This is a genomic window from Algoriphagus iocasae, assembly GCF_014206875.1.
Taxonomy (GTDB): Bacteria; Bacteroidota; Bacteroidia; order Cytophagales; family Cyclobacteriaceae; genus Algoriphagus; species Algoriphagus iocasae.
Window position 1 is genome coordinate 1,095,757 of the sequence record NZ_JACIJO010000002.1, and the last position, 57,671, is coordinate 1,153,427.

Here is a 57,671-nt window from a genome sequence, read left to right on the forward strand (position 1 = left end):
AATAGAGGAGAAATTTGGTCGAAGTGAATCTCATCGGCATTTAAAATCAGCACGGCTGGTTCCTGTTGTTCTTTGACAAAATGATGAGACGACATAGCTTTATTTCCAGAGTTTTTTATAAAAGTTCAAAGCGTTTTCGTAAGCAAGATTTGCCAAATGCTGATCACTGAGATCGGTTTCTAAATGCTCTAACAATCCCGGGTATTTACTGGAGTTTTCTGCAAGAGGGAAGTAAAATGGAATTCTGGATGGGTCGCCAAAGTTCTTGGTATAGAAAAAGTCTGCTCCAAAACACATGGCCTTTTCCCCTTTGATATGAAAACCGTGAAGCAAGTGTTCAAATAGTCTTTCCGGCACATCATTATCCAAAAATGCCCGAAGAAAATTAACACCGATAATCCCTCCGCGATAAATGATCTCCTTCGCAAATTCATCTGTCAGGTTTCTTCGGTGATTCCAGATTTCCCTGAAATTCGAATGGCTTGCAATCACTGGCACATCCAATTTTTCAGTGTCAATGTGATTCAAGATTCCCTCGGCTAATAAATCAGAAGTATGGGATAAATCGATCGGAATCTTCTTTCCTGCCATGTAGTCCAAAAGATGTTTTCCATCATCTTTCAGCCCAATTCCATCTGTATAATTCCCACCTCCAAATCGATTTTCTGTATGATGTGTCAAGCTGATGTAAGCCAGTTTTTTACATTTGTCTAAGATGCTGTCAAATTGGGATTTGATCTCATCCAAAGTAGCCGTTTCATTTCCAAAACCAGCTGCATTCTCCACAGAAGCGATGATGCCTACATTTTTCTGATTTTTCCAATTGGCTAAAAAATCGGGACCTGCATATGCTAAATCCATCAGATTTTCTTCCAGTAAATTCTGGAAAATATCAGCCTGTTTGCTGGCCAATTTCATCGATTCGGGATTGACATCCGTGTAGATGGCCATTACTTGCATTCGGACTCCACCGGCTTTTAACCAAGGGATAGCACATGCAATATCATCTTTTGAATAAGGATTGGCTGCGGGAACTTTGGCAAGATAAGAAAGCATGTCGCAGTGAAGGTCGACAACGGGTAGACGCATGATTTTGGGCTTTGAGGCAAAGTAAACCAAAAATGCGTATGTTTTTTAATACTTTTAGGCCTGATTAGAGTTACTTAATTTGAAAGGCAAATTTCATTTTTAACCGAAATACTAAGCTTATGGCAGTCGCAAAACCCTTCAACTTTAAAAAGTGGATTGACGAAAATAGACATTTACTGAAACCACCTGTAGGAAATAAGCAGGTTTACATTGATAATGAGGATTTTATCATCATGGTAGTGGGAGGTCCTAATTCAAGAAAAGATTACCATTTCAATGAAGGGGAGGAGTTTTTCTATCAAATAGAAGGAGATATTGTCCTGAAAATCATTGAAGATGGAAAGCCAGTAGATATTCCTATCAAGGAAGGAGAAATCTTTCTTTTGCCTCCTAAAGTGCCACATTCTCCAAGACGTCCTGCTAATACAATTGGACTGGTGATCGAGAGATATAGAAAAGCTGGCGAAAGAGATGGGTTTATCTGGCACTGCGAAAACTGCGGTGAGAAACTTTACGAAGAATATGCGGATGTGACGGATATCGTCAATCAGCTGCCACCGATTATGGAGCGTTTTTGGTCCAACCCAGAAAATACTACATGCAAAAACTGCGGAACAGTAATGGTGAAGTAAAAGTTAAACCTCAAAACCGCCGAAAATTCAATTAATCAGAATTAATAAGTTCTGAAAAGTAAAAGAAATATGACCCAAATAGAATATCAGTTTACAGAGGATTTTGCTAAGAAAATGGATGCTGAAGATCCATTGAAAGATTTTCGGGAAGAGTTTTTCTTTCCCCAAGTCAATGGACAGGAAGCAATTTATTTCTGTGGCAATTCCCTTGGACTTCAGCCAAAATCAGTTAAATCTTATCTCGGAAAAGAGCTAGAAAATTGGGCGAATCTTGGAGTAGATGGACATTTTCATGGAGAGGATGCTTGGTATCATGTTCGTCAAAAGTCCAAGCCGGCCTTAGCTGAAATTGTAGGTGGACATACTCACGAAGTGGTGGCAATGAATAATTTGTCTTCCAATCTTCATTTTTTAATGGTCTCATTTTATCAGCCGACTAAAGAGCGATATAAGATAATTGTAGAGGCGGGAGCTTTTCCTTCAGACATCTACATGCTTGAGACTCAAGTTCGTTTTCATGGACTAGACCCAGAGGATGCAATCGTAGAATTAAAACCGAGGGAAGGAGAATATTACTTAAGAACTGAAGATATTCTTACCGAGATCAAAACCCAAGGAGATGCTTTGGCAATGGTCAATATGGCTGGGATTCAGTATTACAGCGGTCAATTATTTGATATCCAAGCCATCACCGAAGCAGCACATAGTGTCGGAGCTTATGCTGGTTTTGATTTGGCGCATGCTGTGGGAAATGCTGTTTTGAAGCTAAATGAATGGGATGTGGATTTTGCCACTTGGTGTAGTTATAAGTATTTGAATTCAGGCCCAGGGAATATTTCGGGAATTTTTGTACATGAACGATTTGCTGATAGACCTGATTTGCCTCGGTTCGGAGGATGGTGGGGTCATGATGAAAGCCAGCGATTTTTGATGGAGAAAGGCTTTGTGCCTATGCATGGAGCCGACGGATGGCAAGTTTCCAATACCAATGTTTTGGCTTTGGCAGCACATCAGGCTTCATTGGATATTTTTCAGAAAGCCGGAATGGAAACTCTTCGAGCAAAAAGTGAAATGTTAACTGGGTATTTGGAGTATTTAATACAGCAAATCAGCGGAAAATCAGGGATTTTGGAAATTATTACTCCAAAAAACCCTGCGGAGAGAGGTTGTCAATTATCTTTGCACATTCATCGCGGAGGCAAGTCTGTCTTTGATGAGTGGTATAGTCAAGGAGTCGTGGGTGACTGGAGAAATCCAAATGTGATTCGTTTAGCACCTACTCCGCTGTATAATAGTTTCTTAGATGTTTTTAAGTTTGGTCTGATTTTGGAACAAAGCTTGAAAAAATTCGCTTAAGAAGCTGGGATAAAACCTATCCGAATGAAGAAAAATGAAATCACTATTCTCGGAGCCGGCCTGATTGGTTCCTTGATGGCAATATATCTCAAACGTCAAGGGTTAGATGTCACAGTATATGACAAAAGACCTGACAAGCGTAAAACTCCCTATTTTGAAGGTGGCAGATCTATCAATATGGCCTTAAGCCATAGAGGATGGAAAAGTCTGGAACAGGTGGGGTTAAAGGATAAAGTTCTTCCTTTAGCAATCCCCATGTTCGGGAGAAAAATCCACGATGAGCATGGAGGAACTTCCTTCATTCCTTACGGAAAAAAAGAGCAAGCAATTTATTCTATCTCCAGAGGGAAGTTTAACCAGCTACTTGCTGAAGAAGCAGAAAACCTAGGAGCCAAATTCAATTTTGAACATAAATGTGAAGAAGTGAATTTTCCATCCCAGGAAATCACATTCTCCACTCCAGAAGGACCTTTCAAGCTGCAAGCACCAGTGATTGTTGGGGCAGATGGGGCTTATTCTGCTTTGAGATTGAGCATGCAAAAGCAGGTTCGATTTAATTATAAGCAAGAATATTTGACTCATGGATATAAAGAGTTGACCATTCCTGCGACTGCAGCCGGTGAATTTGCCATGGATCCTAATGCACTTCATATCTGGCCTAGAGGCAAGTTTATGTTGATCGCATTGCCAAACCCTGATAAATCTTTTACCTGTACCTTGTTTTTGCCTTTTGAAGGAACGAAGGTTTGCTTTGAGAAAATCACAGATGAGCGTGATCTAAAGAGTGTCTTCAGCAATTATTTTGATGATGCCTATCAGCTTATGCCAGATTTGGTAGATGAGTTTTTCAGAAACCCTACCTCAGCATTGGTAAATGTAGATTGTTATCCTTGGGTACAAGGCGAAAGTCTTTTGATTGGTGATGCCTCTCATGCCATGGTGCCTTTTTACGGTCAAGGTATGAACTGCGGTTTTGAAGATTGCTATATCCTAAATGGCTTAATTGATAAATTGGGTACGAATTCTTGGGATTTGGTATTTGAAAAATTCCAAAAAACCAGAAAGCGCGATACTGATGCGATTTGCCAACTGGCAATGGAAAACTTTATAGAAATGAGGGATTCTGTAGCCGATCCAAAGTTCTTGTTGAGAAAGAAAATTGAAGCGAAGCTTCACGAGTTATATCCAAATGATTGGATTCCACTTTATACAATGGTGACATTTTCGGATATCAGTTATTCTGAGGCTTATGCCCAAGGTAAACTGCAGGAAGCGATTATGGACCGAGTGATGGCAGATCCATTGATTACTGAAAATTGGAACAAGCTCGATTACGAAGAAATAATCTTTCAAATGGAAACAGCAAAAGCGGTCTAATCAGATCGCTTTTTTTTAATCCTGCAATTCCTGTTGGAGATTCAAAATCTCATCCAGGTATTCTCTGCTATTGGAGAGTCTAGGGATTTTGTGTTGACCTCCGAGTTTTCCTTTTATGCCAAGCCATTTTTCAAAAATTCCATGCTTGGCAGTATGGATGATAGGAGCTTTTAAAGCCATGTCTTTGTATCTCTTGGCATCGTAATCAGAGTTGATCTCTCTTAAATGTTGATCCAAAAGTTCGTTGAATTTTGACTGGTCAATTGGTGATTTGTGGAATTCGATCAACCATTCATGAGCCCCTTTTGCACCTGATGTGTCGAAATATACTGGAGCCGCTGTAAAGTTTACAATTGTGGCGTCACAATGTTCTGCAGCATATTGAATGGCTTTTTCGGCATTTTCTACGATCACTTCCTCACCAAAAGCATTGATAAAATGCTTGGTTCTCCCGGTGATTTTAAAACGATATGGTTTGATGGAAGTGAATTTAACGGTATCTCCGATCTTATATCTCCACAATCCACCATTGGTGCTGATGACCATTGCGTAGTTCTTGCCAAGTTCCACACCTGCCAATGGCACTACCTTCGGATTTTCTTTTTCCCAATCTTCCATCGGGATAAATTCATAGAAAATTCCGTAATCCAGAAGCAGCAATAGTTCTTCTGAGTTGGGTTGATCCTGAATTCCGAAAAATCCTTCAGATGCGTTATAGGTTTCTACATAACGCATTTTACTAGAAGGGATTAATTCTTTGAATAGGCTTTTGTATGGGCCAAAAGCTACGGCGCCATGGAAGAAGACTTCCAGATTGGGCCAAACTTCCAAAATGTTATTTGCTTTCTTGATCTCAAGAATACGCTGTATCAATACCACAGTCCATGTCGGAACTCCTGCAATGCAGGTGACATCTTCATTCATGGTTTCTCTGGCCATTTTTTCAATCTTAGCCTCCCATTCACTCATCAGAGCTGTTTCTAAAGAGGGAGTTCTTACAAAATAGGCCCAAATGGGCAAATTCTGCATGATCACAGCAGAAATGTCTCCAGCTCTGGCTGTGCCTTGGGGATTGAGTGGGTTTTTTTCCAGAGTTCCTCCTATCGTGAGGCTTTTTCCTGCAAATAATCTGGAGTCAGGATAATTTGAAATATAAAGCGAAACCATGTCCTTGCCACCACTGTAATGACAGTCTTCAAGGCTTTCAGTACTAACAGGGATGTATTTACTTCTTGAGGATGTGGTTCCTGAGGATTTTGCAAACCATTCTATATCTGTATTCCAAAGGATATTTTGGTTTCCCCTCATCGTTTTGTCGATATAGGGTTTGATGCCTTCGTAATCTAAAATTGGGACATTTTTGGCGAAATCATCATAATGTTTAATGCTTGAAAAATTAAACTCCTTTCCGAATTCTGTGTTTTTTCCTGCTTCAATTAATTCAAAAAACGTTGTGTCCTGAACTTGAATCGGATTTTTTTTAAAGTTTTCTATTTGACCTATCCGATTTTTAAAAATCCAGGTCATAAAGGAATTTAATACCTCCATTAATTAAAAATTTTGCGTTTTAGCTCAAACTGACTTCCCAAATATACTTTTCTTACTTGCTCATCAGCAGCGAGCTCTTCAGCTGTTCCGGCTTTCAAAAGCTTTCCTTCAAACATCAAATAGGCACGGTCAGTAATCGAAAGTGTCTCGTTAACGTTGTGGTCAGTGATCAAAATTCCGATATTTTTGGTTTTCAACTTTGCAACAATCGTCTGAATTTCCTCTACAGCTATAGGATCGACTCCTGCAAATGGCTCATCTAACAAGACGAATTTGGGATCCACTGCCAAAGCTCTGGCAATTTCAGTTCTTCTTCTTTCACCGCCAGAAAGCACCATTCCAAGGTTTTTTCTGACATGAGTCAAACTGAATTCCTCCAAAAGACTTTCTACTTTTTCTTTTCGCTCCTGCTTAGGCATTTTGGTCATTTCCAAAACGGCCATGATATTTTCTTCTACCGAAAGTTTTCTAAAAACCGAAGCCTCCTGTGCCAAATAACCAATTCCAAGCTGAGCTCTTTTGTACATAGGAAGGCTGGTGATATTTTGCTGTTCCAAAAAAATTGTCCCTTCATTTGGCTGCACCAAGCCTACGATCATGTAAAAAGAAGTAGTTTTTCCGGCTCCATTTGGTCCTAGTAATCCTACTATTTCTCCTTGTTCCACCTGCACGGAAATGTGATTTACCACACGGCGGCCTTTATAGATTTTGACGAGGTTGTCGGCTTTTAGCATCATATCAGTCAAATTTGATGTCTTTCACGTAGAGTTGCAAACTGGATTTGTCTCTGAAGAAATTTTCTCGCATTTCAGCAACTATATCAAAACGCATTTTTCCTTGTAACATTTTCACAATGGTATGATCCGGATCTTTTGCCCGATCTGCCAATCCAAATCCGAGACATACAGGCTTAGTGACCTGACCATCTTGGACAATGTTAAATCGTAAATGTTTGTCTTTCAGAATAATTACGTTTTCAGCATAGGCTTGAGAAATTCTCAATATTGGCTCTGTATTCCCAGGGCCAAATGGCGCCATTTGCTTCAAGATATTATAAAACTTGTAATTTATTTGATCTAACAGCAATTCATCATCGATTTCTATCACTGGCTTCCTGTGAACTTCTTCGATTCTGCTTTTTACGACTGATTCGAACATTTGCTGAAAATCAGGAACATTTTCTACCGGTAATGTTAATCCCGCAGCATATTTATGTCCTCCAAATTGATCCAAAAGCCCTGCGCATTCGGCAATGGCTTCGTAAATATCAAAGTCTACCACCGATCTCGCACTACCAGTAGCTTTTCCATTTGATTCGGTCAAAATAATCGTAGGTCGATAGTATTTTTCAATACATCTACTGGCTACTATGCCTATGACTCCTTTATGCCAATCTTCTTTAAAAAGTACTGTTGAGTTCCACTCTACGGAAGCTTCCCGCTCTGCGATCATCTCAAATGCCTCTTTGGTGATATTCTCATCAAAGTTTCTTCGCGTGGTATTTACCTCATCTACAAGTTTGGCTCGTTCTATCGCTAAATTTAAATCTGTCGAAATCAACAATTCTACAGATGCTTTGGCATGTTCTAATCTTCCTGAAGCGTTGATTCTCGGGCCGATTTTAAAGACGATATCAGATATCCCGATTTCCTTTTCGATTTTGGCACTAAGCATCAGCGCTTTCAATCCTGGTCTTGGAGTGTTATTGATTCGATCGAGTCCGTAGTAGGCCAAAATTCGGTTTTCGCCTGTAATAGGAACGATATCCGCAGCAATACTTACCACCAATAGATCCAAATAAGGATAAAGAATAGACTCGTCAATTTCTCTTCTTTTTGCAAGCGCCTGAATCAGTTTGAAGCCGACACCTGCTCCACTAAGTTCTTTATAGGGATATTGGCAATCGTTTCTTTTGGCATCCAAAACGGCGACTGCTTTTGGTAGATCTTCTCCTGGCGTATGGTGATCACAGATGATGAAATCCACGCCAAGCTCTTTTGCCAGGTTTACTTTTTCAATGGCTTTGATGCCGCAATCCAATGCGATGACCAGCTTGTAGTCATTTTCAGCAGCAAAACGTACTCCTTTATCGGAAATACCATATCCTTCTTTGTAGCGATCTGGAATGTAGAAGTCAATCTTGTCATAAAAAGTCTGAAGAAAGCTATAGACCAGCGCAACGGCCGTTGTACCGTCTACATCATAATCGCCATAGACTAATATTTTTTCATTTTGATCAACAGCTATTTCTATGCGATCAATGGCTTCCTTCATGTCTTTCATCAAGAAAGGATCATGAAGTTGACTCAAACTTGGGCGGAAATAGTTTTTGGCTGTTTCATAACTTTCCACCCCGCGATTAATGAGCATATTGGCAAGAATCGGATTGACATTAATGTCTCTTCCGAGTTGCTCGATAAGCTCTGTTGATGCTCTGGGTTTCTGCTTCCAAACGTATTCCATGGGTTGCTATTCGGGTTTGTAAAAGGTAAAAGTGTATCTACCTTAATCTCCTAAACTGATAAAAAAGTTCTCTAAAAAAGAAATTGAAGCTAAGCTTTTTCTTTTTTATACTGAAACCAAAAATAACCTGGAAAGATCAGTGCTTTTAATTTCCAGTCATTTTTCTCTTTAAAACTCAAGGTGGAATCCTGATGCACAGTTCGATACATTTTTCCGGCTAAGAGACAATGTCCAATCAAAGCAGCAAAAATGATTGCATATACGATGAGTTCGTTCATTTTAATCCTTTTGCAAAATCAGTGCAGCCCAATTATCCTTGCTATTTGACTTGAGCAGTTTTAAACCTAATGGCTGTGCTACTTCCATCAAATCATCAATATCTTCTGTGTAAAATCCACTCAATAGTAGGTATCCTTCAGAAGGCATCAATGAAGCATAAATTTCCATCTCGTCTAACAATACATTTTTATTGATGTTAGCCAAGATGATGTCATAAATACCTTGCGCATTAACTTCCCTGATAGTACCGATGTCCATTCTGGTGGTAAGGCCATTCAGGTCAAAGTTCTCATTCCCGTTTTCTACGCACCATTCGTCAATATCAAAAGCCTCGACCTCTCTGGCTTCTAATAAATGGGCCATGATAGCAAGAATGCCTGTACCTGAGCCTACATCCAAAACTCTTTTCCCTTGATGGTCGATTTCTCCCTGATGCTTGAGCATCTGAAATGTCGTGGCATGATGTCCAGTACCGAAAGACATTTTTGGGTTGATGACAATTTCATACTTGAAACCTTCTACAGGTTCATGGAAGGAAGCTCTGACAAACACCAAGTCCTCAACAGCGATGGGATCATAATTTTTCTCCCATTCCTCATTCCAGTTGACTTTGGGCATGATGCTCTCATGCATGGAGATTTGAGCGGGAAGCGAATATTTCTCAACGATTTCATTGAAAGCTTCCCGATCAAATTCATTTTGTGGAGCATAGGCATCCAATCCTTCTTCCGTTTCCATAAAAGAATCGAAGCCTATTTCCGCTAGTTCGGCAATAAGGATTTCCCGGAATTCCTCCAGGCAGGTAATTTTAAACTCCAGGTAATCCATTTTTGTATTAAAATGATTTAATGATATCCATGAAGTCTCTTGATTTCAGAGAAGCTCCACCAATAAGACCACCATCTACGTCAGCTTTTGAGAAAATTTCCTGAGCATTTTTAGGGTTACAGCTTCCACCATAAAGAATAGAAGTATTATCAGCGATTTCTTTTCCGAATTTGCTGGCAATATGACGTCTTAAAGCAGCGTGCATTTCTTGTGCTTGGTCAGCAGTTGCGGTTTTCCCTGTACCGATCGCCCAGATTGGTTCGTAAGCGATGATCACTTTGCTGAAATCTTCAGGGCTCAAGTCAAAAAGACTTTGTGTCAACTGAAATTTCACATTTGGCTCATGGGTACCTGCAGTTCTGATGTCCAAAGACTCTCCGCAGCAGAAAATCGGCTTTAAACCATTTGCCAATGCTGTTTTCACTTTGGTAGCCAAAAGCTCATTGTCTTCATTGAAATACTCTCTTCTTTCGCTGTGACCGATAATTACATATTCAACACCAAAAGAAGCCAAGATTTTCGCAGAAACCTCGCCAGTAAAAGCGCCAGATTCTTTATCAGAGCAGTTTTGGGCACCTATGCTGACGCCAGCTACGTCGCCTATTAATTTTTTGACCGGGAAAAGATGTGGAAAAGGAGGATTCAAGATTGCTATTACATCATTGACATTTTCATCTTTATACATGTTGACGATTTCAGAAGTTAGGATCTGACCTTCTTCAAATGTCATGTTCATTTTCCAGTTGCCGGCAACAATTTTCTTACGCATCGTAGTGAGGTGTTTTAAGTGATTAGGTTTGAAAGAATTGATTTCAAGGGTAATTTGGCTTAAAATTAAAGAAAATGTCCGTCTGGCGAAAAAATAACTCAGATCAGTCCACAAAAAAGTCCTGGACTTTAGAAGAAGCGAAAGAAAAGCTGTCGACTTATTGCGCTTATCAGGAACGCTGCATCTGGGAAACGAGGCGGAAATTATATGAAAAAGGGATTAAAGAGCCACATTCCGATGAATTGATTGATTATTTGCTTGAGGAAAGGTTTATTGATGAGGAACGATTTTCCAGATCATTTGCCCGAGGCAAATTCAGGTTAAAAAAATGGGGGAAAGGAAGAATCAGGCAGGAATTGAGAATGCGTCAACTGAGTGATGAAAATATTCGAAAGGGGCTTTCTGAAATTGATCCGGAAGAATATTATGAAACGCTATTGAGCCAGACAGAAAAGCACTGGGAACGAATCAAAGAAGCAGATTTATTCAAAAAGAAATTTAAAGTGGTGCATTACCTAATGACCAAAGGCTTTGAGCAGGATTTGGTAAAAGAAGCAATTGAGAGTTTGAATAGGTCGACAGACGACTGACCACAGTCCACAGACACTAAATTTATCATTCAATCACTTAGAGCAGCCGTTGACCGTAGACAGTGGTCTGTTGACTCTAAATCATTTCGCACATAATTTTAGAAGAAAGCAAGCAAAGTGGAATTCCTCCTCCAGGATGAACAGAACCACCACAGAAATATAGATTTTTAATTTTTGAGGAGTAATTCGCATGCCTGAGGAATGCAGAAAATTTATTGTTTGAGGAATTCCCATAGAGTGCTCCTTGAGCCGAAGAAGTTTTGATTTCAATTTTTCTCGGGTCCAGAATTTCTTCTACCTCAATCAATGGCTCAATGTCTGTTTTTAAAATTCGATTTAATTTATGAAGAATGTTTTTCCTTGCTTCAGCAATTAGCTTGTCCCAATCCTGACCTTGATTATTAGGCACATTGATCATAGTAAACCAATTCATGCAATCCTTTGGTGCGTCATCAGGTTTATAAACGGAGGTAATATTGACATACACAGTCGGATCATGATAAATGCTTCCTTTTTTAAAAATATGGTCAAATTCTTCTAAGTAATTATCTGAGAAGAAAATGTTGTGAAGGTCGAGTTCTTGGAAAGTCCGATTGATTCCCCAATAAAAGATAAGTGCAGAGCTTGATTTTGGTTGGTTAAGAAGCAGTTTAGGCTGTTTTTGCTTTCGCAAAATCGTTTTGTAGGCATTGACCATATCCATGTTATTGATGATCAAGTCTGCATATTTTGTCTCATTACTGGTTTTGATGCCAGTGGCAATTTTGTTTTCAACGATGATTTCTTCCACTTTTTGGTTGAAGAAATAAGTTACTCCTAAATCTTTTGATAATTGAAATAGACTTAAAGTGATATCATGCATGCCTTTTTTGGGGAAGAAAGCGCCGATATTAAATTCCAAATGAGGAATAATATTAAGTGTGGCAGGGGTTTCATAGGGATTGGAGCCATTGTAAGTTGCATACCTATTAAAGAGTTGCACCAACTTTGGATTGTTAAACAACTTTTCATTTGCCTCATTCATTGTGGAGAAAATCCCGAGCTTCCCCATTTTTAGATAGGATTTTAATGCTTCCGGATTAGTCCAAGTTTCCCATTTGTGCAAAGAGCGATGCATAAATAAAGGGGAGAGATGTTCATAGATAAACGAGGATTTTTGAAGGGCAATTTTTATCGAACCAGCGGGCTCGCCCAGTACCTCCTGAACTTCTTTGGCAAATCGATCAATATCAGCATAGGCATTCAGCTTTTTTCCATCTTCCCAGAAGTAGTGACAAGCGACTGGTAACTTGATGTATTCAAAAAAATCATTTGGGTTTTTACCGGCTATTCGAAAAAGCTCCTCTACTTGATCAGGAAGAGTAAATAATGAAGGCCCGGCATCAAACCTGTATCCGGCAATTTCAATTTCAGAAAGCTTTCCTCCAGGATAAGAATTCGCTTCAAAAACATCCACCTCATAGCCTTTAGTCGCCAGGCGTATGGAGGCTGAAATTCCTGCAATTCCCGATCCTATAATAATTGCTTTTTTACTCATTTGATTTCTAAACTAATACTAATAGGAGAATTTTATAAGTGTCAATTGATTTTGTTTTGGACAAAAAAAACTCCTGAAAATAAATCCAGGAGTTTTTTTGTGATTTCAATTTCTTATAACTTCTCAAATACCCTTCTAAAGCTTGTTGCCTCAGCAATTCTTCCATGAAGTTCAGAGATAGGAACTCGCTCTTGCTCAGTGGTATCTCTATGACGGATCGTCACAGTATTGTCTTCCAATGTCTGGTGATCTACAGCGATGCAGAAAGGTGTACCGATCAAATCCTGACGGGCATAACGCTTACCAATGGATGCGGCATCTTCATAAATGATGTTGAAATCATATTTCAACAGCTCAACAATCTCTTTTCCTTTTTCTGGTAGGCCATCCTTTTTCGTGATCGGAAGAACAGCGGCTTTTACTGGTGCGATAGCCGGATGAAGTTTCAGATAAGTTCTGCTCTTTTCCTCAGTTTTTTCTTCAGTATAAGCATTGCAAAGAGTCAAAAGGAACAATCGATCTGCACCGATTGAAGTCTCGATCACATAAGGAATGTAGTTTTGGTTGACTTCCGGATCGAAATACTGCTGCTTCTTCTTAGAGAATTCCTGATGGGATTTCAAATCAAAGTCAGTTCTAGAATGAATGCCTTCTACTTCTTTGAAACCAAAAGGGAATTCGTATTCGATATCCATGGCGGCATTGGCATAGTGAGCCAATTTTTCATGGTCATGCTTTCTTAACTTCTCAGCTGGTGTTCCCAAAGCCAAATGCCAGTTCATACGGGTTTCTGCCCATACTTTATACCATTCCAGCTCAGTGCCAGGACGTACAAAGAATTGCATCTCCATTTGCTCAAATTCACGCATTCTGAAGATAAACTGACGTGCAACGATCTCATTTCGGAATGCTTTACCGATCTGAGCTATTCCAAAAGGAACTTTCATTCTGGCAGTTTTCTGTACATTAAGGAAGTTGACAAAAATCCCTTGGGCAGTTTCTGGTCTTAGGTAAATCGTGGATGCATCTTCTGCCACAGAACCCACTTGAGTAGAAAACATCAAGTTGAATTGACGAACGTCTGTCCAGTTAGAAGTTCCAGAGATTGGGCATTTGATTCCTTCGTTGATAATCAAATCTCGTACGCCAGCAAGATCTTCTGCTTCTAACATTCTTGCCAAAGCACCAGTCAGAGAATTTGCTTTTTCGATGTCACCCGCTCTTTCAAAAGTAGCCGCATGCTCTTCAACCAACACATCCGCACGGTATCTTTTCTTGGAGTCTTTGTTGTCGATCATTGGATCATTGAAGGAATCCACGTGACCTGAAGCCTTCCAGGTAGTTGGGTGCATAAAAATTGCAGCATCAATCCCAACAATATTTTCCTGTACGCGAGTCATGGTTTCCCACCATAGACGTTTTAGGTTGTTTTTCAATTCAACCCCATATGCTCCATAATCATAGACAGCCTGCAAGCCATCATAGATTTCGGAACTTGGGTAAACAAAGCCATACTCTTTGGCATGGGAAATAATATCTTTCAATTGGGCGTTTTCCGCCGGAGTTGCTGTTTTTGCCATGGCCGCAAAATTAAAGAAACAAATTGATATCTGGGGAGCAAAAAAAGTCTTTAATGGCTAAAAACGAGGGAATATCTTTTTCAAAAAAGTAAAAGGCCAAATTTCATTGAAGAAAAATGGCCTTTATATTGAGTATTACTAATTCCTATTTAAATGTATATTTCACTCCGACTCCTCCTCTGAGATAGCTATGAGAGTGGTCAGCAAATACTGGCGCTGCTTCTACCAAGAATCCCAGATTCCTAGTGTTGCTAAAAGGTTTAATCAAAACCCCTACTGGAATAGCTAAATAAATATCATTATGATCGTCGTGGTGCTTGTGGTTATGATGATGACCTAACAAGCCTAATCCTGCGCCAACGTAGGCATTCACTTCAGTTTTTCTGACAAAATTATATCCGCCCATCAATTCTAATCCTATATCGTGGCCAATGCCAAGTCTTGCTTCTCCGAAAAACTCTCTGTCAGGATCAGTTCCAACAGTGATAAATGTATCAGAACTCTGGAAGTTGATGCCAACTGCTACCTGAGCCTGAGAAATTGAGACAAAAGCAAAAACTGCGAATGCTAGTAATAATACCTTTTTCATTGTGATTTAAATTTGATCCTTTTTGGATGCATGGAATCTCGTATGCCAAATAGATATCACAACAGTTGCGATTCTATTGATACTCGATTTCAAGGTGGTTTAATTTATTTTTAAACCATTATTCCAAGAAAGAGCCAAACTTAAAATATTACCATTTTCCTTCTGTTCTGGAGATGGTTCGTTTTTCTTCAGAGCTCAAAAAAGAGGCTTCTATCATTTTTAAAACACTGATTGTCTGAGGTATAGTGATATTTAGTGGAGTGTTCTTCAAAATAGCATCTGCGACATTGCTGTATAAAATCTTATAATCTCCCGGTACAGATGGATATGGTTTGATTTCCTCGTTGAGGAAAATTTTTCCCCAACTCTCCTCAGCTTCCACACCCCATTTCTCCCCTTCTGGTAAAATTCCATTTTTAAAAGCCTGCTCTTGTACATCCATTCCATATTTCAGATAAGAGCCATTTTGACCTAAAAGAAGAAATTTAGGAGTTGGGGCATTTACTAAAGTTCCAGCTGTTACCCTTGCTTTAAAACCCTCATAGTGCATGACGATGTCAAAATGATCATCGACCATCGCTCTTTTTCTTTGTTTTTGAATGTCCGCTTGGATGGAATCAGGAGCTCCAAAGGTTATAAAAACTTGGTCGATTAAATGTGACCCTAAGTCATACGTAATCCCATTTCCTGGGCCAGCATCCTCTCTCCAATTTCCGGAGAGATTAGGTCGGAATCTGTCAAAATGAGACTCGAGGTATACCAACTCACCAAGGATGTTTTCTGAAACCAGTTTTTGAATGGTTAAAATATCCCCGTCAAATCTTCTATTATGAAATACAGAACAAACTTTCCCTGTCTTTTCTGCCAAGACTTTCAATTGCTCAGCTTCATGGGAATATATGGTTACTGGTTTGTCAATAACCACATGTTTACCTGCCTCCAAGCATTGCATGGCCATAGGAAAATGGAAGGTATTTGGAGTGGTGATGACTACCAGATCCACATCTCCATGTTCCAAAAGCTCATCTAAGCTCTTGAATATTTTTACCGAAGGATATTTTTCCTGGCTTTTTGAAGTTCTCCTTTCCACCACTGCCACCAAATCCAAATCAGGACAAACCGTAATCAATGGTGCATGCATCTTTTCTGCTACGGAGCCAAAGCCCACGATCGCTGTTTTGATAGGAGAGTTCATAAGTTAAAGGTGCATATCCTGGACTTTATTGACTAATTCTATCCTGGAAGTGACTTGAAGTTTAGAATGGATGTTTTTTCGGTGAGTTTCTATGGTCTGCACGCTGAGATTTAATTCATCGGCGATTTCCTTGTTTTGCTTCCCTTCTTTGATCAGTTTGATGATCTGTACTTCCCTTCTGGAAAGTTTGAATTTCTCTCGGAAAGCATCAAAGAATGAGCTTTGATTTGCCTGCTGAATAACTCGCATAAAGTTTGGCAAATGGCGACCTTCAAAAACTTCGTGGATGGTATATACAAGCTCATCAGGATCTGCGTCCTTTAATACAAATGCATCAGCCCCATCGTGCAGGCATTTTTTATAGATTTTTTCGTCATCGTACATGGAGAGCACGACAACTTTGATATGAGGATGATTCTTTTTTACAAATTCTAAGACCCCGAATCCATCTAAAATAGGCATGTTCAGGTCTGTTAGGACCACGTCTGGAAGATCTGTGGAAATTTCATCTATAAGCTCTTTGCCATTCGCATAAAGCCCCATGACTAATAAATCTTCGTGTTCTTCCAAAAGTCCTTCCAAGCCTTTAGCGAATAGTTTATGGTCATCAGCTAAAGAAATTCTGATCATTTGGGCTAAGGGTAGGTGTTAAGACTTAAATTTTTAATAATACCCCAAATTACAGCCTGTATTTTAATTAGGCAACAATAAATGTATAAGTGTTCCATTTCCGGGGCTTGAGGTGATTGATATGTCCCCACCGATGGTTTCCATTCTCTTTTTCAAATTAAACATTCCACTGCCGGAGGATTCGAGACTTGGATCAAATCCTTTTCCATTGTCTTTCAGTTCTATTTTCTTCAAATTTTCGTCTTTCCAGATTCTAACAGAAATCATATCCGGAGAAGCATGTTTGATGGCATTGTTTAAAATTTCTTGAATGACTCTTATTAGAACGAGTTTTTGGTCTTTAGGTAATTCGCCAAGTTCAAACTCCGATTCTAAAGTTGTATTACAATATCCAGTGGATTCGATTTTTTTGAGCTGTTGTGAAATAAATTCTTCTATAGATATAGATTCCACCCAGTCTAAGTTTAAGTTTTTGGAAAGTGCCCTGACCTCCGAAATCACTTGATTGATGGTTTCTTTTCCTTCTGTCTGCTTTTCGGGTTTTGCTGATCCAAGGTAAAGTTTAGCCAAAGAAAGCAATTGTCCTATGTTATCATGGAGCTCCCGACCTACATAAGTAAGTGTTTCTTGCTGAATTTCATTTTCGATGTTCAACAAGGTTTTTTCATGCTCAGATTTGATCTGTTCTAATTTTTGTTTGTTTTGGGCTTGTCTCTGCCTATGGATAAAGACCATGGCGATTACGAATGTGGACATCAGTCCCCCCAAAAAGAGCGTACTAAAAATAATAACGTAAATCTGGTCTTCAGTTGGATTCATAGAAGGGTTGTTTATCAAAGAAATTTGAACGAAGAGGAGATGTTTTATTCAAAATTAAGAATGCCATTCTATTCTTAATATTTGAAAGTAGTTTTTCCAGGACAATATTCACTTTATAGAGATATAGCAAAGTGGCAGAAATCAAGTAGATAAAAGTAAAAATGAACATCAAACTTTTCATTTGCCAAAAGGAAAGGAGTTTCAATGAGTCCTTATTCAAAAAAGCCTCGTTGGTTTGTTCACTAAATAAAATCACGAGCTAATTCTGTTTCGGAGGTTTAGCTTTTTTTCAAACTCGAAGAATGGTTCTCTTTCAAAAAAGTGAGGAAATTTCGGTGAAGCAATAGTCAAGACCAAAATTCCTAAGTTTATTACTCCCATAACCCAATCTATTTTTAAAAGAGAAGTCAATAATTGAGGGTAATTGTTATAGAGGTACATCAGTGACACGGATGAAATGTAAGTCAATGAATAGGTAAATAAAATAAAGGTCATTTGCCAAAAAGATAATAATCGGAGTGGATTGGTCGCTAAGTATTGTTCATTCGTCATCAGACCAATAAAGTAGAAGCCACTGCCTAATAAAATTAAATTGGCTCCAAAAGTAAAAATAAGTGGCTGATTTAAATATATAGGTTCAATTCCAGAGAATTGCAAAACTTGGATTGCAATAAAAAAAGTTATAATCATCCAATTGATATATTTTTTTTTGGAGGGCACCAGCCAGGATTTAATTAAAAAAAGGTAAAGGATTGTTGAAATATGTTTATTGAAAATATTAAAAACCCAGATGTTAAATCTTGGATTTTCAGTATTTCCAAAGAAAGCATTTGCCGCTTTTTTAAAATCGAAGTTGTAATTAGTATATGCTCCCAGATTTTCATAAAAAACTGTAAATGACAAAATCAAAAAAGGGAGCCAATAAAAACTAATGGATCTCTTTTCTTTAGGAAGTTTCAAGTAATAGATGACTCCTAGTACAAGTAAAATATCGATTGATATTAAGTACCAGTCTACAAATGCTTGAAAAAATCTGCTGTCCATGGTTAAGAATCAGTAGGTTGAGGGTTACAAAATGGCGGACATATTCTTCCATTGTTAGAATAATCAAATTCATCCCAAGGATGAGACTGAAAATATACTATAATTTTTCCCTTTAAGTCAATTAAAATCAGGAAGTAGATTTGATAGAGGGGTCTAAATGCCAAGTTAGTATTAGTAGAATGTTTGGTATTCTTTTTTGATTAAAAGGCTATCTAAAAGAGTTTTTAAAATGGTTCTTTATCAAATATATTTGGAAGGAGGGGAGAAGCAATACTAATAGTTAAAACTGCTAATGTTAATATCCCTAGGTAAATACCAATAGATTGCAAAACACTACCTAATACTGGATTGACTTCATATAGATAAATTAAGGCCACAGAACTTATGTAGCTTAATGTAAACATGAAGATAATTGCTGTCATTTGCCAGAATGAAGTTAATCTTAATGGATTTCTATTTAGGTATGAGGGATGGGTGATCAAGTCAGTAAAATACAAAGCGCATCCAAATAAGATCATATTTGCACCGATTGCAAAAATGATAGGCTGGTTCAGATAGATTGGTTCAATTCCTGAAAATTGAAGTACCAATGCCGTCACGATAAATATAAAAATCATCCAATTGATAATTTTTCTTTTGAAGGGTCTTATATAAGATTTGATTAGCATTAAATAAAGAATTGTACCTACTTGTCTTTCAGCTATATTAAAAAGCCAGAGATTGAACTTAGGATACTCGGTATTTCCAAAGTATGCGTTTACTGACTTTTTGAATTCATAATTGTAATTAGTGTAACTGCCCAGATTTTGATAAAAAACGGAGAAGCACAAAATCACAAATGGAAGCAAAAAGTGAATATTTCTTTTTTTTTCCTTAGGTAATTTAATGAAGATAAATATTCCAATCAGGAGAAGCAGGTCAATTGGAATGGAGTATTGCGGATAGGCAGTAAAAAAGGCTTCTATAAATCTATCGCTCATTTCTCAGGTGGAATTCCATTCCTTTATTTTAAGGGGCAAAACATATGATTAAATGTTAAAACAAGATCTTAAAAACTACTATGAAGTTTGAACTTCCTTTTGGTTTGGGAAAATGGTTCTTTGTCAAAAACTCTAGGGAGAAAAGGAGAAATAATAACTAATAGGAGAGTTAATCTGAGTAAAATCCCAAGGATTCTATCAATATGTGCTAAACTCAATGCTGTTTGAGGATTAAACTCATAAATATAGATGCGTGCTACAGAATTTATATAGGTCAGTGCATAGGTAAAAAGTAAAACGGTCATGATCCAAAATGAATTTAATCGGATTGGTTTTGAATTTAAATATTGTTCATTGCTGATCAATCCTATAAAATAAAGTCCACTCCCAATTAAAATCATACTAGCGGCCATGACTGCAATAATGGGCTGATTTAAATATAAGGGTTCAATACCTGTAACTTGTAAACTGAAGGCTACCATAATAAAAAAAAAGATCATCCATGTTAAATATACCTTCTTTGTTGGCTCAATTAATTTTTTTATCAAAAACAAATTAAGTAAAGTTGAGATTTGTTTGTTGGTAATATTGTATATCCAAATGTTATATTTTGGGTTCTCAGTATTGCCTAGAAAGGCATTGACAGCTTTTTTAAATTCGAAATTGTAATTAGCATAAGCTCCCAAGGCTTCATAAAAAACGGAAAAACCTAAAATCAACAAAGGAAGCCAATAGACACTATTGGCTTTTTTTTCCTTTGGTAATTTTAGAAAGTAATAGAGCCCTATGATCAATAAGCAATCTATGGTGATTGTATAATAATTACCGTAGGCCTCCCAGAATTTACTATCCATTATCAGGTATTGGTAGGTTCTGGATCACAGAATGGAGGACAAATCCTGCCATTGTTTTGATAGTCTTCTTCAGGATTGGTCAGTGTCAAATTGCTTTTATCTAGATTTGCTGCTCTCATAACGATGGTCAATGCACCTGTTAATTGTTCTACTTCTTTTGGATGGTATTTTGAAGCGACCTCTTCTGTATATTCAGTGATGTAAAACTGAATACCTCCCTTTTTAGGGTCTTTGTCAGCCTTTGCTAGTAAGCCTTCTAAAGTTTCTCTATCAAAAAAAATCCAATTCGTTTGGTCTGTTTTGTCCTTATTTTTTTTGCCTTTGGCAGGCTTGCCTTTTTTGACCTCTTTGTCATACTTTACTCTCATTGACTCGAAGTCCTCTTTTGAAATTTTCATAGAAAAATGTTTTTCGTTAAGTATAAAATCTATTTTGAACAAAAGATAAGATTTTTTTTACCTTTAGGGCAATAAAAAAGGAGCGAGAATTCTCCCGCTCCTTTTTCAATTTTTTTAGAATGATCTTAAGCTAGTTTCTTTGATTCTTTAGCTTCTTCCTGATCGATTTCTTTCTTCATCAAATCCACTACAATTGGAGTAGCGATATATACAGATGAATAAGTACCTACTAGAATACCGATGAACAAAGCAAAGGAGAAGCCTCTCAATACTTCACCACCAAACACCAATAGCACAATAATTACGATCAATGTCGTGAATGAAGTGATCAATGTTCTGCCCAAAGTTTGGTTAATGGCATCGTTAAATACTTTCACCAATCTATGTGTACCTCTGCTGTCAATGTTCTCTCTGATTCTGTCAAATACAATTACAGTATCGTTAATAGAGTAACCAATTACAGTCAATACCGCAGCGATAAATACCTGATCGATTTCGAATGTAGCTCCGAGAGCACTTGCAATCGCAAAAGCAGCAATCACAAATAATGTATCGTGAACCAAGGCAATGATGGATGCCAAGGAGAACTGCCACTTACGGAATCTGATCAAAATATAAAGGAAGATCGCAATCAATGCAGCAATCATCGCTTCCACTGAAGATGCTTTGATATCATCTGCAACAGTTGCTCCTACTTTAGAAGAACCAGTGATTGCAAATTCATTTGATGCAAGCTCTTCAGCGTTTTCAGTAAACTGGAATCCAGTTACTGTAGCAATTCCTTCTTTTACTTTCGCTTCAACTTCAGCATTGGAAGCATCATCATCTTCATTGATCAAGTAAGAAGTGGTCACTTTCAATACGTTGGTTGCACCGTAAGTTTTCACTTCTACTGATCCATCAAACTCACCGTCAAGTCCAGTCTTCAATTCAGAAGCAGCAACTGGCTCGGCAAAAGCAACGATATAAGATCTACCTCCAGTGAAATCAACACCGAATTTCAATCCGTTGATAGCACCGATAGCTAAACCAACAACGATGATACCTGAAGAAATCAAGTAAGCAACTTTTCTCTTTCCTAGGAAGTCGATATTCAAAGAACTCAATGCATTCTTAGCGAATGGAGTGGCAAAGCTAATAGAGCTCTTATCACCTTTTTTGCTCATCCAGGATACAATTACTCTGGTGATAAACACAGCAGAGAAGAATGAACAAGCGATACCGATCATCAATACGATCGCGAAACCTTTTACAGGTCCTTGTCCCAATGCATAAAGAATAGCACCAGTCAAGAAAGTAGTAACGTTGGAGTCAAGAATCGCAGAGAATGCTTTGTTATAACCAGCATTGATTGCGGCAATTAAACCTACACCGTTTCGAAGTTCTTCTTTGATACGCTCAAAAATCAACACATTCGCATCGATCGACATACCGATTGTCAATACAATACCTGCAATACCTGGCAAAGTCAATGAAGACTGTAGCTGAGCTAAAATACCAAGGATAAAGAAGATATTAAATACCAATGCAGAGATAGCGATCAAACCACCTTTAGCATAGTAAGCCACCATAAACAATACCACGATTGCCAAACCTGCTACCATTGAAATCAAACCTTGATTCAATGCTTCTTTACCCAAAGTTGGGCCGATGATGCTTTCTTCTACGATTTGAGTTGGAGCTGGAAGAGAACCAGATTTAAGGATGTTAGCCAAATCCTGTGCTTCTAATAGCGTGAAGTTTCCAGAGATTTCTGATGAACCAGTTGGGATTTCTCCATTTACAGCCGGAGCTGTATAGACATAGTCATCTAATACTACAGCGATTCTTCTACCGATATTTTCAGCAGTCATTTTTCTCCATTTTCTAGCACCATCCGCATTCATTTGCATAGATACTGCTGGTCTTGAAGTTTGATCCAATACCTGACGAGCGTCAGTTACCACATCACCTTCCAAAGGAGCTTGATCAGATCCTCTTGGGATTTTGATAGCATAAAGTTCCAAACCTTCTGTTCCATCTGCCAAAACTTGAGGTTTTACTCCCCAAAGCAATTTGATGTCTTTTGGAAGCAATGCTTTGTAATCCTCGTTTTTAAGGATTCTATTGATGGTCATGGTATCTTTTACATCATACACCAATCCATAATTCGCTTTCAACAAGCTGAAAAGTGGAGATGTACCAGCGTTTGGATTCATTGGGTCGATTTGATCCAATTGCTCTTCCAAAGCTTTTCTCAAAGAATCTTCAGAAGACAAATTCTCATTAGAAAGTGTGTCAGCTGGAGTTGCAGATTCTGTCGCACTTTGGTTTGCCATGTAAGCAGAGTTGATCGCTTCTAGAGATCCGCCGATTTCATTGATTTCTGCTACCTCCCAGAATTGAAGTTTTGCAACTCCTTGAAGCAAGTTTCTAACTCTCTCTTGGTTGTCTACACCTGGAAGTTCGATCTGGATACGTCCAGAACCCTGAATTCTTTGAATGTTTGGCTGAGAAGTACCGAATCTGTCAATACGTGTTCTAAGGATGTTGAAAGAACGCTCGATAGCATTTTCAATCTCAGTATCGATTATGTCAAGGATTTCTGCATCAGAAGTTTCCAATGAAATTCTTCCTCTATTTGCAGCTGTTGCAAAGATGGAGCTCAATTTTTTTCCTTGGCTGTTTGTTTGCCAAGCTGAATAAAAAAGATCAACAAACTTCTCATCAGAAGTCTTTGCCAATTCTTTTGCATCATCTACTGACTTATTAAAAGCAGCATCTTTAGGATTACCAGCGATACCTTTTACAATTTCTACAGGAGAAACTGCCAAGGTTACGTGCATACCTCCCTGAAGGTCCAAGCCAAGACCAAGTTCAGTTTCTTTCACTTCCTGATAAGTGTAATCTGCACCTAGGAAGTTATATACAGGCTCTCTCCAAACAGAATCGAGATAAGCTCTTCTTAAGGCAAAATCTACATTGCCGGACGCGTCAGTTGCATAAGCTTCTGCTTTTTGCTGTACGCTATTTGATACAAATGTGAATGACAGATAGTACAGGCAAAGCGCTGTAATAATCACTGTCAAAAACACAATGACACCTTTATTTTGCATAAGGATTAGATATTAATTATTGAATTGTTAATACAGAATTTGGGCTTTCCTAATTTTTAGGAAGCTGGAATGAAAGCGGGAAGAAAAAGGATTTAGGGTCCTTTGGTGGAAATTATCCGCTCAAAGAGAATCTCAACCAACTGGTTGGGATGGAAGAAAGTGCTTGTTTCTACATGAAAACTGTTATTGCTTTCTTGCTCAATCTGGTAGATCAAATACATCACTGTATGCGATACATGCACCACAAAAGGTACCACCGCATTGACAGCAACATTTAAAAAAGTTTGATTTGGATCTTGATGTTCTTGGTGATCCTGTTGCTCTTGAGCCACATTTTCGACCGTATCAGGAATGTACTCTACGCTGGAAATGAACATACAAAATAGCAGAGCCAGCACCATAGTGATGCGCTGTTGGATTAATTTGCTATTTCGATTAGTGTTATTCATGCGGCGCAAATATAGATAATATTTGAAATTCAAGCGAATTAGAGGAACTTTTTTGGAATTGTTACTTCCCAGACCTTGCTCTTAGGTAAGTTCTGATGACTTCCAGCGCTTTATCGAAACTGTGATTGTTTGGCACAATCAAATCTGCATCGTTTTTGAAAGGTTTGATGTACTTTTCATAAGTAGGCATCACATGCATTTCATATCGGTATAAGACATCATCTAGGTCATAACCTCTTTCTACTTTGTCTCGAATGATTCTTCTTTTCAATTTGATGTGATCTTTGGCATCGATAAAAATCTTTAAATCCAGTAAATCTGCCAGTTCTGGATAATACAAAACAAAAATCCCCTCAACGACGACCACTGGTGCAGCATTAAAGGTTAAGATTTTTGGGGTTTTTGCGGCATTATTAAAAGTGTACTCTTCTCTTTGCACTGATTCGCCGGCTTGGATTTTCCTGATATCTGCTGCGTATTCTTCAAAATCGATACTATGTGGCGTGTCGAAATTATGGATTCCTTGTGCATCAATAGGCTGGAGATGTCGAGGCTTGTAATAATTGTCCTGCGAAATCAAACATACTTCTCCAGGTTCAAAAGTATTGAGTAACCTCTCTAAGAAAAGTGTCTTTCCTGAAGCAGAACCTCCGGTGATCCCTACGATGAATGGTTTTTTCATTCGGCAAAGTTATAGTTTTTCCAAGGTTTACTCAGAATTTTATTTGGTTCAAAAACTGAATTAATGCCCGGACAGCTTTTCCTCGATGACTTATTTTATTTTTCTCATCCATCGTCAGCTCTGCAAATGTTTTGGAATATCCATCTGGAGTGAAAACCGGATCATAACCAAATCCTGCATTTCCAATTCGCTCTGTCCCGATTTTACCTTCTGCAATACCTTCAAACTTGTATTTTTCATCCCCGATCAGCAATGCAATGACCGTTTTGAAACGAGCGGTTCGATTTGATGAGGTTCCAAGGTTTTTTAAAAGTTTATCAATATTTCTCTCGTCGCTTCTAGGTTCTCCAGCATACCGACCGGAATAAACACCTGGTTCTCCCTCTAAAGCATCCACTTCTAGACCTGTATCATCGGCGAAGCAGTCTACTCCATAATGATCTTTTACATATTGGGCCTTTTGAAAAGCATTATGCTCCAGTGTGTCTCCAGTTTCTGGAAGTTCCTCATGGCATCCGATTTCCTGAAGGGAAACAATTTCAACTCCCTTTCCCAAAGCAGCCTTTACTTCCTCTATTTTCTTTTTATTATTCGTTGCGAAACAGATTTTCATAGATCAAAAATAAGAGTTGGATGGAAAGGAAACTACCAAAAGCAGGAGATAAGCTTCCCTTCAAGTTAAATTTTTGAAAAGCTTCTCGATTGAAGGGTATAAAAAAAATGAAAGCTTTAATTTCGAGGACATCTTTTAATAGAGTATGAAAAAAATTACTGTTTACTGTGGATCTCGAAAAGGAGAAAGTCCTGCGTATGAAGCGGGTGTTAGATCCTTGGCGATAGAGATGATAAAGAGGGATCATTCCTTGGTGTATGGAGCTGGACGAGTTGGTCTGATGGGAGTAATTGCTGACGAAATGTTAGCTGCAGGAAAGGAAGTGATTGGAATTATTCCCCAAAAATTGGTTGATCGTGAAGTCGCACACAAAGGTTGCACAGACTTGGTGATTGTGGAAACGATGCGGGATAGAAAATGGCTGATGGCAGAAAAGGGTGATGGTTTTATTGCAATGCCAGGAGGAATTGGGACACTAGAGGAGCTTTTTGAAATCATGACATTGAATCAACTCCATTACATCCAAAAACCATTGGCACTTTTTAATGTGAATGGCTACTACGATAAGCTTGTGGATTTTCTAAACCATGCGAAAGAAGAGGGATTTCTGTATTCGGTATTGGATGAATCATTGATTGTTTCGGATGATCCTGTTGAGATTCTTGATAAAATGGCCGCCTTTCGTCCAAAAGCCACTCCAGACTGGTAAAAATGATCCTAATCTGCTTTATCATGGCAGTATGAAATCAAACAATTAGGATTATTTAAAATCATCCTAAAAATTAAATTTCTTATTTTTGCGCAGCAACGAAGCAAAAATGATCCAAAAGCTATTTCCATTAGATAAAAATTACATACTTCGTCAAGCTCAGTCTGAGCTCGAGGAGGAATTGATCGATCGGATGGTTTTTGAATTGAAGCGTTCCTATACACTTTTATATAATCCATTGCGATTGATGGATCAGACATTTATTCAGATCCTGGATACTTTTACTTTTCCCAGAGAAAGAGCCAAATTGATTTACAGACAGCTTTGCGGGATCTACCGCTATAAGCATGGGGACAATCAATTGGAAATGCTTTTTGATGGCAGAACCCATTTGGACAAGTTTAAAGAGGATTGGTCTGCAGCTTTGGTTTCGTATGTGCAGGAACTCGGCATCTATGAGCAATATGTGAAGACCATGCTTCGAATGACTTTGTTATTTGATACAGAATCAAGAGCAGAGTGGGCAGAAAATCACTGCAAGGCCTTCATCAATCAATATTTTGAGTTGAAAGTGGTGAAAAGACATGGTGAGCTGAAACTCAAAGTAGGATAAACCGAAAAATTCAAAATCTCTATATAAAACAAAAGCTCGTTGAAATCATCAACGAGCTTTTGTTTTTTGGTAATCAGTAAACTGCCTACTGAGACTGATTACTGATTACTGTTATTTCCCCCATTCGGTATGGAAAATTCCTTCACGATCTGTTCTCTCATAAGTATGAGATCCAAAATGATCCCTTTGTGCTTGGATCAAATTAAGAGGGAGTTTTGTGGAAGTGTAGGCATCGAAGTAACTCAAGGCGCTGGAAAGTCCCGGAACTGGGATTCCTGACTTTGCAGCGAAAGCTACCACTTCTCTTACCGCAGGAAGAGTTCCCTGAACTTTAGAAACAAAAGAAGGAGAAAGCAATAAATTAGGAAGATCATTATCAGCTTCAAAAGCATCCGAGATATCTGCCAAAAGCCCTGCACGAATGATACATCCTGCTCTCCAAATCTTGGCGATGGTCGCCATATTTAAATCATATCCATAATCTTTGGAAGCATAGCTCAGCTGATGCAATCCTTGAGCATAAGCAATAATAAAAGAGAAATAAAGTGCTTGTTCCGCTTGGGCGATCAATTCTTCTTTTGCAATATGAGGTACTTCCGGTCTTGAGTATAATTCATCTGCTTGCACCCTTTCATCTTTCAAAGCTGAGATTTCACGCATACTCACGGCCATGTCGATTGTCGGAACAGGAATTCCCAAGTCCATCGCATTCTGAGAAGTCCACTTTCCAGTGCCTTTTTGCTTTGCCTTGTCTAGAATCATATCTACCAAATCGGCTGATGTCAAATCATCTTTTTGCGTGAAAATCTCCGCAGTAATTTCTACCAAAAAGGATTGTAATCGTCCGTTATTCCAAGAAGCATATACCTGATTAAGTTCTTCATTGCTCAGATCGCAAGACTTTTTCAACAAATCATAAATCTCAGAAGTCAGTTGCATCATGGCATATTCGATTCCATTATGAACCATCTTCACATAATTACCTGCTGACTTTGGACCCAAATACGCTACGCAAGGCTCTCCTTTATATTTAGCAGAAACCGCTTCAAAAATTGGTTTTACATGTTCGTAAGCTTCTTTGTCCCCGCCAGGCATGATGCTTGGGCCTTTTCTGGCGCCTTCAGCTCCACCTGAAACTCCTGAACCGAAAAAGTGAATTCCCTTTTCTTTCAAATATGCTTCACGTCGATCCGTATCAGTAAAAAATGAATTTCCTCCATCTATGATGATATCGTCTTTGTCAAGATAAGGTAGAAGACTATCAATTGCCTGATCCACAATTTTTCCGGCAGGAACCAATAACATGATTTTCCTTGGAGTGCTAAGTGCCTGAACAAAAGTGTTGATGTCAGTAGAGGCACTTACTTTAGAAAGATCGCCACCTTCTGTTTTTAAGGCTTCTACTTTTTCAGAATCTAAATCGTAACCAAATGCTTTGAAATTATTATCAGCGACATTCAAAATAAAATTTCTGCCCATTACCCCAAGACCTACCAGGCCAAAATCGTAGTCTTTATAATCCATCTTTTTCTGTTTTTCTTAAAATTACCTAGGCAATCATTTTTGGTTCCTATGCTTATTAAAACAAATAAGCCTTAATTTTGCGACTGCAAAGCAAAATTAAATTAAAGTGGCAATTGTTCACTTTTTTATGCAAATCAATTAACCCTAATTCTGAAATTTGACTCAAACGGTTTCAAACTTCTCAATGAAAATCCGGAGTATTTTAAAAACATTCAGGAAGTAGCCCGGAAAATGAACCTGTTTCTTCAAAAAAACATTTTGTGATTCCCAGCTTCGATAAATTTGTTGAAGAGCTGAAAATATCGACTTACGCATGAAAAAAACTTTAAATCAGATGCTCATTATTTTTGGAGCATCTGGGGATTTAACTGCTCGTAAACTAGTTCCTGCACTTTATAATCTTTACAAAGGAAAACACCTTCCTGAAAATTTTGTGGTGCTCGGCGCTAGTAGAAGTGATATGTCAGATGAGGCTTTCCGCCGTAAGGTGGTTCAGGAAAGTGAGTTTTTAGAAAAAAAGATCAGCAAGGAAGAAGCTTCTTATATTAAAACCTTTGCTGATAAACTTTTTTATCAAGATCTAGGCGAAAACTATGACAGCGATTACTCGGCTTTAGCGAAAAGGATTGCTGAACTAAATAAGGATCATGGCTGTGAGGAAAATTACATTTTCTACCTCTCCACTCCTCCGAGTTTGTATGAAGTCATTGCCAAGAACCTTTGTGAAGCTGGTTTGACGACGGAAGAAAATGGTTGGAAGAGAATTATCGTGGAGAAGCCTTTTGGCTACAGTCTGGAAACGGCTAAGGAACTGAATGAAGGACTTCATAAATATTTCAATGAGCCGCAGGTTTACAGAATAGATCATTATCTAGGAAAGGAAACGGTTCAGAATTTATTGGTGACACGTTTTTCCAATTCGATTTTTGAACCTACTTGGAACAGAAGATACATTCATCATGTAGAAATCACCAATGCGGAAACCGTCGGTGTAGAGAAGCGTGGAGGATATTACGATAAGTCTGGTGCACTTCGGGATATGTTCCAAAGTCATTTGCTTCAGGTTCTTTCATTGATTGTAATGGAACCACCGATCAATTCCAGCGCTGAGGAAATCCGTGATGAAAAAGTCAAAGCTTTGAAATCATTGCGCTTGATGACTGACCCGGAGGTTTTGGCAACGCATACTATGAAAGGCCAGTATGTTGCTTCCACGATCAATGGAAAAAAAGTCAAAGGCTATCGTGAAGAAGAAGGTGTAGATCCTGATTCTAAAACGGAAACCTTTGCGGCCATCAAATTCTTTGTGGATAACTGGAGATGGAAAGATGTGCCTTTCTACGTGAGAACTGCGAAATACATGCCGACAAAAGTTACTGAGGTGGTGATCCATTTCAAATCTCCGGCACATGAAGTCTTCAAAAGTCATGATGCATACCAAAAAGACAATAAACTTATCATTCGAATTCAACCAGATGAAGGGATTTTGATCAAGTTTGGTGTGAAAGTGCCAGGTCTTGGTTTTAATGTGGAGCAGGCAAATCTTGACTTTTACTATTCTGACTTAGATTCCGCCCAAGTGATGGACGCATACGAAAGGTTGCTTTTAGATGCAATGCAAGGCGATGCAACACTTTATGCGAGAGCAGATGAAGTGGAAGCAGCTTGGAAATTTGTTGATCCAATTTTGAAATATTGGGAGAATGAAGATGTTCCAACCTACGGTTATGCTGCCGGAACTTGGGGGCCTAGAAACTCCGATGAAATGTTTGAAGGACATTTTGGTTGGAGAAATCCAGGCAAACGTCTGACTGACGAAACTGGTTTCTGTATTCTTTAATACTTTCTTTCCTAATTCCATTTCCTTTAACTTCTAACCAATAAAAAATGAACGTCATCGTATCCAGCTCTAAGGAAAGTCTTGCAGAAGAATTTGCCTATCAATTAAAAGAAATGTCTGACACGGGTGAAAAAATCCATGTGGCACTTTCCGGAGGCAGTACTCCCAAAGCAATTTTTGATTACATCGCTGAGGAGTTGGGAGAAGATATTCTATGGGATAACATTAATTTCTATTGGGGTGATGAACGATGCGTTCCGCCTACTGATTCAGAAAGTAATTACAAGATGACTGTGGATCATTTGCTTTCTAAAATCGATATGCCTGAAGAAAATATCTTTAGAGTAATCGGTGAAAATGATCCTGAGGAAGAAGCAATCCGATACAGCCAAGTGTTGGAGGAAGAACTTCCTATTGTCAATGGAATTCCTCAGTTTGATTTGGTAATGTTAGGCCTAGGTGATGATGGTCATACTGTTTCTATATTTCCTTATAATATCAAATTATGGGATGCAAAAGAAAACTGCGTCGTAGCAGTACACCCTGATTCAGGTCAGAAAAGAGTGACAATCACTGGTAAAGTTGTAAACAACGCCAAGTCAGTTGCCTTTTTGGTGACGGGTGCAAACAAAGCAGAGAAAGTACACGAGATCGTCATGCTGGAAGGAGATTATGAGAAGTATCCAGCTTCTTTGGTCAAGCCTGAAAGTGAAGATTTAACTTGGTTTTTGGATCAGGATGCGGCAAAGCTTTTGGGTTGAAAAAATCGATCGAGATATATTAAATAGAAACGGAGTTGAGATTGTCTCAACTCCGTTTTGTTTTTATACTTTTTCGAAAGTCGATTTATTACAAATCGAATAGACTTCCAGTTCCTTGACTCGGTTTGATATTAAGATGCTTGTAAGCTAGCTCCGTTGCCATTCTTCCTCTTGCAGTTCTCTTTAGATAACCTTCCTGAATCAAAAACGGCTCATACACTTCTTCAATAGTTTCTGCTTCTTCACCACAAGCTGTGGCGATGGTGCTGAGCCCAACTGGTCCTCCTTTAAACTTTTCAATAATTGTCATCAGGATTCTGTTGTCCATTTCATCCAGTCCATTCATGTCCACGTCTAGTGCATCCAAGGCTATTTTTGAAATTTCTAAAGTGATGGTTCCGTTCCCTTTAACCTCAGCAAAATCTCTTGTTCTTCTCAGTAACATGTTGGCGATTCTAGGTGTTCCGCGACTTCGACGGGCAATTTCATAAGCAGCAACTTCATCGATTGGCGTTTGTAGGATACCTGCAGATCTACTAACTATATCTGTTAATAATTTTGCGTCGTAGTATTCCAGCCTGGAATTGATGCCAAATCGAGCCCGAAGTGGAGAAGTCAATAAACCGGATCGTGTCGTAGCGCCGATCAAAGTAAAAGGACTTAGAGAAATCTGTACAGATCTGGCGTTAGGTCCCGAATCCAGCATGATGTCGATTCGGAAATCCTCCATTGCAGAATAAAGGTATTCTTCCACGATGGGATTCAGTCTGTGGATTTCGTCAATGAAAAGTACATCTCCCTCTTCCAGATTTGTTAAAAGCCCTGCTAAATCGGAGGGTTTGTCCAAGACCGGTCCGGAAGTGATTTTTATTCCAGTTTGTAACTCATTGGCAATAATATGACTCAAAGTAGTTTTGCCAAGTCCAGGAGGGCCATGTAATAAAACATGATCTAAAGGTTCATTTCTGCGCTTTGCCGCCAAAACAAAAACTCTCAGGTTTTCCACAATTTTGAACTGCCCGGTAAAGTCCTCAAAGCTCAGCGGTCGCAAAGCTTTTTCAAATTCCTTATCCTTTGAGCTCAAATGCTCTTCATCTCCTGTCAGATAATCTTCTCTCATAGTTTAGTGGTGCTCCTACAAAGATAGAAAAATACCCGTGCCAGCGAGGGGCTTTTACCAGCCATTTCAAACCTTTAAACTGAAAAATAACTCTTAACTTCGCAGCGAAATATAGAACACTATGCGTCCCAATACTCGAAAAAATATCATCTATTCCCTTGTTTTACTGGCAATGGTCATTCTGGTATATGCTTGGAGAAACCAGAATCCAAAAACAAGCGAGCAAAAAGAGGAAATCGAAGTGAATGGAAAGTTGACTTTGTCAGGTAAGACCATGGGAACTACTTATAACATCACCTATCTCGATGAGGAAGGTCGTGACTTCCAGCCTTCCATTGATTCCTTGTTGGTGGTTTTCAACCAAAGCCTTTCTACTTACATTCCTGATTCGGAATTAAGCCAATTCAATAACAGTGACACCTTGGATTTTGAACTTCCTTATTTGCTCCCGATACTGGAAGCAAGTAAAGATATTAATCAAAAAACAGATGGTGCTTTTGATCCTACGGTAGGCCCATTAGTGAATATCTGGGGTTTTGGACCGACAGGTCCAGAGTTAAAGGACAGTGTCGATATTCAGAACTTGCTGAAATTGGTAGGTTTTGAAAAAGTTGATTTCGACTCCAAGCAAGTAAGAAAAAAGGTGTCAGGAATTTATCTGGATTTTAGTTCTATTGCCAAAGGTTATGGAGTGGACGTAGTCGCGGAGTTTTTAGCTTCCAAAGGAATCAATGATTATCTCGTAGAAATCGGAGGAGAATTGGTAGCCAAAGGTGTAAACGAAAGCGGGGAACTTTGGAAAGTGGGAGTAAATCGACCTGAGGAATCTTCTTCCGCTTCAGACCTGATCAGCATCATTGCGCTGCAGGATAAAGGAATGGCAACTTCCGGCAACTATAGAAATTTTTACGTGCGTGATTCAGTCAAAATTTCCCATACGATCAATCCAAAAACAGGCTATCCAATTGCTCAAAATCTTCTCAGTGCAACTGTCGTGGCGGATGACTGCATGACAGCTGATGCTTATGCTACCGCATTGATGGTGATGGGAACAGAAAAAGCAATTGCGCTGGATTCGGCTTTGGATGAAATTGAAGTGTTTTTGATTTTTAGTGGACCAAACGGAGAGTTTGAAACCTATGCCAGCGAATCACTTAAACCCTATCTTTCATTTGTCCAGAAATAGCAAAGCTTGATTGCTCTTTTCTAAATGATTTTCGAGAAGACTGATTTTAAATGCAACATTATTGAATTTTATTACCTTTGCGCTGGTTATGTTTCCAGCTTTCTAAAAAAGGAAAGTAAATTTCTTGCATGGGTTTAAATTTTATTCTTCTTTTTCTGACTGCTTTAGGTGCTGGTTCTTTGGTTTTTATCGCACCTAAATTCCGTGATAAGTACTTCAAGCTGGTATTAGTTTTTGCGGGTTCCTACCTTTTTTCAATTACGATTCTGCACATACTCCCCGAGTTATTCCACAGTGGATATGAAGGTGGAAGAATGGGATTATACATTCTGATTGGCTTTTTGCTTCAACAGTTATTGGAATTTTTATCAAGTGGAATTGAGCATGGGCATATACACCATCACCATGGCGAAACAAAGTCTGGAGTGTTTACAGTCATGCTGGGACTCTTTATTCATGCGTTTTTAGAAGGCACATTACTTTCTCATGGAAGTCTGATCGAGGGAAGCACGGAAGCTTTTGGTCATGTGCATAACAGTAAAACTGTTTTGGCAGGGGTGATTTTACATAAAGGTCCTGCGGCATTCGCTTTGGCGGCTGTGTTAAGCAGCTCGATGAGCAAAAAATGGACTTTGATTCTATTGATGATTTTTGCTCTTGCCTCACCTTTAGGGATGTTTAGCAGCGCTTATTTGTTCCAAAGTGGCTTATTGGAAAAAGAGGGTGTAGGGATTCTTTTTGGCTTGGTTGCAGGTGGGTTTTTGCATATTTCAACCACCATTTTCTTTGAAAGTAGTCCACATCACAAGTTCAATTGGAATAAATTGATCGTAAGTTTTTTGGCCGCAGGCTTAGCAATTCTTTCGGAATACTTATTCTAGTAATCAAAGTTTTTCTTCATTAAGAGCTTATAGGAATTTCGGTAAAATGATCTTCTTCCGAAAGAATATCAGGTAAAGACTGAGTCTTTCTTTAAATTTTTGTCATTTAATGGAAAAGGGGTTGCATTTCGTTGAAATCTACCCTTACTTTTAATTTTGATTCCTAAATAAACCCCTGACCCCATGGCCAATGATCCCGGCAAAATGAAAGCCTACTGGAGGAAAAACCTCAAAACCCTATTTTTCTTATTGCTTATCTGGTTTTTAGTCTCCTTTGGATTTGGGATTCTCTGGGTAGAGGAGTTGAATCAAATCCATCTTGGTGGATTTAAGTTAGGTTTTTGGTTTGCCCAGCAAGGTTCTATTTACGCATTTGTCGTGTTGATTTTCATTTATGTCTATCGGATGAATAAGCTGGACAAAGAGTTTGATGTCAACGAAGAATAACTAGGAATCCCCAAAATCACCTGAACGAATGGATATTTTAACTTGGACTTATATACTCGTTGGTCTCTCTTTTACCCTTTATATCGGGATTGCAATCTGGTCTAGAGCGGGCTCAACAAAGGAATTTTATGTTGCAGGGGGAGGGGTTTCACCTTTGGCAAACGGAATGGCGACAGCAGCAGACTGGATGTCGGCAGCTTCCTTTATTTCTATGGCAGGAATTATCTCATTTGCCGGATATGATGGGTCCGTTTATTTGATGGGATGGACAGGAGGCTATGTTTTGCTCGCCTTACTTTTGGCACCTTACCTGCGGAAATTTGGAAAGTTCACTGTTCCTGATTTTGTCGGAGATAGATATTATTCAAACACAGCCAAAGTGGTTGCCGTGATTTGTGCTTTATTCATCTCATTCACTTATGTCGCTGGACAAATGCGAGGAGTAGGAATTGTTTTCTCTAGATATTTGGAAGTGCCGATCGAATGGGGAGTGGTGATCGGAATGTGTATCGTCTTCTTTTATGCGGTTCTAGGAGGCATGAAAGGGATTACTTATACCCAAGTTGCTCAATACTGCGTGTTGATTTTTGCCTACATGGTACCTGCGATATTTGTTTCTATGCAGCTTACTGGCAATCCAATTCCTCAGCTTGGTTTAGGAGGAGAAGTAGCAGATGGAACAGCGTTATTGGATAAATTAGATGGAGTTTTGGCCGAACTCGGTTTTGCAGAATATACAGCAGGTCGCAAAGGCATGATGGATGTGTTTATGATCACATTGGCTTTGATGGTAGGCACGGCAGGATTGCCACATGTGATTGTCCGTTTCTTTACCGTTCCAAAAGTGAAAGATGCCCGATTATCCGCTGGATATGCATTGGTTTTTATCGCTATTCTTTACACTACAGCCCCTGCTATTGCTGCATTTGGGATCTATAATGCGATAAACAGTACTTCTGAAAAGGAAATTTCTTCATTGCCAGTTTGGGTGTCCAACTGGCAGAAAACAAATTTGATTGCAGTTGACGATAAAAACGGGGATGGCAAAATCCAATACGTTGCAGATCCTGCTACCAACGAACTGACGATTGACCGTGATATTATGGTTTTGGCAAGCCCGGAAATAGCCGAGCTTCCCAACTGGGTTGTTGGCTTAGTGGCTGCCGGTGCAATGGCAGCAGCATTATCCACTGCAGCAGGTTTATTACTGGTAATTTCGACTTCTGTTTCCAGAGATTTATTTAAGACTTTCAGACCTGATATATCTGAGAAAAAGGAATTGAGAATCGCCAGAATTGCTGCTGCGGGAGCGGTGCTTTTGGCCGGTTATTTTGGGGTCAATCCTCCTGGCTTTGTAGCTCAAGTCGTTGCTTTCGCTTTTGGTTTGGCTGCAGCATCATTTTTCCCAGTAATTATCATGGGGATTTTCTCTTCCAGAATCAATAAAGAAGGAGCCATTGCAGGAATGATTTCGGGATTGATCTTTACACTGGCATATATTATTTATTTCAAATTTATTTCGCCTGAAATGAATACTGCAGACCATTGGTGGTTTGGTGTGAGTCCTGAAGGAATAGGAACAATCGGGATGTTTTTAAATTTTCTCGTTTGCATTGTCGTGTCGAGATTTACTCCCGCACCCCCACAATCTGTACAGGATATGATACAAGAGATCAGAATTCCTCGAGGAGCTGGCAAGGCTGTGGATCATTAATTGTAACTTAGAGTCAAGAAAAAAATAGATTATCGATAACCCAATAATATCATGAGTGATAGAATACATACCCTCAGCGGGTACCTACATGAATATCAAAAAAGCGTAGCACAACCGGAAGAGTTTTGGGCGAGAATAGCAGATTCTTTCCATTGGAGAAAACGATGGGATAAGGTTTTGAAATGGAATTTCGATGGGCCAGATGTGAAATGGTTTTTGAATGGAAAGCTGAATATCACTGAAAATATTTTTGAAAGGTATCTTTTCACCATTGGTGATAGACCGGCAATTATTTGGGAAGCAAATGACCCTAATGAAGCAGGACGAACACTGACATATCGGGAGTTATATCATGAAGTCTGTCGCTTTGCAAATGCCCTGAAAAGTAAAGGGATCGGTAAAGGAGATAAGGTGATTATTTACATGCCGATGGTGCCTGAGGCAGCTATTGCCATGCTGGCTTGTGCTAGAATAGGAGCTGTTCATTCGGTGGTCTTTGCTGGTTTTTCCAGCAATGCCCTTGCAGATAGAGTAAATGATTGCGAAGCAAAAGCGATTTTGACTTCGGATGGAAACTTTAGAGGAGCTAAGAAAATAGATGTGAAATCTGTCGTGGATCAAGCCTTGGAGAAAAGTTCTGTGGAGACTGTAATCGTTTACCAAAGAACCAATCAGGAAGTGACCATGGTGGAGGGGAGAGATTATTGGTGGCATGATGTTGTGGCAAATGAGTCAAGCGAAAGCCCAGCAGAGGAGATGGATAGCGAGGACATGTTATTCATTCTTTATACATCTGGCTCTACGGGTAAGCCGAAAGGAGTTGTTCATACTACGGGAGGATACATGGTTTATTCCAAGTATTCATTTGAAAATGTATTTCAATATTCTCCTGGGGATGTATATTGGTGTACTGCCGATATCGGATGGATTACTGGTCACTCCTACATTGTTTATGGGCCATTATTAGCTGGAGCTACCACTTTGATGTTTGAAGGAGTTCCTACTTTTCCTGATTGCGGAAGATTCTGGGCTGTAGTGGAAAAGTATAAAGTGAATCAGTTTTATACTGCACCAACAGCTATCAGAGCTTTACAGGCATATGGAACAACAGAAATCGAAAAATATGATTTGAGTTCTTTGAAAGTACTGGGATCTGTTGGTGAGCCGATCAATGAAGAAGCCTGGCATTGGTATCATACGCATATTGGAAAAAACAAATGTCCAATCGTGGATACCTGGTGGCAAACAGAGACTGGTGGAATCATGGTGTCCCCAATAGCGGGAATTACACCTACTAAACCGGCCTATGCTACTCTACCTTTACCTGGCGTACAGCTTTGCATCGTAGATCCTGAAGGGAATGAACTAACGGGGAATTCAGTAGAAGGAAATCTTTGTATCAAATTCCCATGGCCATCTATGATCAGAACTACCTATGGAGATCATGACAGATGCAAGCAAACGTATTTTTCTACTTATAAAGGAATGTATTTTACTGGCGATGGTGTCAAAAGAGATCATGATGGTTATTACAGAATTTTAGGTAGAGTCGATGATGTGATCAATGTTTCCGGACATAGAATGGGAACAGCCGAAGTAGAAAATGCGATCAATGAACATCCAAAAGTGATTGAATCAGCGGTAGTCGGTTATCCTCATGATGTGAAAGGTCAGGGAATTTATGCCTATGTAATTTGTGATTTGACAAATCGTACAGAGGATAACCTGATCAACGAAATCAAAGAGATGGTGTCAAAAATAATTGGCCCAATTGCCAAGCCAGATAAAATTCAGATCGTACCTGGTCTGCCGAAAACAAGATCTGGAAAGATTATGAGAAGGATTTTGAGAAAGGTTGCCGAAAATAGCTTGGATAATATGGGTGATACCAGCACTTTGCTTGATCCGGATGTAGTGAATAAAATTATAGAAGGAAGACAATAAAGAAAAGCTGTCTTAAAAGTCTAAAATTTGTCAGCCTGAGCGGAGTCGAAGGCCTTTTGAAACGAAATAACCAACATTTCGACTTCGCTCAATGTGACAAAAACCAAATTTAAGACAGCTTCATTTTTTAATCTTTTGGTGCTGCGTCATTTTCCTCCTCATCCATTTTTATCTGTGAAACGATGGAGTCGGGAGAATCCATCTCTTGTTTATAGAAATTGTGCACACCGACCATAAAAGCAACAATCATTGCCCAAGTCAGCTTTCGCAGGTATCTATACGATTTAAAAAATGGATTCATGGCTATTAATTTCTTGTTTCTTTTGGTCAAAGGCTATTCCATAAAATTTTCTTGACACTTTGTCAGCCTTTTTAAAATAGAGTTCTCTAATTAGTATATTTCAGACATGGCCAATGTGATTGTCAATAGAGTAGCAGAATTCCTGAAAAGCTTTCCTCCGTTTTCCTTTCTTTCTAAAGAGGATCTCGAGTTGATTGCCTCGAATGTAGAAATCAAATACGTGGAGCAGGGAGAGCAATTATTTTTGAAAGGAGATCCTGCAGAGCCTCATTTTTTTGTGGTGAAGGAAGGGGCAATAGCATTGACAGAAAACAGAGGGGGGAAGGAGGAAATAGCAGAATACTGCGATCAAGGAGATGTTTTTGGGGTATTGGCACTTTTGGGAAAACGCCCCTATGTTTTAAATGCCCAAGCTTCAGAAGATAGCTTGATTTATATGATCCCAGTTGCCGTTTTCGAGTCTATTCTGGAACACAATAGCAGAGTTGCTCTGTACTTTGCGGCAGGTTTTGCCAGCGGGCAAGTGGTCGTACGCCTAGATCTTTCACAAGGTCAGATTGCCAGAAAAGCCCTTGGAAATCATTCTCAAGATCATTCCTTGCTGATATTTTCTGATCCTTCTGTCATAAAAATCTCTGAAAATGTCCTGACAGGAAGTGAAAATCTGAGTATTCAGGAAGCAGCCAAACTGATGAGCTTTCAGGAAGTCAGCAGCATTGTCATTGTAAATGAAAAAGGTTTTCCAAAAGGAATTCTGACGGATAAAGACCTGAGAACTCGGGTAGTTGCAGAAGGAATTTCTTTGGACACGCCTGTTTCCAACCTGATGAGCGATCAGCTTATTGTAAAAAAGAGTGATGCCGGTTTTTCGGATTTATACCTCTGTATGATCAGAAATAGGTTACATCATTTAATCTTGACAGAAGACGGCAATTCGAATAGCCCTGTCAAAGGAATTATTTCTGATCATGATATTTTGCTATCCATGGGAAATAGTCCTGCGGTGTTGATTCATGCTTTATTGAATACGCAGGATTTATCCGAAATGAGAGCGATCAGGGATCGTGCTGAGCAAATGCTTCGGTATTACCTGGAAAATGAAGTAGCCATGGATTTTGTTGCTTCTGTCATGACCGAAATCAATAATGTGATTATTTCTCAGGCAAAAAATATTGCGCTGAAGAAGTATACCCATGAATATCCGGACTTGCAGCACATAAAATTCTGTTTTCTAAGTCTCGGTAGTGAGGGCAGGGAAGAACAGTTGCTTCGAACAGATCAGGATAATGCTATCATTTATGAGGATGTTCAAGAGGATTTAAAGGAAAAAGCAAAAGAATATTTCTTGAAAATAGGATCTGAAATAGTGGAGATCCTGATCAAATGCGGGATTTCGCCTTGTCCTGGAGATATCATGGCAAGTAATCCAAAATGGGTTCAGCCTTTATCGGTATGGGAGGAATATTTTTCTGATTGGATATTGAAGCCAACGGAACAGGCTCTGCTGAATGCCAGTATTTTCTTTGATTTCAGACCCGTGGCCGGTCATTTCAGTCTTTCCGAGCAGTTGACAGAGCATATTTATCAAGAGGTCAGTAAAAAGCATTTCTTTCTAAATTTCCTGGCAAAGAATGCTTATTTGAACCCAGCTCCATTGGGGTTTTTCAAAGGATTTATTGTTGAAAAATCTGGTGAGCATCGAGACCAGTTTGATATCAAAGCCAGGGCGATGATGCCTTTGGCGGACCTTGCAAGACTGTTGACACTGAGTCATGGTTTGGTGAAAATCAACAATACTTTCAAAAGATTTGAAAAACTCGCAGAGCTAGAACCTAATCATACTGAGCTTTTTATTCAGGCTGGCAAAGCCTATGAAATATTAATGAGAATGCGTGCTTTGGAAGGATTGCAACACGGAACGAACGGTAGGTATATCAATCCAGAAAGTTTAGGAAAACTTCAAAAACAGCTTTTGAGAAATACTTTTTCTCCCATTTCTGAACTTCAGGAAATTGTGAAAATCAGGTTTCAATTGGATTATTTCGCAAAATGAACTGGGGATTTTTCAAAAGATCTAGAACTCGTCCCAAGGATTTTGTCCAAGAATTTTTGGATTCAGCCAAGACCCAAATTCCAGATATCCGTCGGATTGATCAATTGTCTTTTACCATCTTGGATACTGAGACTACAGGTTTGGATCCGCAAAAAGATCATATTCTTTCTTGCGGAGCGGTTAAAATTGAATCCCAAATTATCCATATTTCTTCAGCCAAAGAATGGTATTTGGAGTCTACCAAAAAAGGAAAAGAGGCTGTTTTGGTGCATGAGCTGATTGGAAGTAATTCGAAAATAGAACTGGAGAATTTTGCCACTGAACTCTTACAATATGTAGGCAAAAGCATTCTAGTTGGCCATCATTTGGGCTTTGATCTCGCTATGCTGCAAAAGGCTTTGAGCCCATTTGGGTTTTCGGAATTCCCAAACCCTAGTATTGATACCATGAATCTGGCCATTCGTTTAGATTATGGATTGTTGGTAGACCGGAGCAGAATCAATTTAAAAGAGTATTCTTTGGATGCACTTTGCGCGAGGTATATGATCAAAACTGAAGACAGACATACTGCAGGAGGGGATGCTTTTTTAACTGCCGAGTTACTTTTGAAACTGCTGAAGAAAGCTGAAAAAAAAGGAATTGAAAACTGGGGATTACTTCAGAAATAGAATTGAAAAAAGTTGAATTATAGTAAGAATGATTTTGCTTTTTCAAATCTGAAAATATAATGTAAGTATTTTAAAATCAGTGAAATATACTTATATTTAATAGGTTTTTTTGTCTCATTTTTCAATTCAATTCTATGTCAAAACTTCAAATAGACCCTCAATTACTTGTGCAAAATGAGCTGCTAGAAAAGCTCAGAAATCTGCAAGCAATCCCTGTACATCCGATTACCACCAAATACTGGTCCTTAGGAGGATCAGGTGGTTGGTTGGGAACATCGACTACTGGGATTTTGAAATGTCCGGACGGCGTGGGTTCGTTCCAGCATTATGTCAATGGTTCCATCTATTATCATCCATCCACCGGAGCCCATGAGGTTCATGGTTTGATAAAATCCAGATGGAAAAGCTTAGGATGGGAAAGAAGCTTTTTGGGCTATCCAAAAACGGATGAAACTGCTACTCCAGATGGAATTGGGAGATTTAATCATTTCCAAGGGGGAAGTATTTATTGGTCTCCTTCCACAGGAGCTTGGGAAGTACATGGTGCTATTCGAAGTAAATATTCCAGTTTAGGTTGGGAAAGAAGCTTTTTGAAGTACCCTCTTACCAACGAAAATACCTGTCCTGATGGGGTAGGTAGATATAATCATTTCCAGGGAGGAAGTATTTACTGGAGTCCAAGTACAGGAGCGCATGAAGTTCATGGAGCAATACGGTCACATTGGGCATCTTTAGGCTGGGAAAGAAGTGCTTTAGGATACCCAACTTCCGATGAATTGGTAGTTTTTGGAGGTGCGGCCAGAATCTCACATTTCCAGCATGGAAGTATTTATTGGTCTTCCACTGCAGGAGTTCGAGTTCTTAAAGAGCGAGTTCGTGTGCATGTGAAAATTCTTACGATGCCTACCCGATTTACGATTAACGAACAGTTTGCGGCTATGCAGGAAGTGTATGCTGTGGCAGGAATTCGAGTAGATTGCGCAACTACAGAAACGCTCAATTTGCCAACTTTGGCAGATGTGGATGTAGGAGGATGTACGATGGGTTCGGTTACACCAGAGCAAGTGACGCTTTTTGGAAACAGGAATTTTGTTGGGTCCAATGATGTGGTGGTTTACTTTGTAAACAGTACAGTGCCAGGTTATAATGGTTGTGCCGCTTTTCCTTCTGGAAGGCCAGGCTGCGTGGTCGTTAGAACTGCAAGTCGCTGGACTTTAGGTCATGAATTCGGCCATGTTTTAGGACTGAGCCATGTTAATAATAACGATCGACTAATGACTGGAAATGGTACATTTAATATTACCAACCCTCCACCAAATTTGACTTCGGGAGAATCCAGCACCATGCGATCAAGTGGACTCAGTACAAATCTCTAACCCAAAATTTTTAGAACTTATGGCACAAACTAGAAAAAAGGCCGCATCAACTGGCTTTGACCCACAGGAACTTCTGGACTTCCTTAGACAGGATGAGTTAGACTATCCTGCTGGTGCAGCGAAATTCGGAAAAGAAGCACTTCCATTATTGAAAGAACTGATAGCAGGTTCAGATGAAAACCTTTCTATGAAAGCAGCCTATTTGGTAGGTTATATCGACGATGAAAGTGTAGGTGATATCTTAAAAGAAGCAGCTGAAAAAGGATCTTCAACGATTCGAATAGCAGCAGCTTTTGGAGCCCAAAAAAGATCTCCTGAAGTAGCAGAGGCAATTCTGTCGAAAGCGCTGGATGATACCAATCCTTCGGTAGTGAAATTTGCGATGAGATCAGTTTCGGCTATGAAAATGCAAAATAAATTCAAATCCAAAATCGATCATATTTCCAAAAACTTCCTGGATGAGAATATTAAAAACTCAGCAAAGGAGCTCATGAAGAAAAATAAATAAGTGAACCTAAAATCAGGGGAAGCAAATCGCTTCCCCTTTTTTATTTCCAGTCAAAGTTAACCTTACCTGTTGACTTAATGTGGACTGTTAATCCATTTTTAGTTGGGAAAAAGCTTTCAGGATTTACTTCAAGATTCGATATGCTTAAATCCGCAATGCCAGTCTTCAGACCAAGTCTATCCTCGATGCTGGAGATACTTTCTTCCAAAGTACTTCCAATCGGGAAAACTGCTCGTTTTTCTATTTGATTGATGATCTTTCGTTTTTTTAATCCAACACTAGTCTGAGCTCCAAAATTTCCGCTTTCCATTTTGAAGTTGATATCGGTGAAGTATAAACTTTGGCTATCTGGGTCGAAAGCGGGCTTGCCGATGATGAAGAGTTTCCCATCCAGACTTTTTCCATTTGTCTGCTCGGCAAAGAAATCCATCGTGATTTCTAGAAATTCCCCGAAAGCCTGACTTTGGATATTACTTGGAGTTAAAACTGTTTTTTTATCAACTCTGATCGGGACGTTGTTTAGATTTTCTCCGAGAAGTTGATCGAGTTTTGCATAGCTGAGAACCCAAGGCAGTGTGATTTCAAGAAAGTTATCTGCATTGGTGTTTTCGGTAATTTTAGGGAGTGGAAAAGCTCTACTTGGTGCAGCATTGGCAGGGTGCGTATTGACCTTTCCATCCAGTCCAAGCCAAAGGTTTAGATTTTGGTTTTGATCAAAGAATTCATTCAATTCCACCGATTCAGGTTGGATAGAAAAAGCTGTTTGTTCGCCTTCCCAATTGATCGTAAAAGGCTTTCCGACTTGATTCCAAGCCAGGTCAACCACTGTTTTTAAAGAGAGTAATGATTTGGAAGAATTCAGGTTTTCTTCTCCCCATTTCTGGATTTCCTTTTCCAGAATTCCACTCAAATCTATAGTCATTCCCAGTAAATCCAGATTCATTTGCCCTCCCAAATCAACTAATTCAAAGTCTTTGAAAGAAACACTCCAGTCAGGATTGATGGTCGGGTTTACCACAATAACAGGAGATAATGTCTCATTCAGAGGAAGTTTAGATTGGATAAGACTTCCCAGTCCTTTTCTCTGAAGGCCGATTTCTCCTTGCAGTTTCAAAGGTAATGTGAGTTGGATTCGTTGGCTGTCCAAAGCGGTATAGCTTGGATTTCCATTTTTACTCAACTTAATGTTTCCTTCTACACTTCCCATGGAAAGTTGATCGTCCTGAATCAAAACAGTAGGAATGGTCTGATTCATGATTTTGTAAAGTGTCTCCTGCGGGATTAGTACCGGTACATTGACGGAAGAAAAAGCCGGAGGGGCGATGATCGGTTCTGGTTTTGAATGGGGATTGAAAGACTTACATGAAGCCAGACAAATTAAAACCAGGGTGAATAGTGAGAATGATTTTAGGTAGATCCTGTTGGTTTGTATTTTCATTTTTTAAATTCCGTAATCAATTAGGGAACTTTATCTTCCCCAAAAATATTGCCTCTTTATTAAAAGGATAAAAATGAATTGGAATAATCTGACCCAACTGCATCAAATAGAAGACATTAAGAGCCTTAGTGAGGATGTGCCTGTTTTGATTTTTAAACATAGTACCAGATGCTCTGTGAGTAGCATGTCTCTGAATCGATTGCTCCGCAACTGGAAAAATGAGGATCATGAAAAGGTTATACCCTATCATTTGGACCTGATTGAAAACAGAGAAATGTCCGATAGGATCAGCCAGGAGTTTGGAGTTCCACATCAGTCTCCTCAAGTCTTGGTCATAAAAAATGGAAAATCTGTTTATGACACCAGTCATTTTGATATTTCATACCCTGATATCATGGAGGTTGTAAAGAAATAATTAAACTTTTAAATGGCTATTTGGCCATTTATCCTTCGGATTTTCCTTTCTAATTTTTCTTTAGTTCCGCACTAAACCTTTGACATATTTCTATGGTCAAAGAATCAGATATTTGCGCAACTATGAGAAACATGTATAAATCTATTTTGCTGATTTTTTGCTTCCTGCTGGTGATAGAAGCTTTTGGCCAAAGGCCTCAAGGTCAAGGGCAAAGACCCCAAATAAAACTGACCGGGATAGTGATGGATGGATCCACCAAAACTCCAATGAACGGGGCAAACGTCCTGATTAAAACTTTGGCGGACTCTTTACTTTTAGGAGGGGTGACAGATGCTCAGGGGAAATTTGAGCTCAATAGACCGATGATTCCTCAGGTCAAAATCGAAATTAAATTTATTGGTTACGAAACAATCACAAAAACTCATAGCTTCAGAGATCCGGCAGATTTGGGAACGCTCGTTTTAAATGAAGACACACAGACTCTTGGTGAAGTGGTGATCGAAGGACAATCTCCTGTTGGTGAAATGAGAGGTGATACCACTTCTTTTAATGCCTCAGCTTTTAAGACTCAGCAAAATGCTCAAGCGGAAGACCTGATTAGAAAATTGCCTGGAGTCACGATTCAGAATGGAGAAGTTCAGGCGCAGGGCGAAACTGTTCAGAAAATTTTGGTAGATGGAAGAGAGTTTTTTGGTTCTGATCCGAACATTGCCTTGAGAAACCTTCCGGCAGATGCGATTGATCGTGTGGAGGTTTTGGATCAGAGATCTGATCAAAGTCGATTGACAGGATTCGATGACGGTTCCTATACCAAAACCATCAATATTATTTTAAGAGAAGATCGTAAAAATGGCCAGTTTGGACGAATGTATGCTGGCTATGGGACAGACGACAGGTATTCAGCAGGAGGTAGTCTCAACTTATTTAGCGGGGATAGAAGGGTGTCCATTTTGGGCCTAGCTAATAATATCAACCAACAAAATTTCTCAAGCCAGGATTTGGCAGGTGTAAATGCAAATAGCTCTGGAGGTGGAGGAAGAGGTCGTGGAGGTTTCGGCGGAGGAAATAATAATTTCTTCACTGGAAGTAATGGAGGTATCAATACCACTAATTCACTTGGCCTCAACTATTCTGATAAATGGGGCAAAAAAGTAAATTTCACAGGCAGTTATTTCTTCAATAATTCCGCAAATAAACTTCAGCAAATCACGAATCGGGAAACAGTGGTGAATGAAAGCCTCACTCAGTATTATCAGGAAAGCGTATTGAGTACTACTGATAATTTCAACCACCGGGTTTCTGGAAGATTAGAAGCTGATCTAAACGATAAGAATTCAATCATTGTCACTCCAAATATCTCTATTCAGAATAACAAGAGTTTCAGCGATCGAGATGCATTGACTACTGCTAGTACCGGAGATTCTTTGAGTGCTTTGAGATCGATTACCAACTCCGAAAACAAGTCTTACAACATTTCGAACAACTTCACTTACCGATATAAATTCGATAAAAAAGGAAGAACTTTTTCTACGGATATCAATACTTCCTGGAGTAACAGAGATCAAAATTCTGATCTGATGGCAGCCAGTATCGACTACAATAGAGACATGCTTGATACCACCATGCAGGAGACCTACACTATTTCTAAAGGATTCAATTATCGAATCAACGCAACCTTGACTGAGCCTTTGGGAGAAAAATCAATCGGTACAATCGGCTATCAAATTGGGAATAACAAATCCGATTCGGATCAGAAAACCTATGTTTTAGAAGCAGAGCAAAGCAATTACTTATTGGATACCGCTTTGAGTAATGAGTTTATCAACAAGTTTATCACTCAGCGATTAAGAACCGGTTACGCTTACAATAACAATGGATTGAATTTGAATTTCAACTTAGATTATCAAAATGCCAAGTTGGATAATGAAGCATTTTTCCCGACAGAAAGAGTGTTTAATAGAAGTTTTAATAACCTATTACCAGGGGCAAGTTTAAGTTATAGAAATCGGGAAACAGGGATTTCTTACCGAGTGAGATATCGTACCAACACAGATGAGCCGAGCGTTTCCCAGTTGCAGAATGTGGTTAATAACCAGAACCCATTAAATCTTAGTGTGGGTAATCCGAATCTGGGTCAGAGTTATAACCACAACATTTTCATGAATGTGAGCAAGATCAACATGGAGAAAAACAAGACCATGTTTATGTTCTTGAATTATTCCGGAACATCCAATTACATCGGAAGCAGTACTTTTATCACAGCTCAGGATACTTTGATCAACGGTGAGATTTTACTGAGACCTGGAGGTCAGATTTCGCAACCGACCAATTTGGATGGCAATTTCAGAACCACCTTGTTTTTCACCTATGGCACTCCTGTCAAAGGAATTAAAACCCAGTTTAATATGAATACCCGGATTAACTTTAACAGAATCCCGGGTTTGATTAATGGGGAGAGAAACCTGAATGACAACCTTTCATTGGGTCAAGGAATAACATTTACTTCTAATATCAGTGAGAATGTAGATTTCACATTGAGTACGACTGGTACTTATAACATCGTTAATTCAAGCTTACAATCAGCTCAGGATAATAACTACTACGTGCAGGAGTCAAACTTGAGATTGTACTATTCACCAAATGGCGGCAAATTGTTTATAGGAAACAATATCAATCATAGCCTTTATAGTGGTCTATCTGAAGGGTTTGATCAAAACTTCTGGCTTTGGAATATTGAAGGCGGATATAGATTTGCGAAGAATAACAAAGCTGAATTGAAAGTGGTGGTTTTTGATTTGTTGAATCAAAATAACAGCATCCAAAGAACGATTTCCGATGTTTCTGTAACAGATGTTTATACCAATGTTTTGACGCGATACGGTATGTTGACATTCACTTATATCCTGGGGAATTTTAAGCAACCGGAAAATCCACAAGGAGATCGTCCATGGATGGGAAGACCAGGTGGAGGAAGAACTTGGTAAAGTGTGATATACGAAGCTTGATTTAAGATTTACGAGATCAACTATTATTCGAACCGACTGGAGTTTTTCAGTCGGTTTTTTTTATTCACCGAATTACTAAATTTTAGTATATTAACTATATTGTCTGTCAAATGAAGTTTATTTACCAATTTTCTATCCTCACCTTTTTATTTTCTTGTGCAGCAGAATCGGAAAAAGGAAGCCATCGAGTGCTTAAGATGGAAGATTTCAGAGAGATTGCGATTGCCTCAGAAAAGCACTTCTTCGAGGAAGTTATTAATCCAACTGGTATTGGACTTGCTCATGACAAACTGCTGATCTCTGAAGCTTGGCGTGTCCCAGTAGAACACCCACGCATGCATTTGGTCAATATCTCAAATTGGACTTACGATAAGCCAAAGGGTAAACACGGACAAGGACCATTAGAAATTACAGATGCCGAATTATTGTATTCTCCTGATCCAGGTACATTTTGGATTTACAATATGGATCGTCGGAAATTGGCTCAATTTTCCATTCAAGATACCTCATTGCTAGCTATTAAGGATTGGAAATTTCCTGAACCTATGATGGATCTTTGGTTTTTAGAATTTGGTCCAAATGGGCATTATTTGGGTGTTCCCAAAGAAAGTGAATACAAAATACAGGAGTTTGATGCCAATGGAAATTTTGTCGCTAATTACGGTGAATTTGAAACCTTAGAAGGAAGGCCTGATCTGACTAAATTACAGATTTCACTTTTAATGCGAGGCTGGTTTGAAGGTGATCCAAAAAGAGGTCTCTATGTCAGGGCATGTCTCCACTCAGATTTACTGGAAATATTTAATTATAAGACGAAAGAATTTTTTACACTAACAGGCCCGAATAACTCACTTCCAGAATTTGAATATTTAGAATCGGAATACGGTGGAGCTATGGCTTTTGATAGGAATGTAACTTACAGATACAGGGATATCGCATTGACTGAAGACTATGTTTTCGCACTATACGGTGGTCATGGTCAGATGGACTACAATGAAACAGGGATAATGGCAGAGCAGATTTGGGTATTCGATCATAAAGGAAAGCCACTTTATAATTTAAAACTTGACAGATCAATCATCCAAATCGTTGTGAATGAGACTACCAACGAAATCTATGGACTTACCACAGATGAGGATCCCGGAATCGCAGTTTTCCAGATTCCAGAGGAGCTTTTGTAAGTTGGGATTTATAGCGAACTTTGCAAGCCTTCGTGTTTTTTGCGGTTTAAAACAAAAAAAACCGACTCCCTTTAAGAAGTCGGTTTTAGATTGGGTAATAATAAAATTACATTTTTGGAAGAACTACGGTATCCACTGAGTGAATGACACCGTTTTTCTGCCAAACGTCCGCGATGGTTACTTTTGACTCACCACCGTTTTCGTCTGTAATGTAAAGATCTTTTCCTTTCATCCAAGCAGTTAATTTTCCTCCTTGTACAGTTGTCAGTTCAGCTTTACCATTTCCTTTTTTAATCGCAGCTGCGATATCTTTCGATCCCATTTTGCCAGCTACCACATGGTAAGTTAAAACTGCCTGTAATTGTGCTTTGTTTTCTGGCTTCAATAGAGTCTCAACCGTTCCTTTTGGAAGTTTATCGAAAGCCATGTTATCAGGAGCAAATACTGTAAATGGGCCAGCTCCTTGAAGAGTCTCCACCAAACCTGCGGCTTTCACTGCTGCTACCAAGGTGGTGTGATCTGCAGAGTTTACTGCATTTTCCACGATATTTTTAGAAGGATACATTTCTGCACCACCTACCATTACTGTTTTTTCCATTTGTGCAAAAGCCAAGTTTGCTGATAGAAAAATAAAGGCTGCAAAAGCCACTTTAAAGAAGTTTTGAATGTTCATGATTTTGTAAGTTTTGATGATTTTTAGTTTTCGTATTTGAGGAGAATTACGTTCCTCATGGCAGAATTGGATTGAGTAGATTTTTTTATTTCTTTAAATTCATGACAACCGATAATTGAATTAGCCTGAATCCAATTGGATTTTTTTGTCCTAAAAAGCCTAAAACCCTTAGCTTTGTGGCTTGATAAAATTGCAAGGCATGTATCAGGAAAAAATTGAAGCGATAAAAGCTGCTATTGCCGCAGCTGATGCAAATACACCCGATGAATTGGAATCCTACAGATTGGAGTATATCTCCAAAAAATCTGTAGTAGGAGAGCTTTTTGCCGGTATGGGGAAAATCCCAAATGAGGAGAAACGTGCCTACGGCCAATTAGTAAATGGAGTGAAGCAATTAGCTGAGGAAAAATTTCAGCAATTGATTGAGAAAGTCAGCTCAGCAAATAAAAAATCAAAGTCTGCGGATCTTGATTTGACTTTGCCGCCAACAAACCAAGGAATTGGAGGTATTCATCCTTTGACAGCGACGAGACAACGGATCGTAGAGATCTTTGAGAGAATCGGGTTTAATCTTTCCGAAGGTCCTGAAATCGAAGATGACTGGCATAATTTTACTGCTTTGAATTTTCCTGAAAATCATCCGGCAAGAGAAATGCAGGATACCTTTTTCATTGAGAAGAATCCTGATATTGCACTTCGAACGCATACCTCTTCTGTACAGGTTCGTGTCATGGAAAATCAAAAACCTCCGATCAGAACGCTATCACCAGGAAGAGTTTATAGAAACGAAGCTATTTCTGCGAGAGCTCATTGTATTTTCCATCAAGTGGAAGGCCTCTACGTGGATGAAAATGTAGGTTTTGCTGATTTGAAAAACACCTTATACCATTTTGCAAAGGAGATGTTTGGGAAAGGAACTCAAGTTCGCTTCAGACCTTCTTATTTCCCGTTTACTGAGCCTAGTGCTGAGATCGATATCACTTGTTTGATCTGTGGTGGCAAAGGCTGTAATGTATGTAAAGGAACAGGCTGGGTAGAGATCGGTGGTTCTGGAATGGTAGATCCAAATGTGTTGGAAAACTGTGGAATCGATTCTAAAAAATATACCGGTTTCGCTTTTGGAATGGGGATCGAACGAATTGCGATGCTGAAATATCAGATCAAAGATCTTCGTCTATTTACGGAAAATGATGTGCGATTCCTGAAGCAGTTTAAACCCTTGCTTTAGGGAATTCACTTTAAATGATAACAAGAAAAGCCCGATTTAATCGGGCTTTTCTTGTTTCAATATATTATTGATTTTAAGAATTAAATCTTACTCCAATCCTTTATCTCGCATCTTTTTGAATTCATCAAATCTTCTGAAGATTGCTACGGAGAAACCTGTTAACATGATGATTGTTCCAACCCAAAGTACATTGATGTAAGGCTTTACAATCGCTTTCATCACCACATAGTCTTTCTGGTATTGGTTTACTTTGAAAACAAATTTGTTGTCCTCTGGTAGGATATTTTCTAGAGAAACTTTGATGCCCAGTTCAGAATCTACAACCGGGATCTTGCCGATCTGGTTGTTTCGGATGATGAAAGTAGGTTCTAATAGTTTTTCGACATCATAATCCAAAATTCGAAGCTTTGCTTTCACAGCAACATCACCTTCCTGAAGCACATAACCATCCAATTCCTCCAAAACTTCTGCGCCATCGAAATAAGTTACGAAGTCAGCGACATGGAACTGTTCCCCAGGAGCCACTTCATAGGTCTCAGCCTCTTTCCAGTCTGGATCTTCGTAGTCATTCATTGCTGCTACATAAGTGTACAAATCCTTGTCAAAATAGATTTTGGAGTCCGGAGAAGAAATTAATCCACCCATCCCAGCATTGAACTGAGACATTGGATTCAAAGAAAACTGAAGCACCTCGTTTTTGTAATAGTCGATTTTGAAGTAATCATTTTCCTCCAAGACTAAATTGACTGTATCGCCTTTCTGGAAGTAATCCTTGTAATCCTCCAAAGCCACAGATTTGTTGACCAAGCCTGTTGTCTCAAGAATTTTGGCAGGTACATATTCAGGAACTCCTACCACTTTCTTCTGACGGCCTCTGTAAGTTACCGTATAGTCTTTCATCTGAGTTGGCTTGTTGATCCAAAGCAAAACATGCTCTTTGTTCAACTCATCTTCCCAGCTGTTGCTATAAGTTAATCCAGACATATTGATAGAGATCACATCTGAATAACCTGAGCTAAACATAATTCCAATCAACATCATCCCTAAGCCTATATGGGCCAAAGAGCCACCTGCAAGCTTGAAAGTAGATTTTTTAAGGATTTTAGCGAGAATTACAGAGTTGGCAACGATGGTAAATGTTGATGCCAAAACAACAATAATGTACTTCCAATCATAAACCTTTGTAAAAACAATAATCCCTGCTGAAAGTAAAACCGAAGCAATATATGGGGTAACCAAAGTATCTTTCAGGGTTTGCTTGTCCATTTTTTGCCACCAGAAAAACTGGCCAACGGCTGTTAACAATGCCAAGGCTATAGCAAACCACAATTGAAATTTCGTGTAGAATTCTACCTGGTCTGCAGGAGGAGCCATATTGGATATTCCTCCAAAGCTTTCAACTATCGCATTCCAAGCAGGAATAGATGTAGGAAGAATGACCTGGAAAGCCATCAGTCCAAGAGTAGTAGCACCAATGAAAACCCAAAATTCTCGGGAATAAACAGAGGCTTCTTTCTCAGATGTAGGAATGTTTTTCCAAGCTCTGACTGATAAAACTACAGCTACCAGGGCAAAGAAAAGTAAATAAATAAGTAGCTGTCCAGATAAGCCTAAATCGGTAAAGGAATGGACAGATGCATCTCCCAAAATCCCTGATCTGGTCAAGAAGGTGGCATATAATACCAAAATGAAACTTAAGATCACTAAAACAATGGACGTCTTCAAAGCGGTAGCACTTTTCTTAAAAGTGATCATGGTATGGATCGCAGCCACGAGAATCAGCCAAGGAACATACACGGCATTTTCTACAGGATCCCAGTTCCAATATCCACCAAAGTTCAATGTGACATAAGCCCAATAAGCACCCATGATAATTCCCATTCCAAGAATCATGGCAGAGAAAATCGCCCAAGGTAAAGCTGGACGAATCCACTCAGAATATCTTTTCATCACCAAGCCTCCCATTAAGAAAGCAAAAGGTACTAGCGTGGAAGCATATCCTAAGAAGAGTGTAGGAGGGTGAATTACCATCCAAATATTTTGAAGCAAAGGATTCAACCCTGTTCCATCTTCTGGAACAAAGTCAGGATTCATCTGAAAGATCGGTGCTTGGGTCGCGTCCCGCAAAAGAATAAAAGGAGAGCTACCAATTTTCAAATCGCCAATAACCACTCCCAAAATCATGGAAACCAGGAATGCCTGAACCAAGGCAAATACTACCATGACAGGACCTTCCCAGAACTTATTCGTATTGATCAAAATAGCTCCCAAAACCACATTCCAGAAGATCCAAAGGATAAATGCTCCTTCTTGACCTTCCCAGAAACTGGAAATCATATAATGGACTGGGAGGGCTTTGGAACTGTGTGAATAGGCATAAAAGTACTCGTACCGATGATTATAGATAATTTCAAATAGTGAAATAGCAATCAGCGTGGCAGAAACGCCATGAATGTAAAAACTGATTCTGCTGAATCTTCTCCAGCTAGGTTTTTCGAGTTCGTTTGCACGGAAATATTGGATGTAAGCATAAGCCGTAACCAATGCAGTGACAAAGGCCACGATGGTCATCATGTGGCCAAAATTTCCGATAAATGTGTTGATCATGGATTTTTTATTCTAATGCAACTCTCTCACATTCCTGCTGCCTGCACGTCTGTTTCCTGATATTTGGATGGGCATTTCATCAGGATTTTATCTGCGATGAAAATGTCATCGGCTTTATATTGGCCAATAACCACCACAGATTCTGAGCGGGTGAAATCCGCTGGAACAGGTTCGTTATAAAATACTTCTTGTTCTGTCCCATCATTATCTACCAATACAAAGGTGAAAGAGGTTTTATCATCTCTCACATTTAATCCTGTCACTTCTCCTGCAACGTCTTTTTTCAACTGGCCCACCACATGGATAGGTTTGTCGTTTCCATCTTTTTTCATTTCAAGCGCAGTGTTGAAACTTTCATAACTACTCGCATCTCCGATCGAAGTCATGATGATGACAATAGCTACAGCGATGATTCCAATACCTATTAAATGTCCTTTTTTCATCTGTTAATAATTTGTTTTTCAGTGGTCAGATGGAATCTCACATTTCACAAAGCCAGTACAATTTGTAAGGTACTTTGATATGCTCGATTTCATAATTCCTGAATATTAGGATTGAATGTTTTTTTCAAGTCTGCTGATCTTTCTGTCAGTGCTGATCAAGTAAACGGTGATTCCTGCGAAAATCAAAACAATCACTCCTACCAACACATAGATTTTGCCGTCTGCTCTCATTGCGTCTGCCATTTCCACAGAGTTGTTTGAATAGTCAGATTCTGTGACCGGGATTTTCTCTTGTGCCAAAGCTCCAAAAGAAAAAATCATCATGGCTATAATCAGTAATTTTTTCATGTTTTTATCATTTGATCTTCAAAGGCCACAAAGAATCCATTTTACTGGGTATTCTTTTAGAATTGTGACAGTTGAAACATCCTTTATTTCATCATTTATGAATTAATCATTCTATCCTCAATCGTCCTTTCCATCCTACGCATTCTTACTCGCACAGTTGCTATCCAGCCTCCTAAAAGAGTCCATCCTATGATAGCCGGATAAAAAACCATTCGAAGTTTAGAATCCAGGTCATAGGCATTGAAACCTGGATTACCTCCGTTACCTGGATGGAGACTGTCTGTCAACCTAGGTAATACAAAAATTAATGGAATAAATGCTGCGAAAGCAAAGATGTTATAGATGGCTCCGATTCTTGCTCTTTGCTGAGAATCTGTAAGCGAGTTTCTTAAAATCAAGTAGGCGAAATACATCAGAATGCCGATTGCAGCTGCATTTTGCTTGGGATCACCACTCCAATAATCTCCCCAAGTGAATTTGGCCCAAAGCATCCCTGTCACGATCCCTAATACTCCATAAAGTATCGCTGCTCCAGCAAATTCAATAGCCATGTCATCATGTTTGAGATCATTACTTCGCAAATACTTGATGCTGAAATAAACAGAAATAGTCAATAACAAAATCATCCCAAACCACATGGTCACATGGAAATATAGTGCTCGAATGGTCTCGTTTAAGATCGGAAGACGTGGTACGTCCATCAGCAATCCCGCAGTTAATGTATACAGCAGCAGGAGGATGGTTAGTATTTTCCACCAATTTTGGCGCATAGGGTATTTTTGCTAATTCAAGCGCAAAAATAAGTCATAAGTTCCTGAAAACGCTGCTTTTTCTGAGTTCTTTTGACATATATGAGTGCTAAAAGCTAAGCAATTTTCAAATCGTACAATTTTTCAATTTTCCAATTCGAAAATCAGGATCTCCACAGGAAAGGAAAAAGGATATAGGCTGCGGCTGCGACAATGGCATTAATTGCTAAAAGTGATATCAACTTGTCCGCGCTGACGCTCCAATCAAGACCGTCCATGGCATTTTTGGAAATACGAATTGCCATCAAAAGAATCGGAATAATGACAGGGAAACTCAAAATTGCCATCAGGGTGGCATTATTTCCGGCTTTGGAAGCGATGCCGCTGACCATGGTAAGACTTGCCGAAAATCCCATTGCTCCCAAAATCAAATTCAGTAGAAAAAGACCTTGGTCATGGACAGGGTTTCCCAATATCACTGAGAAAACGCCATAGCCAAGAAGCGCCAATAACAGAGTTAGGCCTGTATTGTAGATTATTTTTGATAAAATGATCGCCTCAGGTGACGCAATCATATAATAATAAAGTTGACGGCCTTGATGCTCTTGGACAAAGCTTTTTGCCACTGCATTGACTGCCGAAAAAAGGATAATGATCCAATACAAGGCATTCCAAGTAGGAGAGGAAATGTTTCCTTGCTTGGCACCGACACTTAAATAGGTGATAAAAACTGCCGAAACCACATAAAGCAAAATCCCATTCAATGCGAATTTCTGACGCCATTCCAGCGTGAGTTCTTTTTGAATTAAGACTGAGATTTCTTTTAGCATCAGACAAAGATAGATGGATTGGAAAATTATAAGGTTGAAAAATTGAAAAATTAAAGGATTCGTGGAATGCAAGGTTGTCACCCTGAGCGAAGTCGAAGGGTACTCGATTTCGAGACTCCCGTCTCTCAAGTGCTCGGACTGACCCGCATATCGTTACGTTAAATCAATCTGTCATTAGTAGCAAAGTCAAAGTGAACTCGAATTTGCTAGAGCTGACAACTATAGCTACAATTTCAACCAAAGATCTATCAAAAATTTTTAGCTTTCTCAATTTTGATTTCTGACTTGTGTTACTGCCAAAATGACACCAAAACGGCTTTGGAACAACAGTTGCAATTCCCTCTCCGAACAAAAATGTGTTTAACTAAATTAATTTATAGCCATGCAGGAAAAAGGCACGATCTCGATTCATACCGAGAACATTTTCCCGATTATCAAGAAGTTTCTCTATTCTGATAACGAGATTTTTTTAAGAGAACTAGTGTCGAACGCAGTCGATGCGACACAAAAAATCAAACGACTTGCGACATTAGGTCAGTATTCAGGGGAACTTGGTGACACGACGGTGGAAGTGAATTTTGACGAGAAAAAGAAAACGATCACTATCTCCGACCGCGGACTAGGAATGACCGCGGAAGAAATCAAAAAGTACATCAATCAGGTAGCTTTCTCCGGAGCTGAAGAGTTTGTGGAGAAATTTAAGGATGCGAAAGATGCCAATGAGATCATCGGTAAATTCGGTCTTGGATTCTACTCTGCATTTATGGTTGCAGACAAAGTAGAAATCAACACGCTTTCATACCAAGAAGGAGCTGAGCCAGCCAAGTGGACTTGTGATGGTTCTACCTCTTTCGAAATTTCCAAAGGAAAGAGAAAAGAGCGCGGAACAGACGTTATCCTTCATATCAACAAAGATTCTGAAGAGTTTCTAGACAAATGGAAGCTTCAGGGAATCTTGGACAAATACGCGAAATTCCTTCCTGTTCCGATCAAGTTTGGTACAAAAACCGAATCTGTAGAAGATGGAGTGGATGACAAAGGAGAGAAGAAATGGAAATCTGTTGAGGTTGATAATATCATCAATACAACCGCTCCGATCTGGACCAAATCACCGAGCGATCTGACAGATGAAGATTATCTGAAATTCTACAAGGATCTTTATCCAATGTCAGAGGATCCACTTTTCTGGATTCATTTGAATGTGGATTATCCTTTCAACTTGACAGGGGTGCTTTATTTCCCAAAAGTGAAAAACGAATTCGAACTTCAGAGAAATAAGATCAAGTTATTCTCTCGTCAGGTGTTTATCACGGATGAGGTGAAAGACATCGTTCCTGAGTTCTTGATGTTGCTTCATGGGGTAATTGACTCTCCGGATATTCCTCTAAACGTTTCTAGAAGTTTCTTGCAAGCTGATGGAAATGTGAAGAAAATCAATTCTTACATTACGAAGAAGGTTGCCGATAAGCTTGCTGAACTTTACAAAAAGGACAGAAAGGCATACGAAGATAAGTGGGATGATATCGGATTATTCGTGAAATACGGAATGATCTCCGAGGAGAAGTTCTATGAAAAAGGAAAAGACTTTGCCCTTTTGAAAAACACCAAAGGTGAATTCTTCACGATTGAAGAATATCAATCAAAAGTGAAGCCTGTTCAGACCGATAAAAATGAGCAAACGATCATTCTTTATGCGACAGATGTAGATAAGCA

53 protein-coding genes (2 of these 53 only partly in view) are annotated in these 57,671 nt (G+C 39.1%); 22 read left to right on the forward strand and 31 right to left on the reverse strand.

All coding sequences use genetic code 11. The features are described from left to right. Together FHS59_RS12075 and FHS59_RS12080 are read right to left on the reverse strand one after the other, a co-directional pair. Positions 1-95, reverse strand: the 5' end (the start) of a protein-coding gene (locus FHS59_RS12075) for a thiamine pyrophosphokinase (RefSeq protein WP_184495396.1). 517 nt of this gene lie to the left of the window's left edge; the window shows 95 of its 612 coding nt (coding positions 1-95); the start codon lies at positions 93-95; its stop codon lies off the left edge, out of view. A 4-nt stretch (positions 96-99) separates the two neighbouring features. Next, positions 100-1,089 carry a dipeptidase gene (locus FHS59_RS12080; protein WP_184495397.1) on the reverse strand — a complete coding sequence of 330 codons (990 nt, stop codon included), beginning with the start codon at positions 1,087-1,089 and terminating at the stop codon, positions 100-102. A gap of 119 nt (positions 1,090-1,208) precedes the next feature. Between FHS59_RS12080 and FHS59_RS12085 the strand changes: the two genes are divergently transcribed. From FHS59_RS12085 to FHS59_RS12095, 3 genes are all read left to right on the forward strand, one after another. Beyond that, the gene (locus tag FHS59_RS12085; RefSeq protein ID WP_184495398.1) at positions 1,209-1,721 is read left to right on the forward strand and encodes a 3-hydroxyanthranilate 3,4-dioxygenase; all 513 of its coding nucleotides are present in this window, start codon (positions 1,209-1,211) and stop codon (positions 1,719-1,721) included. A 69-nt stretch (positions 1,722-1,790) separates the two neighbouring features. Then, positions 1,791-3,077, forward strand: a complete 1,287-nt coding sequence (kynU, locus tag FHS59_RS12090) for a kynureninase (RefSeq protein WP_184495399.1) — start codon at positions 1,791-1,793, stop codon at positions 3,075-3,077. A gap of 24 nt (positions 3,078-3,101) precedes the next feature. Continuing rightward, entirely contained in the window at positions 3,102-4,454 is a 1,353-nt protein-coding gene (locus FHS59_RS12095) for an FAD-dependent oxidoreductase (protein ID WP_184495400.1), read from the forward strand. Positions 4,455-4,469: 15 nt separating this feature from the next. Here the strand turns inward: FHS59_RS12095 and FHS59_RS12100 are convergent, their stop codons facing one another. From FHS59_RS12100 to tpiA, 6 genes are all read right to left on the reverse strand, one after another. Beyond that, positions 4,470-6,002, reverse strand: coding sequence for a GH3 auxin-responsive promoter family protein (locus tag FHS59_RS12100; RefSeq protein ID WP_184495401.1), 1,533 nt, complete (start codon positions 6,000-6,002; stop codon positions 4,470-4,472). Further along, positions 6,002-6,739: an LPS export ABC transporter ATP-binding protein gene (lptB, locus tag FHS59_RS12105; protein WP_184495402.1), complete on the reverse strand. Its 738-nt coding sequence runs from the start codon at positions 6,737-6,739 to the stop codon at positions 6,002-6,004. Before lptB ends, FHS59_RS12100 begins: the two co-directional genes overlap by 1 nt. 1 nt (position 6,740) lies before the next feature. Next, positions 6,741-8,465 (reverse strand): single-stranded-DNA-specific exonuclease RecJ, encoded by a 1,725-nt coding sequence (recJ, locus tag FHS59_RS12110; protein ID WP_184495403.1) that lies wholly within the window; start codon positions 8,463-8,465, stop codon positions 6,741-6,743. A gap of 89 nt (positions 8,466-8,554) precedes the next feature. Continuing rightward, a complete protein-coding gene (locus FHS59_RS12115) occupies positions 8,555-8,743 on the reverse strand; it encodes a hypothetical protein (RefSeq protein ID WP_184495404.1) in 189 nt (62 codons plus the stop codon). 1 nt (position 8,744) lies between these two features. Then, complete coding sequence (gene prmA / locus FHS59_RS12120; RefSeq protein WP_184495405.1) at positions 8,745-9,572, reverse strand: 50S ribosomal protein L11 methyltransferase; 828 nt, start codon at positions 9,570-9,572, stop codon at positions 8,745-8,747. A 7-nt stretch (positions 9,573-9,579) separates the two neighbouring features. Further along, complete coding sequence (gene tpiA, locus FHS59_RS12125; RefSeq protein WP_184495406.1) at positions 9,580-10,341, reverse strand: triose-phosphate isomerase; 762 nt, start codon at positions 10,339-10,341, stop codon at positions 9,580-9,582. 74 nt (positions 10,342-10,415) lie between these two features. Between tpiA and FHS59_RS12130 the strand changes: the two genes are divergently transcribed. Then, a complete protein-coding gene (locus FHS59_RS12130) occupies positions 10,416-10,931 on the forward strand; it encodes a regulatory protein RecX (RefSeq protein WP_184495407.1) in 516 nt (171 codons plus the stop codon). Between the two features lie 76 nt (positions 10,932-11,007). Here FHS59_RS12130 and crtD read toward each other — a convergent pair whose 3' ends face one another. From crtD to FHS59_RS12195, 13 genes are all read right to left on the reverse strand, one after another. Then, positions 11,008-12,468, reverse strand: a complete 1,461-nt coding sequence (gene crtD / locus FHS59_RS12135) for a 1-hydroxycarotenoid 3,4-desaturase CrtD (protein ID WP_184495408.1) — start codon at positions 12,466-12,468, stop codon at positions 11,008-11,010. A 113-nt stretch (positions 12,469-12,581) separates the two neighbouring features. Then, positions 12,582-14,048 (reverse strand): glycine--tRNA ligase, encoded by a 1,467-nt coding sequence (locus FHS59_RS12140; protein WP_184495409.1) that lies wholly within the window; start codon positions 14,046-14,048, stop codon positions 12,582-12,584. 145 nt (positions 14,049-14,193) lie between these two features. Then, positions 14,194-14,637 (reverse strand): outer membrane insertion C- signal, encoded by a 444-nt coding sequence (locus FHS59_RS12145; RefSeq protein WP_184495410.1) that lies wholly within the window; start codon positions 14,635-14,637, stop codon positions 14,194-14,196. A 148-nt stretch (positions 14,638-14,785) separates the two neighbouring features. Continuing rightward, the gene (locus tag FHS59_RS12150) at positions 14,786-15,832 is read right to left on the reverse strand and encodes an oxidoreductase (protein ID WP_184495411.1); all 1,047 of its coding nucleotides are present in this window, start codon (positions 15,830-15,832) and stop codon (positions 14,786-14,788) included. A 3-nt stretch (positions 15,833-15,835) separates the two neighbouring features. Next, on the reverse strand, positions 15,836-16,462 hold the full coding sequence (locus tag FHS59_RS12155) for a response regulator transcription factor (RefSeq protein WP_184495412.1): 627 nt from the start codon (positions 16,460-16,462) through the stop codon (positions 15,836-15,838). A gap of 63 nt (positions 16,463-16,525) precedes the next feature. Then, the gene (locus FHS59_RS12160; protein ID WP_184495413.1) at positions 16,526-17,281 is read right to left on the reverse strand and encodes a sensor histidine kinase; all 756 of its coding nucleotides are present in this window, start codon (positions 17,279-17,281) and stop codon (positions 16,526-16,528) included. A 1,268-nt stretch (positions 17,282-18,549) separates the two neighbouring features. Further along, positions 18,550-19,305: a histidine kinase gene (locus FHS59_RS12165; protein WP_184495414.1), complete on the reverse strand. Its 756-nt coding sequence runs from the start codon at positions 19,303-19,305 to the stop codon at positions 18,550-18,552. Positions 19,306-19,373: 68 nt separating this feature from the next. Then, entirely contained in the window at positions 19,374-20,027 is a 654-nt protein-coding gene (locus FHS59_RS12170; protein WP_246388419.1) for a histidine kinase, read from the reverse strand. 134 nt (positions 20,028-20,161) lie between these two features. Then, on the reverse strand, positions 20,162-20,557 hold the full coding sequence (locus FHS59_RS12175; protein WP_184495416.1) for a molecular chaperone DnaK: 396 nt from the start codon (positions 20,555-20,557) through the stop codon (positions 20,162-20,164). Positions 20,558-20,682: 125 nt separating this feature from the next. Beyond that, positions 20,683-23,652, reverse strand: coding sequence for a protein translocase subunit SecDF (gene secDF, locus FHS59_RS12180; RefSeq protein ID WP_184495417.1), 2,970 nt, complete (start codon positions 23,650-23,652; stop codon positions 20,683-20,685). Between the two features lie 92 nt (positions 23,653-23,744). Further along, on the reverse strand, positions 23,745-24,101 hold the full coding sequence (locus FHS59_RS12185; protein WP_184495418.1) for a hypothetical protein: 357 nt from the start codon (positions 24,099-24,101) through the stop codon (positions 23,745-23,747). A gap of 61 nt (positions 24,102-24,162) precedes the next feature. Next, the gene (locus tag FHS59_RS12190; protein WP_184495419.1) at positions 24,163-24,783 is read right to left on the reverse strand and encodes a uridine kinase family protein; all 621 of its coding nucleotides are present in this window, start codon (positions 24,781-24,783) and stop codon (positions 24,163-24,165) included. 31 nt (positions 24,784-24,814) lie between these two features. Continuing rightward, on the reverse strand, positions 24,815-25,396 hold the full coding sequence (locus tag FHS59_RS12195) for a non-canonical purine NTP diphosphatase (RefSeq protein WP_184495420.1): 582 nt from the start codon (positions 25,394-25,396) through the stop codon (positions 24,815-24,817). A gap of 145 nt (positions 25,397-25,541) precedes the next feature. On the opposite strand from FHS59_RS12195, the gene FHS59_RS12200 reads away from it, so the two are divergent. Together FHS59_RS12200 and FHS59_RS12205 are read left to right on the forward strand one after the other, a co-directional pair. Continuing rightward, positions 25,542-26,105, forward strand: coding sequence for an LOG family protein (locus FHS59_RS12200; RefSeq protein WP_184495421.1), 564 nt, complete (start codon positions 25,542-25,544; stop codon positions 26,103-26,105). 109 nt (positions 26,106-26,214) lie between these two features. Further along, positions 26,215-26,718: a hypothetical protein gene (locus FHS59_RS12205; RefSeq protein ID WP_184496104.1), complete on the forward strand. Its 504-nt coding sequence runs from the start codon at positions 26,215-26,217 to the stop codon at positions 26,716-26,718. Positions 26,719-26,829: 111 nt separating this feature from the next. Here the strand turns inward: FHS59_RS12205 and gndA are convergent, their stop codons facing one another. Further along, on the reverse strand, positions 26,830-28,242 hold the full coding sequence (gndA, locus tag FHS59_RS12210; RefSeq protein ID WP_184495422.1) for an NADP-dependent phosphogluconate dehydrogenase: 1,413 nt from the start codon (positions 28,240-28,242) through the stop codon (positions 26,830-26,832). A gap of 313 nt (positions 28,243-28,555) precedes the next feature. Between gndA and zwf the strand changes: the two genes are divergently transcribed. Beyond that, complete coding sequence (zwf, locus tag FHS59_RS12215; RefSeq protein ID WP_184495423.1) at positions 28,556-30,082, forward strand: glucose-6-phosphate dehydrogenase; 1,527 nt, start codon at positions 28,556-28,558, stop codon at positions 30,080-30,082. A gap of 47 nt (positions 30,083-30,129) precedes the next feature. Continuing rightward, positions 30,130-30,843: a 6-phosphogluconolactonase gene (gene pgl / locus FHS59_RS12220; RefSeq protein WP_184495424.1), complete on the forward strand. Its 714-nt coding sequence runs from the start codon at positions 30,130-30,132 to the stop codon at positions 30,841-30,843. Positions 30,844-30,931: 88 nt separating this feature from the next. Here pgl and ruvB read toward each other — a convergent pair whose 3' ends face one another. Further along, positions 30,932-31,963: a Holliday junction branch migration DNA helicase RuvB gene (ruvB, locus tag FHS59_RS12225; RefSeq protein ID WP_184495425.1), complete on the reverse strand. Its 1,032-nt coding sequence runs from the start codon at positions 31,961-31,963 to the stop codon at positions 30,932-30,934. Between the two features lie 121 nt (positions 31,964-32,084). On the opposite strand from ruvB, the gene FHS59_RS12230 reads away from it, so the two are divergent. The 5 genes from FHS59_RS12230 to acs all read left to right on the forward strand — a co-directional run bounded on the left by FHS59_RS12230 (position 32,085) and on the right by acs (position 38,135). Continuing rightward, the gene (locus tag FHS59_RS12230; RefSeq protein WP_184495426.1) at positions 32,085-33,149 is read left to right on the forward strand and encodes an FAD:protein FMN transferase; all 1,065 of its coding nucleotides are present in this window, start codon (positions 32,085-32,087) and stop codon (positions 33,147-33,149) included. A 128-nt stretch (positions 33,150-33,277) separates the two neighbouring features. Continuing rightward, entirely contained in the window at positions 33,278-34,030 is a 753-nt protein-coding gene (locus tag FHS59_RS12235; RefSeq protein ID WP_184495427.1) for a ZIP family metal transporter, read from the forward strand. 183 nt (positions 34,031-34,213) lie between these two features. Further along, positions 34,214-34,477 (forward strand): DUF4212 domain-containing protein, encoded by a 264-nt coding sequence (locus FHS59_RS12240; RefSeq protein WP_184495428.1) that lies wholly within the window; start codon positions 34,214-34,216, stop codon positions 34,475-34,477. 28 nt (positions 34,478-34,505) lie between these two features. Then, the gene (locus FHS59_RS12245) at positions 34,506-36,191 is read left to right on the forward strand and encodes a sodium:solute symporter family protein (protein ID WP_184495429.1); all 1,686 of its coding nucleotides are present in this window, start codon (positions 34,506-34,508) and stop codon (positions 36,189-36,191) included. Positions 36,192-36,242: 51 nt separating this feature from the next. Then, positions 36,243-38,135: an acetate--CoA ligase gene (gene acs, locus FHS59_RS12250; protein ID WP_184495430.1), complete on the forward strand. Its 1,893-nt coding sequence runs from the start codon at positions 36,243-36,245 to the stop codon at positions 38,133-38,135. A 127-nt stretch (positions 38,136-38,262) separates the two neighbouring features. On the opposite strand, the gene FHS59_RS12255 is transcribed toward acs, so the two are convergent. Beyond that, positions 38,263-38,436 carry a hypothetical protein gene (locus tag FHS59_RS12255; protein ID WP_184495431.1) on the reverse strand — a complete coding sequence of 58 codons (174 nt, stop codon included), beginning with the start codon at positions 38,434-38,436 and terminating at the stop codon, positions 38,263-38,265. A gap of 106 nt (positions 38,437-38,542) precedes the next feature. On the opposite strand from FHS59_RS12255, the gene FHS59_RS12260 reads away from it, so the two are divergent. From FHS59_RS12260 to FHS59_RS12275, 4 genes are all read left to right on the forward strand, one after another. After that, positions 38,543-40,489: a DUF294 nucleotidyltransferase-like domain-containing protein gene (locus tag FHS59_RS12260; protein ID WP_184495432.1), complete on the forward strand. Its 1,947-nt coding sequence runs from the start codon at positions 38,543-38,545 to the stop codon at positions 40,487-40,489. After that, positions 40,486-41,157 carry a 3'-5' exonuclease gene (locus tag FHS59_RS12265; protein WP_184495433.1) on the forward strand — a complete coding sequence of 224 codons (672 nt, stop codon included), beginning with the start codon at positions 40,486-40,488 and terminating at the stop codon, positions 41,155-41,157. Before FHS59_RS12260 ends, FHS59_RS12265 begins: the two co-directional genes overlap by 4 nt. A gap of 134 nt (positions 41,158-41,291) precedes the next feature. Continuing rightward, positions 41,292-42,533 carry a hypothetical protein gene (locus FHS59_RS12270; RefSeq protein WP_184495434.1) on the forward strand — a complete coding sequence of 414 codons (1,242 nt, stop codon included), beginning with the start codon at positions 41,292-41,294 and terminating at the stop codon, positions 42,531-42,533. A gap of 19 nt (positions 42,534-42,552) precedes the next feature. Continuing rightward, positions 42,553-43,041, forward strand: a complete 489-nt coding sequence (locus FHS59_RS12275; protein WP_184495435.1) for a HEAT repeat domain-containing protein — start codon at positions 42,553-42,555, stop codon at positions 43,039-43,041. A gap of 40 nt (positions 43,042-43,081) precedes the next feature. Here FHS59_RS12275 and FHS59_RS12280 read toward each other — a convergent pair whose 3' ends face one another. Continuing rightward, positions 43,082-44,479: a DUF4403 family protein gene (locus FHS59_RS12280; RefSeq protein ID WP_184495436.1), complete on the reverse strand. Its 1,398-nt coding sequence runs from the start codon at positions 44,477-44,479 to the stop codon at positions 43,082-43,084. A 73-nt stretch (positions 44,480-44,552) separates the two neighbouring features. On the opposite strand from FHS59_RS12280, the gene ytxJ reads away from it, so the two are divergent. The 3 genes from ytxJ (at position 44,553) to FHS59_RS12295 (ending at position 49,080) form a co-directional block, all read left to right on the forward strand. Then, positions 44,553-44,894 (forward strand): bacillithiol system redox-active protein YtxJ, encoded by a 342-nt coding sequence (gene ytxJ / locus FHS59_RS12285; protein WP_184495437.1) that lies wholly within the window; start codon positions 44,553-44,555, stop codon positions 44,892-44,894. 92 nt (positions 44,895-44,986) lie between these two features. Continuing rightward, on the forward strand, positions 44,987-47,878 hold the full coding sequence (locus FHS59_RS12290) for an outer membrane beta-barrel protein (protein ID WP_246388421.1): 2,892 nt from the start codon (positions 44,987-44,989) through the stop codon (positions 47,876-47,878). 131 nt (positions 47,879-48,009) lie between these two features. Further along, a complete protein-coding gene (locus FHS59_RS12295; protein WP_184495438.1) occupies positions 48,010-49,080 on the forward strand; it encodes a BF3164 family lipoprotein in 1,071 nt (356 codons plus the stop codon). Positions 49,081-49,186: 106 nt separating this feature from the next. Here FHS59_RS12295 and FHS59_RS12300 read toward each other — a convergent pair whose 3' ends face one another. Continuing rightward, positions 49,187-49,753 carry a fasciclin domain-containing protein gene (locus FHS59_RS12300; protein WP_184495439.1) on the reverse strand — a complete coding sequence of 189 codons (567 nt, stop codon included), beginning with the start codon at positions 49,751-49,753 and terminating at the stop codon, positions 49,187-49,189. A 199-nt stretch (positions 49,754-49,952) separates the two neighbouring features. On the opposite strand from FHS59_RS12300, the gene pheS reads away from it, so the two are divergent. Beyond that, positions 49,953-50,981, forward strand: coding sequence for a phenylalanine--tRNA ligase subunit alpha (gene pheS / locus FHS59_RS12305; protein WP_184495440.1), 1,029 nt, complete (start codon positions 49,953-49,955; stop codon positions 50,979-50,981). An 87-nt stretch (positions 50,982-51,068) separates the two neighbouring features. On the opposite strand, the gene ccsA (FHS59_RS12310) is transcribed toward pheS, so the two are convergent. From ccsA (FHS59_RS12310) to FHS59_RS12330, 5 genes are all read right to left on the reverse strand, one after another. Then, positions 51,069-53,588 carry a cytochrome c biogenesis protein CcsA gene (gene ccsA, locus FHS59_RS12310; RefSeq protein WP_184495441.1) on the reverse strand — a complete coding sequence of 840 codons (2,520 nt, stop codon included), beginning with the start codon at positions 53,586-53,588 and terminating at the stop codon, positions 51,069-51,071. Positions 53,589-53,614: 26 nt separating this feature from the next. After that, positions 53,615-54,031 (reverse strand): cytochrome c maturation protein CcmE domain-containing protein, encoded by a 417-nt coding sequence (locus FHS59_RS12315; RefSeq protein WP_184495442.1) that lies wholly within the window; start codon positions 54,029-54,031, stop codon positions 53,615-53,617. Between the two features lie 105 nt (positions 54,032-54,136). Continuing rightward, entirely contained in the window at positions 54,137-54,379 is a 243-nt protein-coding gene (locus FHS59_RS12320; protein WP_184495443.1) for a CcmD family protein, read from the reverse strand. A gap of 95 nt (positions 54,380-54,474) precedes the next feature. Then, entirely contained in the window at positions 54,475-55,149 is a 675-nt protein-coding gene (gene ccsA, locus FHS59_RS12325) for a cytochrome c biogenesis protein CcsA (protein WP_184495444.1), read from the reverse strand. Positions 55,150-55,292: 143 nt separating this feature from the next. Further along, on the reverse strand, positions 55,293-55,958 hold the full coding sequence (locus tag FHS59_RS12330; RefSeq protein WP_184495445.1) for a heme exporter protein CcmB: 666 nt from the start codon (positions 55,956-55,958) through the stop codon (positions 55,293-55,295). 382 nt (positions 55,959-56,340) lie between these two features. Between FHS59_RS12330 and htpG the strand changes: the two genes are divergently transcribed. Next, positions 56,341-57,671, forward strand: partial view of a molecular chaperone HtpG gene (gene htpG, locus FHS59_RS12335; protein ID WP_184495446.1) — the 5' portion only. 556 nt of this gene lie beyond the right edge of the window; only the first 1,331 of its 1,887 coding nucleotides appear in the window; it begins with the start codon at positions 56,341-56,343; the stop codon falls past the right edge of the window.

What these genes read in the sequence shown, in the direction of transcription:
- FHS59_RS12080 (WP_184495397.1), bottom strand. Translation starts at nt 1,089, where the DNA reads ATGCGTCTACCCGTTGTCGACCTTCACTGCGACATGCTTTCTTATCTT.
- FHS59_RS12085 (WP_184495398.1), top strand. Translation starts at nt 1,209, where the DNA reads ATGGCAGTCGCAAAACCCTTCAACTTTAAAAAGTGGATTGACGAAAAT.
- kynU (WP_184495399.1), top strand. Translation starts at nt 1,791, where the DNA reads ATGACCCAAATAGAATATCAGTTTACAGAGGATTTTGCTAAGAAAATG.
- FHS59_RS12095 (WP_184495400.1), top strand. Translation starts at nt 3,102, where the DNA reads ATGAAGAAAAATGAAATCACTATTCTCGGAGCCGGCCTGATTGGTTCC.
- FHS59_RS12100 (WP_184495401.1), bottom strand. Translation starts at nt 6,002, where the DNA reads ATGGAGGTATTAAATTCCTTTATGACCTGGATTTTTAAAAATCGGATA.
- lptB (WP_184495402.1), bottom strand. Translation starts at nt 6,739, where the DNA reads ATGATGCTAAAAGCCGACAACCTCGTCAAAATCTATAAAGGCCGCCGT.
- recJ (WP_184495403.1), bottom strand. Translation starts at nt 8,465, where the DNA reads ATGGAATACGTTTGGAAGCAGAAACCCAGAGCATCAACAGAGCTTATC.
- FHS59_RS12115 (WP_184495404.1), bottom strand. Translation starts at nt 8,743, where the DNA reads ATGAACGAACTCATCGTATATGCAATCATTTTTGCTGCTTTGATTGGA.
- prmA (WP_184495405.1), bottom strand. Translation starts at nt 9,572, where the DNA reads ATGGATTACCTGGAGTTTAAAATTACCTGCCTGGAGGAATTCCGGGAA.
- tpiA (WP_184495406.1), bottom strand. Translation starts at nt 10,341, where the DNA reads ATGCGTAAGAAAATTGTTGCCGGCAACTGGAAAATGAACATGACATTT.
- FHS59_RS12130 (WP_184495407.1), top strand. Translation starts at nt 10,416, where the DNA reads ATGTCCGTCTGGCGAAAAAATAACTCAGATCAGTCCACAAAAAAGTCC.
- crtD (WP_184495408.1), bottom strand. Translation starts at nt 12,468, where the DNA reads ATGAGTAAAAAAGCAATTATTATAGGATCGGGAATTGCAGGAATTTCA.
- FHS59_RS12140 (WP_184495409.1), bottom strand. Translation starts at nt 14,048, where the DNA reads ATGGCAAAAACAGCAACTCCGGCGGAAAACGCCCAATTGAAAGATATT.
- FHS59_RS12145 (WP_184495410.1), bottom strand. Translation starts at nt 14,637, where the DNA reads ATGAAAAAGGTATTATTACTAGCATTCGCAGTTTTTGCTTTTGTCTCA.
- FHS59_RS12150 (WP_184495411.1), bottom strand. Translation starts at nt 15,832, where the DNA reads ATGAACTCTCCTATCAAAACAGCGATCGTGGGCTTTGGCTCCGTAGCA.
- FHS59_RS12155 (WP_184495412.1), bottom strand. Translation starts at nt 16,462, where the DNA reads ATGATCAGAATTTCTTTAGCTGATGACCATAAACTATTCGCTAAAGGC.
- FHS59_RS12160 (WP_184495413.1), bottom strand. Translation starts at nt 17,281, where the DNA reads ATGAATCCAACTGAAGACCAGATTTACGTTATTATTTTTAGTACGCTC.
- FHS59_RS12165 (WP_184495414.1), bottom strand. Translation starts at nt 19,305, where the DNA reads ATGAGCGATAGATTTATAGAAGCCTTTTTTACTGCCTATCCGCAATAC.
- FHS59_RS12175 (WP_184495416.1), bottom strand. Translation starts at nt 20,557, where the DNA reads ATGAAAATTTCAAAAGAGGACTTCGAGTCAATGAGAGTAAAGTATGAC.
- secDF (WP_184495417.1), bottom strand. Translation starts at nt 23,652, where the DNA reads ATGCAAAATAAAGGTGTCATTGTGTTTTTGACAGTGATTATTACAGCG.
- FHS59_RS12185 (WP_184495418.1), bottom strand. Translation starts at nt 24,101, where the DNA reads ATGAATAACACTAATCGAAATAGCAAATTAATCCAACAGCGCATCACT.
- FHS59_RS12190 (WP_184495419.1), bottom strand. Translation starts at nt 24,783, where the DNA reads ATGAAAAAACCATTCATCGTAGGGATCACCGGAGGTTCTGCTTCAGGA.
- FHS59_RS12195 (WP_184495420.1), bottom strand. Translation starts at nt 25,396, where the DNA reads ATGAAAATCTGTTTCGCAACGAATAATAAAAAGAAAATAGAGGAAGTA.
- FHS59_RS12200 (WP_184495421.1), top strand. Translation starts at nt 25,542, where the DNA reads ATGAAAAAAATTACTGTTTACTGTGGATCTCGAAAAGGAGAAAGTCCT.
- FHS59_RS12205 (WP_184496104.1), top strand. Translation starts at nt 26,215, where the DNA reads ATGATCCAAAAGCTATTTCCATTAGATAAAAATTACATACTTCGTCAA.
- gndA (WP_184495422.1), bottom strand. Translation starts at nt 28,242, where the DNA reads ATGGATTATAAAGACTACGATTTTGGCCTGGTAGGTCTTGGGGTAATG.
- zwf (WP_184495423.1), top strand. Translation starts at nt 28,556, where the DNA reads ATGAAAAAAACTTTAAATCAGATGCTCATTATTTTTGGAGCATCTGGG.
- pgl (WP_184495424.1), top strand. Translation starts at nt 30,130, where the DNA reads ATGAACGTCATCGTATCCAGCTCTAAGGAAAGTCTTGCAGAAGAATTT.
- ruvB (WP_184495425.1), bottom strand. Translation starts at nt 31,963, where the DNA reads ATGAGAGAAGATTATCTGACAGGAGATGAAGAGCATTTGAGCTCAAAG.
- FHS59_RS12230 (WP_184495426.1), top strand. Translation starts at nt 32,085, where the DNA reads ATGCGTCCCAATACTCGAAAAAATATCATCTATTCCCTTGTTTTACTG.
- FHS59_RS12235 (WP_184495427.1), top strand. Translation starts at nt 33,278, where the DNA reads ATGGGTTTAAATTTTATTCTTCTTTTTCTGACTGCTTTAGGTGCTGGT.
- FHS59_RS12240 (WP_184495428.1), top strand. Translation starts at nt 34,214, where the DNA reads ATGGCCAATGATCCCGGCAAAATGAAAGCCTACTGGAGGAAAAACCTC.
- FHS59_RS12245 (WP_184495429.1), top strand. Translation starts at nt 34,506, where the DNA reads ATGGATATTTTAACTTGGACTTATATACTCGTTGGTCTCTCTTTTACC.
- acs (WP_184495430.1), top strand. Translation starts at nt 36,243, where the DNA reads ATGAGTGATAGAATACATACCCTCAGCGGGTACCTACATGAATATCAA.
- FHS59_RS12255 (WP_184495431.1), bottom strand. Translation starts at nt 38,436, where the DNA reads ATGAATCCATTTTTTAAATCGTATAGATACCTGCGAAAGCTGACTTGG.
- FHS59_RS12260 (WP_184495432.1), top strand. Translation starts at nt 38,543, where the DNA reads ATGGCCAATGTGATTGTCAATAGAGTAGCAGAATTCCTGAAAAGCTTT.
- FHS59_RS12265 (WP_184495433.1), top strand. Translation starts at nt 40,486, where the DNA reads ATGAACTGGGGATTTTTCAAAAGATCTAGAACTCGTCCCAAGGATTTT.
- FHS59_RS12270 (WP_184495434.1), top strand. Translation starts at nt 41,292, where the DNA reads ATGTCAAAACTTCAAATAGACCCTCAATTACTTGTGCAAAATGAGCTG.
- FHS59_RS12275 (WP_184495435.1), top strand. Translation starts at nt 42,553, where the DNA reads ATGGCACAAACTAGAAAAAAGGCCGCATCAACTGGCTTTGACCCACAG.
- FHS59_RS12280 (WP_184495436.1), bottom strand. Translation starts at nt 44,479, where the DNA reads ATGAAAATACAAACCAACAGGATCTACCTAAAATCATTCTCACTATTC.
- ytxJ (WP_184495437.1), top strand. Translation starts at nt 44,553, where the DNA reads ATGAATTGGAATAATCTGACCCAACTGCATCAAATAGAAGACATTAAG.
- FHS59_RS12290 (WP_246388421.1), top strand. Translation starts at nt 44,987, where the DNA reads ATGGTCAAAGAATCAGATATTTGCGCAACTATGAGAAACATGTATAAA.
- FHS59_RS12295 (WP_184495438.1), top strand. Translation starts at nt 48,010, where the DNA reads ATGAAGTTTATTTACCAATTTTCTATCCTCACCTTTTTATTTTCTTGT.
- FHS59_RS12300 (WP_184495439.1), bottom strand. Translation starts at nt 49,753, where the DNA reads ATGAACATTCAAAACTTCTTTAAAGTGGCTTTTGCAGCCTTTATTTTT.
- pheS (WP_184495440.1), top strand. Translation starts at nt 49,953, where the DNA reads ATGTATCAGGAAAAAATTGAAGCGATAAAAGCTGCTATTGCCGCAGCT.
- ccsA (WP_184495441.1), bottom strand. Translation starts at nt 53,588, where the DNA reads ATGATCAACACATTTATCGGAAATTTTGGCCACATGATGACCATCGTG.
- FHS59_RS12315 (WP_184495442.1), bottom strand. Translation starts at nt 54,031, where the DNA reads ATGAAAAAAGGACATTTAATAGGTATTGGAATCATCGCTGTAGCTATT.
- FHS59_RS12320 (WP_184495443.1), bottom strand. Translation starts at nt 54,379, where the DNA reads ATGAAAAAATTACTGATTATAGCCATGATGATTTTTTCTTTTGGAGCT.
- ccsA (WP_184495444.1), bottom strand. Translation starts at nt 55,149, where the DNA reads ATGCGCCAAAATTGGTGGAAAATACTAACCATCCTCCTGCTGCTGTAT.
- FHS59_RS12330 (WP_184495445.1), bottom strand. Translation starts at nt 55,958, where the DNA reads ATGCTAAAAGAAATCTCAGTCTTAATTCAAAAAGAACTCACGCTGGAA.